At 60.9% G+C, this 57,671-nt stretch carries 42 protein-coding genes and 4 pseudogenes (1 of these 46 running past the window's edge); 25 read left to right on the top strand and 21 right to left on the bottom strand.

Features of this window, described 5'->3' with window-relative positions:
- The 19 genes and pseudogenes from ACIPZ5_RS19635 to ACIPZ5_RS19545 form a co-directional block, all read right to left on the bottom strand.
- Positions 1–416 carry the 5' end (the start) of a M20 aminoacylase family protein gene (locus tag ACIPZ5_RS19635; RefSeq protein WP_400810207.1) on the bottom strand. Its footprint begins 760 nt before the window's first position, so only the first 416 of its 1,176 coding nucleotides appear in the window; it begins with the start codon at positions 414–416; its stop codon lies beyond the left edge, outside the window.
- 140 nt (positions 417–556) lie between these two features.
- The gene (locus tag ACIPZ5_RS19630; RefSeq protein ID WP_400810205.1) at positions 557–907 is read right to left on the bottom strand and encodes a hypothetical protein; all 351 of its coding nucleotides are present in this window, start codon (positions 905–907) and stop codon (positions 557–559) included.
- A gap of 93 nt (positions 908–1,000) precedes the next feature.
- Positions 1,001–1,414: an alternative ribosome rescue aminoacyl-tRNA hydrolase ArfB gene (gene arfB / locus ACIPZ5_RS19625; RefSeq protein ID WP_400810203.1), complete on the bottom strand. Its 414-nt coding sequence runs from the start codon at positions 1,412–1,414 to the stop codon at positions 1,001–1,003.
- A gap of 100 nt (positions 1,415–1,514) precedes the next feature.
- Positions 1,515–1,811: pseudogene (locus ACIPZ5_RS19620) on the bottom strand (hypothetical protein); the annotation flags it as partial.
- Positions 1,812–1,957: 146 nt separating this feature from the next.
- The gene (locus tag ACIPZ5_RS19615) at positions 1,958–2,419 is read right to left on the bottom strand and encodes an Imm26 family immunity protein (RefSeq protein WP_400810201.1); all 462 of its coding nucleotides are present in this window, start codon (positions 2,417–2,419) and stop codon (positions 1,958–1,960) included.
- A gap of 13 nt (positions 2,420–2,432) precedes the next feature.
- Positions 2,433–2,537 (bottom strand): RHS repeat domain-containing protein, encoded by a 105-nt coding sequence (locus ACIPZ5_RS19610; RefSeq protein WP_400810199.1) that lies wholly within the window; start codon positions 2,535–2,537, stop codon positions 2,433–2,435.
- Between the two features lie 224 nt (positions 2,538–2,761).
- Positions 2,762–3,397, bottom strand: a complete 636-nt coding sequence (locus tag ACIPZ5_RS19605; RefSeq protein ID WP_400810197.1) for a hypothetical protein — start codon at positions 3,395–3,397, stop codon at positions 2,762–2,764.
- 393 nt (positions 3,398–3,790) lie between these two features.
- A pseudogene (locus tag ACIPZ5_RS19600) lies at positions 3,791–5,648 on the bottom strand (RHS repeat-associated core domain-containing protein); the annotation flags it as partial.
- A 159-nt stretch (positions 5,649–5,807) separates the two neighbouring features.
- Positions 5,808–6,272, bottom strand: a complete 465-nt coding sequence (locus tag ACIPZ5_RS19595; RefSeq protein WP_400810196.1) for a hypothetical protein — start codon at positions 6,270–6,272, stop codon at positions 5,808–5,810.
- A 312-nt stretch (positions 6,273–6,584) separates the two neighbouring features.
- A complete protein-coding gene (locus ACIPZ5_RS19590) occupies positions 6,585–7,181 on the bottom strand; it encodes a hypothetical protein (RefSeq protein WP_400810195.1) in 597 nt (198 codons plus the stop codon).
- A gap of 6 nt (positions 7,182–7,187) precedes the next feature.
- A pseudogene (locus ACIPZ5_RS19585) lies at positions 7,188–10,417 on the bottom strand (RHS repeat-associated core domain-containing protein); the annotation flags it as partial.
- Between the two features lie 209 nt (positions 10,418–10,626).
- A complete protein-coding gene (locus tag ACIPZ5_RS19580) occupies positions 10,627–11,106 on the bottom strand; it encodes a hypothetical protein (protein ID WP_400810194.1) in 480 nt (159 codons plus the stop codon).
- A gap of 274 nt (positions 11,107–11,380) precedes the next feature.
- Entirely contained in the window at positions 11,381–11,995 is a 615-nt protein-coding gene (locus ACIPZ5_RS19575; RefSeq protein WP_400810192.1) for a hypothetical protein, read from the bottom strand.
- 3 nt (positions 11,996–11,998) lie between these two features.
- Positions 11,999–16,216 (bottom strand): RHS repeat-associated core domain-containing protein, encoded by a 4,218-nt coding sequence (locus ACIPZ5_RS19570; protein WP_400810190.1) that lies wholly within the window; start codon positions 16,214–16,216, stop codon positions 11,999–12,001.
- A gap of 6 nt (positions 16,217–16,222) precedes the next feature.
- A complete protein-coding gene (locus ACIPZ5_RS19565) occupies positions 16,223–16,690 on the bottom strand; it encodes a DcrB-related protein (RefSeq protein WP_400810188.1) in 468 nt (155 codons plus the stop codon).
- A 35-nt stretch (positions 16,691–16,725) separates the two neighbouring features.
- Positions 16,726–17,310, bottom strand: a complete 585-nt coding sequence (locus ACIPZ5_RS19560; RefSeq protein ID WP_400810186.1) for a hypothetical protein — start codon at positions 17,308–17,310, stop codon at positions 16,726–16,728.
- Positions 17,311–17,320: 10 nt separating this feature from the next.
- A complete protein-coding gene (gene tssI, locus ACIPZ5_RS19555) occupies positions 17,321–19,186 on the bottom strand; it encodes a type VI secretion system tip protein TssI/VgrG (RefSeq protein ID WP_400810184.1) in 1,866 nt (621 codons plus the stop codon).
- A gap of 31 nt (positions 19,187–19,217) precedes the next feature.
- On the bottom strand, positions 19,218–19,922 hold the full coding sequence (locus ACIPZ5_RS19550; protein ID WP_400810183.1) for a hypothetical protein: 705 nt from the start codon (positions 19,920–19,922) through the stop codon (positions 19,218–19,220).
- A gap of 3 nt (positions 19,923–19,925) precedes the next feature.
- The gene (locus ACIPZ5_RS19545) at positions 19,926–20,936 is read right to left on the bottom strand and encodes a hypothetical protein (protein ID WP_400810181.1); all 1,011 of its coding nucleotides are present in this window, start codon (positions 20,934–20,936) and stop codon (positions 19,926–19,928) included.
- A gap of 551 nt (positions 20,937–21,487) precedes the next feature.
- Between ACIPZ5_RS19545 and ACIPZ5_RS19540 the strand changes: the two are divergent.
- Positions 21,488–22,254, top strand: a pseudogene (locus tag ACIPZ5_RS19540) (IS5 family transposase); the annotation flags it as partial.
- A 26-nt stretch (positions 22,255–22,280) separates the two neighbouring features.
- Here ACIPZ5_RS19540 and tri1 read toward each other — a convergent pair.
- Positions 22,281–23,396 (bottom strand): ADP-ribosylarginine hydrolase Tri1, encoded by a 1,116-nt coding sequence (gene tri1 / locus ACIPZ5_RS19535; RefSeq protein WP_400810180.1) that lies wholly within the window; start codon positions 23,394–23,396, stop codon positions 22,281–22,283.
- A gap of 139 nt (positions 23,397–23,535) precedes the next feature.
- Here tri1 and ACIPZ5_RS19530 point away from each other — a divergent pair, with 139 nt between their 5' ends.
- From ACIPZ5_RS19530 to ACIPZ5_RS19430, 21 genes are all read left to right on the top strand, one after another.
- Positions 23,536–24,105, top strand: coding sequence for a hypothetical protein (locus ACIPZ5_RS19530; protein ID WP_400810178.1), 570 nt, complete (start codon positions 23,536–23,538; stop codon positions 24,103–24,105).
- Between the two features lie 439 nt (positions 24,106–24,544).
- Positions 24,545–25,294 carry a hypothetical protein gene (locus ACIPZ5_RS19525; RefSeq protein ID WP_085679696.1) on the top strand — a complete coding sequence of 250 codons (750 nt, stop codon included), beginning with the start codon at positions 24,545–24,547 and terminating at the stop codon, positions 25,292–25,294.
- Positions 25,295–25,358: 64 nt separating this feature from the next.
- The gene (gene tssB / locus ACIPZ5_RS19520) at positions 25,359–25,898 is read left to right on the top strand and encodes a type VI secretion system contractile sheath small subunit (RefSeq protein ID WP_060511758.1); all 540 of its coding nucleotides are present in this window, start codon (positions 25,359–25,361) and stop codon (positions 25,896–25,898) included.
- Between the two features lie 14 nt (positions 25,899–25,912).
- Positions 25,913–27,415, top strand: a complete 1,503-nt coding sequence (tssC, locus tag ACIPZ5_RS19515) for a type VI secretion system contractile sheath large subunit (protein ID WP_060511716.1) — start codon at positions 25,913–25,915, stop codon at positions 27,413–27,415.
- A 26-nt stretch (positions 27,416–27,441) separates the two neighbouring features.
- Positions 27,442–27,924, top strand: coding sequence for a type VI secretion system baseplate subunit TssE (gene tssE / locus ACIPZ5_RS19510; protein ID WP_400810177.1), 483 nt, complete (start codon positions 27,442–27,444; stop codon positions 27,922–27,924).
- On the top strand, positions 27,924–29,744 hold the full coding sequence (gene tssF, locus ACIPZ5_RS19505) for a type VI secretion system baseplate subunit TssF (RefSeq protein WP_400810175.1): 1,821 nt from the start codon (positions 27,924–27,926) through the stop codon (positions 29,742–29,744). Before tssE ends, tssF begins: the two co-directional genes overlap by 1 nt.
- Entirely contained in the window at positions 29,708–30,778 is a 1,071-nt protein-coding gene (gene tssG / locus ACIPZ5_RS19500) for a type VI secretion system baseplate subunit TssG (protein WP_400810174.1), read from the top strand. Before tssF ends, tssG begins: the two co-directional genes overlap by 37 nt.
- The gene (gene tssH, locus ACIPZ5_RS19495) at positions 30,775–33,372 is read left to right on the top strand and encodes a type VI secretion system ATPase TssH (RefSeq protein WP_400810172.1); all 2,598 of its coding nucleotides are present in this window, start codon (positions 30,775–30,777) and stop codon (positions 33,370–33,372) included. The genes tssG and tssH overlap by 4 nt, the downstream gene beginning before the upstream one ends.
- A 24-nt stretch (positions 33,373–33,396) precedes the next feature.
- Positions 33,397–34,119 (top strand): type VI secretion system lipoprotein TssJ, encoded by a 723-nt coding sequence (tssJ, locus tag ACIPZ5_RS19490; protein ID WP_400810170.1) that lies wholly within the window; start codon positions 33,397–33,399, stop codon positions 34,117–34,119.
- Entirely contained in the window at positions 34,116–35,459 is a 1,344-nt protein-coding gene (gene tssK / locus ACIPZ5_RS19485) for a type VI secretion system baseplate subunit TssK (protein ID WP_400810168.1), read from the top strand. Before tssJ ends, tssK begins: the two co-directional genes overlap by 4 nt.
- Positions 35,456–36,172 carry a type IVB secretion system protein IcmH/DotU gene (icmH, locus tag ACIPZ5_RS19480; RefSeq protein WP_085679573.1) on the top strand — a complete coding sequence of 239 codons (717 nt, stop codon included), beginning with the start codon at positions 35,456–35,458 and terminating at the stop codon, positions 36,170–36,172. Before tssK ends, icmH begins: the two co-directional genes overlap by 4 nt.
- 30 nt (positions 36,173–36,202) lie before the next feature.
- Positions 36,203–40,006 (top strand): type VI secretion protein IcmF/TssM N-terminal domain-containing protein, encoded by a 3,804-nt coding sequence (locus tag ACIPZ5_RS19475; RefSeq protein WP_400810167.1) that lies wholly within the window; start codon positions 36,203–36,205, stop codon positions 40,004–40,006.
- Positions 40,003–40,911 carry a type VI secretion system-associated protein TagF gene (gene tagF / locus ACIPZ5_RS19470; protein ID WP_400810166.1) on the top strand — a complete coding sequence of 303 codons (909 nt, stop codon included), beginning with the start codon at positions 40,003–40,005 and terminating at the stop codon, positions 40,909–40,911. Before ACIPZ5_RS19475 ends, tagF begins: the two co-directional genes overlap by 4 nt.
- Positions 40,908–43,400 carry a type VI secretion system membrane subunit TssM gene (tssM, locus tag ACIPZ5_RS19465; RefSeq protein WP_400810164.1) on the top strand — a complete coding sequence of 831 codons (2,493 nt, stop codon included), beginning with the start codon at positions 40,908–40,910 and terminating at the stop codon, positions 43,398–43,400. The genes tagF and tssM overlap by 4 nt, the downstream gene beginning before the upstream one ends.
- Before the next feature lie 144 nt (positions 43,401–43,544).
- Positions 43,545–44,063 carry a type VI secretion system tube protein Hcp gene (locus ACIPZ5_RS19460; RefSeq protein WP_313714317.1) on the top strand — a complete coding sequence of 173 codons (519 nt, stop codon included), beginning with the start codon at positions 43,545–43,547 and terminating at the stop codon, positions 44,061–44,063.
- A gap of 95 nt (positions 44,064–44,158) precedes the next feature.
- Positions 44,159–45,256 (top strand): type VI secretion system protein TssA, encoded by a 1,098-nt coding sequence (gene tssA, locus ACIPZ5_RS19455; RefSeq protein ID WP_400810161.1) that lies wholly within the window; start codon positions 44,159–44,161, stop codon positions 45,254–45,256.
- A gap of 172 nt (positions 45,257–45,428) precedes the next feature.
- Complete coding sequence (gene uvrA, locus ACIPZ5_RS19450) at positions 45,429–47,936, top strand: excinuclease ABC subunit UvrA (RefSeq protein ID WP_400810160.1); 2,508 nt, start codon at positions 45,429–45,431, stop codon at positions 47,934–47,936.
- Positions 47,937–48,247: 311 nt separating this feature from the next.
- Complete coding sequence (locus ACIPZ5_RS19445; RefSeq protein WP_261944119.1) at positions 48,248–50,002, top strand: L-lactate permease; 1,755 nt, start codon at positions 48,248–48,250, stop codon at positions 50,000–50,002.
- Between the two features lie 131 nt (positions 50,003–50,133).
- Positions 50,134–51,783, top strand: a complete 1,650-nt coding sequence (locus ACIPZ5_RS19440; RefSeq protein ID WP_261944118.1) for an MFS transporter — start codon at positions 50,134–50,136, stop codon at positions 51,781–51,783.
- Positions 51,780–52,922, top strand: coding sequence for an HlyD family secretion protein (locus tag ACIPZ5_RS19435; protein ID WP_400810158.1), 1,143 nt, complete (start codon positions 51,780–51,782; stop codon positions 52,920–52,922). Before ACIPZ5_RS19440 ends, ACIPZ5_RS19435 begins: the two co-directional genes overlap by 4 nt.
- Before the next feature lie 113 nt (positions 52,923–53,035).
- Positions 53,036–53,668 carry a hypothetical protein gene (locus ACIPZ5_RS19430; protein ID WP_400810157.1) on the top strand — a complete coding sequence of 211 codons (633 nt, stop codon included), beginning with the start codon at positions 53,036–53,038 and terminating at the stop codon, positions 53,666–53,668.
- Positions 53,669–53,723: 55 nt separating this feature from the next.
- On the opposite strand, the gene ACIPZ5_RS19425 is transcribed toward ACIPZ5_RS19430, so the two are convergent.
- Positions 53,724–54,599 (bottom strand): AEC family transporter, encoded by an 876-nt coding sequence (locus ACIPZ5_RS19425; RefSeq protein ID WP_400810156.1) that lies wholly within the window; start codon positions 54,597–54,599, stop codon positions 53,724–53,726.
- Positions 54,600–55,130: 531 nt separating this feature from the next.
- Between ACIPZ5_RS19425 and ACIPZ5_RS19420 the strand changes: the two genes are divergently transcribed.
- The 3 genes from ACIPZ5_RS19420 (at position 55,131) to ACIPZ5_RS19410 (ending at position 57,447) form a co-directional block, all read left to right on the top strand.
- Positions 55,131–56,429 (top strand): MFS transporter, encoded by a 1,299-nt coding sequence (locus tag ACIPZ5_RS19420; RefSeq protein WP_400810155.1) that lies wholly within the window; start codon positions 55,131–55,133, stop codon positions 56,427–56,429.
- A 112-nt stretch (positions 56,430–56,541) separates the two neighbouring features.
- Positions 56,542–56,847, top strand: a complete 306-nt coding sequence (locus ACIPZ5_RS19415; RefSeq protein WP_400810153.1) for a hypothetical protein — start codon at positions 56,542–56,544, stop codon at positions 56,845–56,847.
- A gap of 48 nt (positions 56,848–56,895) precedes the next feature.
- On the top strand, positions 56,896–57,447 hold the full coding sequence (locus ACIPZ5_RS19410) for a YbhB/YbcL family Raf kinase inhibitor-like protein (protein ID WP_400810152.1): 552 nt from the start codon (positions 56,896–56,898) through the stop codon (positions 57,445–57,447).
- Positions 57,448–57,671: the final 224 nt, after the last annotated feature.

Genomic DNA, 57,671 nt, shown 5'->3' with positions numbered 1-57,671 from the left:
TCGGCCGGCTGGAAGATCAGCGTCAGCGTGCCATCGAACTGGCGCGTCGCCGCCAGGTAGCGCGCCGCGCCCAACAGCATGGTGGTGTGGCCATCGTGGCCGCAGGCATGCATGCAGCCCTGGTGTCGGCTGCTGTAGGCAGCACCGGTGGCCTCATGGATCGGCAGCGCGTCCATGTCGGCACGCAGGCCCAGCTTGCGCGGGCTGCTGCCATTGCGCAGTACACCGACCACACCGGTCTTGCCGATACCGGTGTGCACCTCGTAGCCCCACTGCTGCAGCAGCGTGGCGACCAGGGCCGAGGTGCGGCTTTCTTCGAAACCGAGTTCAGGGTGAGCGTGGATATCGTGGCGGATGGCGTGCAGGTCGCTGGCCACGTCGTTGAGCCAGGCCAGGATGTGCTGGTGTTGCTGCATGGGGAATCTCCTCGCGCGGGTGGGTCCCGTTCTTGTTGTTCGCTTGAGATCACGACGGGTAAGGCAGGTCGTGCTTGGCGACAGATAAGCGCGAGTGGCGAGGGAGTACAAACGAATGTGGTTCCACGCAGTGGAACCACTTAGAAAAAGTGATTGTAGATTGCGTATCCACCCGCCAGTACCCAGAGGTTCAGGATGATCATGGATATGCTCCGCCCCTCGTAGATATGACTCCAGGGCACCACATGGACCAGCTTTTCAGGTGGTACGCTTTTCAAGTAACGGTGGCGGATGATGAAGTAGACGATGCTGATCACGGGGTAGATGAAGAGGGCTATTCCCACAGCATCGAGGCCGACAAAAAGCGCCAGGAAGGCCGGTGTGAACAGGTAGGCGCACTTGACCCAGAAATCCATTTCTACCAGGTAATCGTGTACCTCACCGCCGGGGGGCGGTGGTTTTTTCTTGCGCTTGGTCGTCCTTGAGGGCATTTGAAACTCCGTTTGAATTCACTGTACCGGTGCCTCCATGCGCTCCGATCAACCGGGAAAGCGACGGTTGGTTTTTCGGGATTTCACAGAGTCCTAGAACTCCACCTTGCCCCGCCCCGCCTTTACCGAGCTGCGCCTGGCTTTTCCTTCGAGGCGGCGAGTCTTCGAGCCGAGGGTCGGCTTGGTGGGGCGGCGTTTTTTCTCGGTCTTGCCGGCAGCGATGATCAACTCGGCAAGACGCGCCAGTGCGTCAGTGCGGTTCTGCTCCTGGGTGCGGTACTGCTGGGCCTTGATGATCAGCACGCCGTCGCCGGTGATGCGACTGTCACGCAGTTCCAGCAGCCGCTCCTTGTAAAACGCGGGCAACGACGAGGCGGGAATGTCGAAGCGCAGGTGCACGGCGCTGGACACCTTGTTGACGTTCTGCCCACCGGCGCCTTGCGCGCGGATGTAGGTCAGTTCGATGTCGGCATCGGGCAGATGCACGGTGTTAGAGATGGTCAGCATGGCATGGCCCTTGTGATTGCCCTCCATTATCACAGCCTTGGCTGCTTGCTCACAGAACAAAACGCGTTTGGCCTCATCTGTCCTGATCGAGACGCCCTACGTTGTCGTCCGGCAAGCTCAGGCCGTCGGCGTAGCTGAAACTGCGCACGGTGTCGCCGTTACGGTTGATCACCGCGCTCAGCTGGCCGTGTTCGTCGTAGCGGTACTGGGTGAGGGTTTCGACGGCCTGGTTGTCGACCACGCGCTTGATGTCGGTCAGGCGACCCAGTGGGTTGTCGTAGTGCAGGTGGATGCGGGTGCCGCCGGTGGCGCTGATGTCGGTCAGGGTGCCGTCGGGCGTGAGATTGAAGTGCAGAAAATCCCCGAAGACGTTTTCGATGCGCTGCAGCGGGACTTCGCGCCAGAGTCTCAGTGGAGAATACGACCTTCAATTGAAACAGCTTGTGTAACTGATGCCTTCAATGGCTCTGCTTTATACGCAGCAGAGCCAGAAGAAACCACACTTTTTTAAAGAGCACATCCCAATATAACTCTACAAGCCCATTAGAGCTTAAAGTGCTCTCTCACTTCCTCATCTCCCATTGGCGAATACAAAGGATAATCACGCCCCTCCCCCGAGCAAGAAGTTTCATTATCAAAAATATCAACAAGCTTTACGTTATCCGCAACACCATATACAAACCTTACAGGCTCTTCAGCTGAAGGACTATAATTTTCTTGGTGAGCAACCACCCTCCAATCACCTTCAGCCTTACGATCAAAGAGAGAATACGGATCCAAAATAATAGGATCACCTAATCGATCAAAAGATATTGAGCTCACCATAGGCGAATTAAGAACTTGATTAAATATTTCGGCCACATGACCAAGACTATTCCGGGTCATGATACGCCCAACACCATACTTTTGCTCACCCAATGCAAAGCAAAAAACATCTCCAACCTTGATATTTCTCAAACTCGTTTTAGCTTTTTTATCCCAACCATAAATCTTGAATGAATTCATCCACAAACCCCTTTCAATGCAGTAGTTTTCTTATTGAATCGGTCTCTTCGAGCAGGCGGGCGAACTGGTCGTACTTGAACGCGAGCCGGTTGCCGTCTGGCAGGCTCAGGCCGACCAATGTTGCCGTGTTCGCCTATATCTATGGGATGACTTAAACTGCCAAGCTCCACGACTGGATGCGACGGAGCTGTGCTCGTTGCACTAATTTTCCAGTGAGGCCTAGTAGGACAATGGTGCTAGCTGCACTTAGATAGCACCAACGTTGCTTCACACTTTTAAAGAGCCTTCCTAACTATCTGAAAACCGCAACTCACACTGAATTTACAAGCACCTCAAATACAATCAAATATCATTTAATTCTGCCCATGCGTCGTATTTATAATGTTCATCAATACCCTCAAATGCAAGACCCTTCAAATCGCCTGCAGCAGACTTAAACCTCTCACTGCAGAATAATTCTAAAGTTTCCTGACATCTAAAAATATCCGCCTCGAGCCCCGGAGAGATAACAAATTTTTTAATATTATCAATACTCACGGAACCTGGATAGATCGGACTTTGAACTTCGACGCCACTCTCCATGTCTTTAGATGTTTCAAATACCGATTTGGCTTTATCTAGTGCCGCCAGGCTTTCACCAGGAAGAAATATGAAAAACTCATCTTTCCGAGAATCCCCCTTAAAGGAAATCTCCAATGGAATAGCCTTATACTTTGCTCCCAGCTTATCGCAGACACCCAAAAACTTTTTGGAGACAAAAGTCTCACCCAACTGGTAATAGTCAAAATCCAGATCATCAAGCGTCATTTCCAAACCAGACAGCTCTAAAGAATATCTGTTCTCTATGTTTAACGCCATCGGATTGAGCTCGAAAGAATCCCACTCAAACTCATCACAATTGAAAAAGCCAGACAATACAATAGGACAACCACTATCCTGCGAACAGTATCGCATAGCGTAATATTTGGAATTACTCACAAAAGCCTCCCAGTGACAGCATCAGCTACAAAATTATTATTCATGAGATTTTCTCTTGCAAAATTCTGAATCTTCCCAATACCCAGCACCAACTGAGTATCAGAGACTTTGCCAGCCCTAAATGCATCATTCAGCGCCGAGACTTTAGTCTTCACTACTTTTGTATATTTAGCATGATTCGACCAGTGCCCTGGGAGGTCAATTTTCTCCGTCAGTTTTTACTACCAGGCAAGAATATTCCATTGGATGCGCCGTCATCGCTAAAGCCCATCGATCGAAGCTTGTTAAACATTTTTGCATAACGTGGCTTCTTCATGATTTCTTCAGGGATGAGGTGATGATTCGCCATGCCATCACCCTTCCTGGCCCCCATATTGTTGCCCAGCTTTGTCGAGCACCATCCTAGCGGGTCAATTTCTTGAATTGGACTTGTAGCATACGAATAAACATTAATGCCACCACTCAACCCTATGGGGTCTTGGGTAATGAAACGCCCATTCTCGGAATCATAGAATCTGAACGTGTTGTAGTGCAGTCCCGTTTCGTTATCGAGATACTGCCCTTTAAACCGCAGATTCTGCTCGATTTCGTTAACGGCCAGCTGCTCTACCGAACCCCACGAGCGATACGTCGCCTGCCAGACGATCTTGCCATCGCTATCGGTCAGCTCCAGCGGCGTGCCAATCTGATCCGTGGGGAAGTAGTAAAGCTTCTGCTCTTCCCCTTCTGCCTGATCAACCCGCGCCAATGGTGCATAGCTAACCGGCTCATACAGGTACAAGATGCTTTGCCCTGGCGTTTCCTCGCGCAGCATCCTCAAGCCTTGCCAGAGGAATCGCTTGTGCTCGACTTCGCCGTTGATCTCCGCCTGCTTGGCCACCCGCCGTCCCAGGCTGTCATACCGGTATTGCCCGATACTCTCCAGCCTGCCACCGACATACGTTTCAGCTTTAACCAGCCGGTTCTCGCAGTCATAGGCAAAGTACTGCAGCTTGCTGTGCCCCGAGCGCTTCTCGATCAGGTTGCCCCACGGGTCGTAGCGATACTCCTGATCGCGCCACTGCTTGATCCGGTTGTCCTTGACCTTGTCGAACTGCCGCGCATTGAAGTCCAGACGGTTCGCGGCTGCGTCGTAGCGGAACTCTTCACTGCCCACCAGCGAGCCAGTATCGCGGCTGCGCAACTGCCCGTTGGCTTCGTACTCGTACTTGACCTCGCCCCGCAGCTTGTCGAGGGTGCGCACCAGCTCACCCGCCGGGTCATACTGGTAGCGACGGTGGATCGGGTTATAGGCATGCTCCACCAGCAGCGAGGTATTGATGCCGGTGTTGTGCACCTGCGACAGCTTGTCGGCTGGCAGCATCGAAGCGTATTGCCAAGCCTTGCGCCCCATGGCGTCGTAGCCAAAGCAACTGGTGAGCTTGCCCTGGGTCCGGTAGACCTCACGGTGCAGGTCGTCGCGCTCCATGTCGCTGATCACCTGGCCGTCCAGGTTCAGCTGGTGCAAGTGCCCACTGCCGTAGTACAGGTGATTGAGCTTACGGCCATCCGGTAGGGTCAAGGTGGTCAGGTTGCTGAGCCGGTCGTACTCGTAGTCCAGCGCACCACTCGGGCTCAGTTCCTGCGTCAGTCGCCCCAGCAGGTCGTAGCTGTAGCCCAGCTTTTCCTCAGTGATTCCCAGCTTTTTGCCGGCACTGGTCGGCTGCCGCTCGATGCTCAGCAGCCGGTCGCCATCGTCGTACGCGAAAGCTTGCCGGGCATCATCGTTGACCTTGGCCATCAGCCGGCCAATGGCATCACGTTCGAACAGCGTGTGGCGCTCCGGGCGCTCACCGTTTTCGCCGTAGCCGATTTCGTCCAGGCGAATCAGATTGCCACCCGTGTCGTAGCTGAAGCGCCGGGTCAGGTTGTCCACCCGCACTTCTTCGCTCAGTCGGTCCGACGCGTCATAGGCAAAGCGGTAGGCCGCGCTCTTCTCATTGACCAGCGCGGTCAGGCGCAGCGCCTTGTCGTACTCGTAGCGAATCCATTCGCCCTTGGCGTCCTGGCGGCTTCTCGGCAGGCCGCGCGAGGTACGCTGCAGGCGCGTGGTCTGGCCTTTGCCATCGGTGTGCGTCAGCACCTGGCCGAGGGTGTTGTAGGTGAAGGTTTCCGCCGTGCCGTCCGGGTGATTGATGCGCAGCACTTCACCGTCAGGTTCGCGCTCCAGCGTAGTGGTCTGGTTCAGCGCGTCGGTCACTGCGACGAGGTGGTCACAATTGTAGATGACCACCCTTAAAGGCTCAGTTTTTAAAGATCGGGGGCCGCCTAGAAATAATTGAAGCTACTCCTCATCATTAAAAATGACACTAAAAAACTTTGAGTTACCGCAAACACAGCCCTTCAGCATGTCGCCCCAGAGCGTGACACATCACACAGATATTGCCTTATATATTCCTTTCAACTGTGCCGCGTATTTCTTAACCCCAGGGATTCGAATTGACTTCAAGTAGCCCTCCAACGCATCCGAATCGAAGCTTAAGAAATACAGCTCAATTAAATATATATTTAGGAAACCCTGATAAAATGCATGCGTTTCCATGACTACATCATCTTCATCTTCCGAGTTTTTTCCTTCTTGTTCATCAGGCAACTCACTAAGCAATTTAAGCTTCCTGGCAATATAACGAAAAGCCAGACCAGAATTCTCTGCAACAGCAACCAGTGCAGCCGGCTCCAGTTTTGCCAGATTTAACTTATTAGCATCAAGCTGAAGAACTACATCAGGAACAGGATCAAAATTAACTGACAACTTTAGCTGCTCGACTACAAGCCTCAGCAAGTCAACATATACATTACTGTTGATCCAGGCACGAACATCTTCAGCAACTACCATATTTGAAGCCCCTTAATAAGCCCAACCAAATCACTGCATACCTGAAACCATTGTCAATGTTGGGATACTAGGCCCTCAGACCTAGCGGATCATGCTCGGCGATCAGGTTGCCTTCGGATAAACGATTTACGTTGAACAGCGGGCGCAGATAGAAGCGCTCTTCCGGTTGGCCAGTTCGATCAGGTGGTAGTGAGACGACTGTGGCAAGGAGATAGCCGTCTCAAATCGGACCAATAAAGAACCTTATGCTATTAAGGTGGTTTTTAGCCAAGCATTACAAGGCGCAAATACAAAATGCAACTCAACCAAGGATCACCCCCAAGGAGCATAAATAAAATCGCCATCAATTTTCTTGAATTCTAGCCCGATAAGATTTCTATCCAAGTAACCGCGCCTGAATTCTGAAGAGCAGACAATTTGCTTTAGCTCTTCACAATAAAAAAGATCCTCATCAACACCGCCCCTTATAACAAACTTTTCGATCCGGTCATAGGCCGCAGACATACCTTGGCGCTCTCCCACAGGCCTTAAGAGTCCCTCATCCATGAGAATAAACTTGGATTTATCCAAGTCTAGTATTGAACGTCTACCCTGGACAATAAATAGATTATAAGCCTTACTAGCCCCAACTCCTTTCCGCAACTCAACCGTCAAGGGCACACTAAAATACTTGCAGCTATATAACTCGCAAAGACTCACGAAATCCGAAGACACGATATACTGTTCAAAAAACGCATCTCCATAAAATTCATCCAGATCGATTTTGGCGTGGTATGAACTACCAAAAATATCACTGTTAGGATTTTCTAAAACCTGATTAAATTCTGGCAATTGAGGCGCCCACTCAACATCAAAAAAAAGCGGAACACCATGAACCTCAGCAGCATTAATTACATAAAATTCTTTCATAACACCTCACAACAATCCACCCGAAACAGGATCAACTTTAAATAGGCCATTCTGAAGCCCTGATCTTGCCCAATCCTGAATATTATTCTTTATACCTAAAATTAGTTGCGCATCGCTCAATTGAGGAGCCACTTTGTTTAGCTCAAGTAGCTTTTGACCTACTGCCGTCGTATACGAGTCATGACTTGTCCAATGCCCAGGCAGATCTATATACTGAACGTTTTTCTTGTCCGGCAAGAAAATTCCGTTTGATGCGCCACCACCATCAAAACCCAAACCCTTCAAACGCTTAAACATAGATCCAAATATAGGCTTATTCATCAATTGCTCAGGTATGAGATGGTGATTAGCCATCCCATCACCTGTTCTATGCCCCATGTTTTGGCCTAGCTTAGTCGAACACCATCCCAGCGGGTCGATTTCCTGAGCAGGATTTGCAGCGTATAAATAGATATTAATCCCACCTGCAAGCCCTATGGGATCCTGCGACTGAAACCTTCCTACCTCAGCATCGTAGAAACGGAACGTATTGTAGTGCAGCCCAGTTTCGCCATCGAAGTACTGACCTTGAAAGCGTAGGTTCTGTTCGACTTCACTAACGGCCAGCTCCTCTACGGAACCCCACGAGCGATACGTCGCCTGCCAGACGATCTTGCCATCACTGTCCGTCAGCTCCAGCGGCGTACCAATCTGGTCCGTATGGAAGTAGTAAAGTTTCTGCTCTTCACCCTCTGTCTGATCGACCCGCGCCAACGGCGCATAGCTTCCCGGCTCGTACAGGTACAAGATGCTTTGCCCTGGCGTCTCTTCGCGCAGCATCCTCAAACCCTGCCAGAGGAAGCGCTTGTGCTCGACTTCGCCGTTGATTTCCGCCTGCTTGGCCACCCGCCGTCCCAGGCTGTCATACCGGTACTGCCCGGTGCTCTCCAGCCTGCCACCGACATACGATTCAGCTTTAACCAGCCGGTTCTCGCAGTCATAGGCAAAGTACTGCAGCTTGCTGTGCCCCGAGCGCTTCTCGATCAGGTTGCCCCAAGGGTCGTAGCGATACTCCTGATCGCGCCACTGCTTGATCCGGTTGTCCTTGACCTTGTCGAACTGCCGAGCGCTGAAGTCCAGACGGTTCGCGGCGGCGTCGTAGCGGAACTCTTCGCTGCCCACCAGCGAGCCGGTATCGCGGCTGCGTAACTGCCCGTTGGCTTCGTACTCGTACTTGATCTCGCCACGCAGCTTGTCGAGTGTGCGCACCAGCTCTCCGGCCGGGTCGTACTGGTAGCGGCGGTGAATCGGATTGTAGGCATGCTCCACCAGCAGTGAAGTATTGATGCCGGTATTGTGCACCTGCGACAGCTTGTCGGCGGGCAAGGTCGAAGCAAACTGCCAGGCCTTGCGCCCCATGGCGTCGTAACCGAAACAACTGGTGAGTTTGCCTTGGGTGCGGTACACCTCGCGGTGCAGGTCGTCGCGCTCCATATCGCTGATGACCTGGCCGTCCAGGTTCAGCTGGTGAAGGTGCCCACTACCGTAATACAAATAGTTGAGCTTGCGCCCATCCGGCACAGTCAGGGTGGTCAGGTTGCTGAGCGGGTCATAGTCATAGGTAACTGCACCTTCCAACGTAATTTCTTGCGTCAGCCGCCCCAGCACATCGTAGGTGTACGTCAGCTTTTCCTCGGTCACCCCAAGCTGCTTACCGAGCCCGCTCGGATGCCGCTCGATGCTCAGCAGCCGGTCGCCGTCGTCGTAGGTGAACAGCTGCTGTGAATCGTGGTTCAGCTTGGCGATCAAGCGGCCAATGCTGTCGCGCTCGAACAGCGTGTGACGCTCGGGCCGCTCGGCATTTTCGCCGTAGCCGATTTCATCCAGTCGGGTCAGATGGCCACCGACGTTGTAGCTGAAGCGCCGGGTCAGGTTGTCCACCCGTACTTCTTCGCTCAGTCGGTCTGAGGCGTCGTAGGCAAAGCTGTAGGTCGCATTGTTCTCGTTGACCAGCGCGGTCAGGCGGATGGCCTTGTCGTACTCGTAACGCACCCGCTGGCCCTTGGCATCCTCGCGGCTGCTGGGCAGGCCACGTGCGGTGCGCATCAGGCGAGTGGTCTGGCCCTTGCCATCGGTATGGCTGAGCACCTGGCCGTAGACGTTGTAGCTGAAGGTTTCCTTCGTGCCGTCCGGATGAATGATGCGCAGCACCTCACCGTCCGGCTTGCGCTCCAGGGTGGTGGTCTGGTTCAGCGCATCGGTCACCGCTACCAGGTGCTGACGCTCGTCGTAGCGGTAGTAGGTGCTCTTGCCCGAGCAATCCTGATAACGCTCGACCTGGGCCAGGGTGTTCCACCACAGGTACTTGGACTTGTAGGTGGCATCGATGATGGTGTGCGGCAGGCCGTCGTCGCTGTTGAGGTACTCGGTCATCTGGCCGAGGGCATCGAATTCGGCGAGCAGGTTGCCCTTGTCGTCGTAGCGCGCTCGCCAGGTGCTGCCATCCGGATAGCTGACCTGGGTCACCAGCGTGGTCAGGTGGTGATATTCGTAGGTGGTCTTGCGGCCCAGCGGGTCGGTTTCTTCCAGCAGGCGGGCGAATTCGTCGTACTGGAAGGCGAGCCGGTTGCCGTCCGGCAGGTCCAGGCCGACCATGTTGCCCTGCTCGTCCAGCTCGATAGCGTAACGCTCGCCACCGTAGTCACGGCTGGCGATGACACGATGGTCGGCGTTGTACTGCACTTCCAGCTCGCGGCCGAGCACGTCGGTGGCCCAGCTGGTGCGGGCGTCGAGGTCGTAGCGGAAATGGTAGTGCTCGCCATCGCTGGTCCAGTGCTCGACCACGCGTGGTTTATCGCCGAGGGTTTCCCAACGGTAGTGGCAGCCCAGGCCCAGGGCGTTGCTGTGGGTGACCATCAGGCCTTCGGCGTAGCTGAAGTTGCGCACGGTGTCGCCGTTGCGGTTGATCACCGCGCTCAGCTGGCCGTGTTCGTCGTAGCGGTACTGGGTGAGGGTTTCGACGGCCTGGTTGTCGACCACACGCTTGATGTCGGTCAGGCGGCCCAGGGGGTTGTCGTAGTGCAGGTGGATGCGGGTGCCGCCGGTGGCGCTGATGTCGGTCAGGGTGCCGCCGGGCGTGCGGGTGAAGTGCAGGAAGTGGCCGAGGCGATATCGATGCACCTCAATGTTGCTGCTTGGCACTTCACCAAATTAGAAAATAGTTTTTCTAGGATCTGCAACAGATCTCCTCCAGACTCACCTGCCATGCGAGGTGCGCATTACTCCAAATTAGCTATGCCACACAAGTACATCGACCACATAGAAATCCAGACGACTTGCAGAATAGGTATTTCGGGGGTTTAACCCCGAAATCCAAGCTAGTAAATTTTTAGAGAGCCACCAACTCGCACCAAAAAAAACAACTATGAAGCACTCCGAGCAATAAGTGCCAGTTAAATAATCTACATCACACGAATTTTGCCAACTTAAACAGCTGGTCAGCATATTTTTTCGCTTGAGGGATTCTCGAAAGCTTAAGATATTCTAGTAGTTGCTCGCGACTAGACCTCGCCAATACATACTCAATGAGATTTGTCAACAGAAACCCTTGCGAGTACTTTCCAACTGAAAGGGTCTTGCTTTTTTCGTCCTCGGAAGGTTCTGCTCCAGCGGGGTATTCCTCCTCATCCTCTTCTTCAGCGGATAATGCCCGGAATTTAGAAATAGAATATTCCCGTATCTGATCGACGCTATCAGTTAACACTAACATTAACTCTTTAATATCGATGTTTGCTTTTGCAATCTTAGCAGAGTCAAGCCGAGCAAATACCTCCGCGTATTCCGACTCAACCTCAATATGTAAAACACCAATGAGATTCGAGAGCAATTTCTTATAAACAGGCGATCCAACTATACGCTCCGCCAACAAACCGCCATCGTCAACCATCCATCAACTCCTTTAATTAGCCCAATGCGATCCAAACCTACATGCTTAAGCTGAACATACCAAAGCTCTCCTTTCCCCTTTGCCGCAGGGTCAAAAACCAACGCATACAACCTAAAAAACCAAGCGCCGGCATACACGCCGAAAACATACTTTTCGTAGTAGCAGCTAGTGCGAGGGCAATGCTGCCGACAAGTGGCGTAAAATCAACACTCTAGAATAAAAAGTAAAATTTCATCAACCGCAACCACTTAACACAAAGAAAGCCGCAAAAACCTCACAAAACCTCCATAAGCAATGGAGCATCGTAAGATTTGTCCTTGACGATTTTCTTTGACTTCAAGGCCTCTTCAATTTGGCCTTTAGTCTCACCCGCTCCGCCTATTTTCGCAGCGCAATGTATGAATACGGCAGGGTAGGCATACTGATCAGGCGTAGATACAACATCACTAATTGTCCGCCCCGCCGGCTTAATACAGGCAAGAATTTTCGGAACATAGAACTCTTCCAACACAGTCCGAATATGTGTACAGACGCCCCGAGCAGTTGTAGGCGATGGAGTTTTTATCGCCCCACCAAGGTCACCACTGAACCGCTTATTCTGCTCACCCGAAGAGATGAATGAAAAGCACCCCTCGTTAAACAGATTGCTTTTATAAGGCGGCGCATAACTCAATGAGCATTCATATATCTCACCACCATATACCATCCCGCAAAGCACGTAAGAATCTATACGAGCTAGGTGATCCAGAAAAATCTCAGCCACATATTTTTTATTATATTTAAATTTCAGCTTATTCTTAGAGGCCGACACACCCTCAAAATTTGAGGCAACAGCTTTCAATTCTTTCAACAGTTCAGCCTCAAAATGCAATCGATTTTCAGAGCTCATAAATCACCGATATTTAAGAACATTGAATATAGCTTCATGCACAGCTCCTTTGCCCCCAAGCAGCTTGCCGCGCGCACTTTTAGTATCAACCTTCAGCTTGGCCGCAGTACCACTGGATGGCGTAATAACGCCTCCCCCTAGGTGCTGAGTTGTGTTCGCAGGATTACTCATATCGAAAACACCAGACGCTTTTTGATTTTTCGTAAGCGCCCCAGAACCATGCTTAACTTCGAACACGTGCAAGTTCCCCTGAGCATCTCTTGCAACAAAGTCCGCTCTAACTCTACTTCCATTGACTTTCATTGTGACTTCTTCGGCGACGATTTTGAATCCGTTCCGCTCCAAATCATGCATGGCTTTGGAGCGACCTTTGTCACCACTTGCAGCGCTCTTGCATAAACCAAAAGGATCAATCCAGCTAACAGAGTTTGGGGCATAATCATAAAGATTGTAGCCACCTTGAAGACCTATCGGATCCTGAGTAACGAACCTTCCCACCTCAGGATCATAATATCTAAATAAATTATAATGCAGCCCAATTTCAAAATCGAGATACTGCCCCTGAAGCCTCAAATTCTGCTCGACCTCATTAACGGCCAACTCCTCTACGGAACCCCACGAGCGATACGTCGCCTGCCAGACGATCTTGCCATCACTGTCCGTCAGCTCCAGCGGCGTACCAATCTGGTCCGTATGGAAGTAGTAAAGTTTCTGCTCTTCACCCTCTGTCTGATCGACCCGCGCCAACGGCGCATAGCTACCCGGCTCGTACAGGTACAAGATGCTTTGTCCTGGCGTCTCCTCGCGCAACATCCTCAGCCCTTGCCAGAAGAATCGCTTCTGCTTGACTTCGCCGTTGATCTCCGCCTGCTTGGCCACCCGCCGTCCCAGGCTGTCATACCGGTACTGCCCGGTGCTCTCCAGCCTGCCACCGACATACGTTTCAGCTTTAACCAGCCGGTTCTCGCAGTCATAGGCAAAGTATTGCAGCTTGCTGTGCCCCGAGCGCTTCTCGATCAGGTTGCCCCACGGGTCGTAGCGGTACTCCTGATCGCGCCACTGCTTGATCCGGTTGTCCTTGACCTTGTCGAACTGCCGCGCATTGAAGTCCAGACGGTTCGCGGCGGCGTCGTAGCGGAACTCTTCACTGCCCACCAGCGAGCCGGTATCGCGGCTGCGTAACTGCCCGTTGGCTTCGTACTCGTACTTGATCTCGCCTCGCAGCTTGTCGAGCGTGCGCACCAGCTCTCCGGCCGGGTCGTACTGGTAACGGCGATGAATCGGGTTGTAGGCATGCTCCACCAGCAGCGAGGTATTGATGCCGGTGTTGTGCACCTGCGACAGCTTGTCGGCGGGCAGCATCGAGGCGTATTGCCAAGCCTTGCGGCCCATGGCGTCATAGCCAAAGCAACTGGTGAGCTTGCCCTGGGTCCGGTACACCTCGCGGTGCAGGTCGTCGCGCTCCATGTCGCTGATGACTTGGCCATCCAGGTTCAGCTGGTGCAGGTGGCCGCTACCGTAGTACAGGTGGTTGACCTTGCGGCCATCCGGCAGAGTCAGGGTGGTCAGGTTACTGAGCGGGTCGTACTCGTAGCCCAGCGTGCCTTCGGGCGTGATTTCTTGTGTCAGCCGCCCCAGCGCATCGTAGGTGTACGCCAGCTTTTCCTCGGTCACCCCCAGCTGTTTGCCGAGGCCACTCGGGTGCCGCTCGATGCTCAGCAGCCGGTCGCCTTCGTCGTAGGTGAACTGCTGCTGTGAATCGCGGTTCAGCTTGGCGATCAAGCGGCCAATGCTGTCGCGCTCGAACAGCGTGTGACGCTCGGGCCGCTCGGCATTTTCGCCGTAGCCGATTTCATCCAGTCGGGTCAGATGGCCACCGACGTTGTAGCTGAAGCGCCGGGTCAGGTTGTCCACCCGCACTTCTTCACTCAGTCGGTCCGAGGCGTCATAGGCAAAGCTGTAGGTCGCGTTGTTCTCGTTGACCAGCGCGGTCAGGCGGATGGCCTTGTCGTACTCGTAACGCACCCGCTGGCCTTTGGCATCCTCGCGGCTGCTGGGCAGGCCACGGGCGGTGCGCATCAGGCGGGTGGTCTGGCCCTTGCCGTCGGTATGGCTGAGCACCTGGCCGTAGACGTTGTAGCTGAAGGTTTCCTTCGTGCCGTCCGGATGAATGATGCGCAGCACCTCACCGTCCGGCTTGCGCTCCAGGGTGGTGGTCTGGTTCAGCGCATCCGTCACCGCTACCAGGTGCTGACGCTCGTCGTAGCGGTAGTAAGTGCTCTTGCCCGAGCAATCCTGATAGCGCTCGACCTGGGCCAGGGTGTTCCACCACAGGTACTTGGACTTGTAGGTGGCATCGATGATGGTGTGCGGCAGGCCATCGTCGCTGTTGAGGTACTCGGTCATCTGGCCGAGGGCATCGAATTCGGCGAGCAGGTTGCCCTTGTCGTCGTAGCGCGCTCGCCAGGTGCTGCCATCCGGATAGCTGACCTGGGTCACCAGCGTGGTCAGGTGGTGATATTCGTAGGTGGTCTTGCGGCCCAGCGGATCAGTTTCTTCCAGCAGGCGGGCGAATTCGTCGTACTGGAAGGCGAGCCGGTTGCCGTCCGGCAGGTCGAGGCCGACCATGTTGCCCTGCTCGTCCAGCTCGATGGCGTAACGCTCGCCACCGTAGTCACGGCTGGCGATGACACGGTGGTCGGCGTTGTACTGCACTTCCAGCTCGCGGCCGAGCACATCGGTGGCCCAGCTGGTGCGGGCATCGAGGTCGTAGCGGAAATGGTAGTGCTCGCCATCGCTGGTCCAGTGCTCGACCACGCGTGGTTGGCCGCCCAGGGTTTCCCAACGGTAGTGGCAGCCCAGGCCCAGGGCGTTGCTGTGGGTGACCATCAGGCCTTCGGCGTAGCTGAAGTTGCGCACGGTGTCGCCGTTGCGGTTGATCACCGCGCTCAGCTGGCCGTGTTCGTCGTAGCGGTACTGGGTGAGGGTTTCGACGGCCTGGTTGTCGACCACGCGCTTGATGTCGGTCAGGCGGCCCAGGGGGTTGTCGTAGTGCAGGTGGATGCGGGTGCCGCCGGTGGCGCTGATGTCGGTCAGGGTGCCGTCGGGCGTGCGGGTGAAGTGCAGGAAGTGGCCGAGGGCGTTTTCGATGCGCTGCAGCGGCACTTCGGTGTTGCTGTCGGGGACTTCACCGAAATAGAAGAACAGGTTGTCGAGGGTCTGCAGCAGGTAGTGACCACCTTCGGTGCAGACCAGGTACACCTGCTCATGCGGGTTGTAGATGCGTTCGCCCGGTTGCAGGGTCACGAATGGAACTTCGCGGCCCTGGTTGTCGGTGAGGTAGATGAATGAGCCCTGGCGGCGCAGGCTTTGTTCCCAAGGCAGCACCCAGCCGCGGCCGAGCACGCTGTCGACGGTGAGGTCGCTGGCGTAGAAGCGCGACCATTCGATGGGCATCAGGCCGGGCAGGCTGAAGTCGATTTCATCAGGGATCAGTTTGCGCCCGGTGGTGAGGTCGACCGGGTTGCCAACCAGGCCGCCGATGGCTCGGCGTGCCACGGGTTCGACCACGTAGCGGCTTGCCACCTCCCCTGCAACGAAGCCTGCAGTGAATTTCAGGGCGCAGGGCATGATCGCTTTCATGCCGGCCTGGGTGCCGGCCTTGATCAACTGGGCGATACCACCGGCGGCACCGGCGATGGCCATCAGTACGTCCACGGTGGTACGCAGCCACTGCGGAATCTCGTCGTCCACCGGCAGGTAGCGATAGGTGCCGCCGCCAACGATGACGTTATCGGAACCACCAGAAATGGTCGCGCCGCAAGTCAGCTTGTCGCCCTTGCGCGCAGCGGCAACGCTGTTGATGAAGACGTTGGTCGAGCCCTCGGCGATCTGCACCGGCCCTGGGTGCTTGTCGCAAGCACCGATGCTCTTCTCGACCCGGGCGGCCTTACGGCTGTTGATGAAGACGTTGGGTGAGGCAGTGGTTATCGTCCCTGAGGGGGACGAGAACATACTGCCTATCGCCTCTCCGGCGGCGGTCAGCAAGCTGCCTCCGATACCGGCTGCGAGGCCGGCCAGCAAGGCCACGCCGAACCCGCAAGTGAAGGTGGCGATGGCCACCGTGGCCACCAGTGCGATACCCAAGGCAGCCCCGATCAGGAAGCCCCCTAGCGCGCTGGTGTGCGATATGTCGTCGCCGAACCTGGCCGCTTCGAACATGAGGGGTTACTCCTGTTCGCCGGGCTCGGCGTTGGCCATGGCCGGGTTGCGCGGGGTGAAGCTGGCCAGCAGGTTGTCCCAGTCCTGGTTCTGCTGGGCACTGAAGTCGGCTTGCGCGGTGGTGGAGAAAATCAATGCACGCCCGGGGCTGATGATGAACGCGGCCTGGCGCTGGTACAGCGGGCGGCCCTGGTTCATGTAGTAGGCGTCGATCTGGATGCCGGCGACAGGTGCCGTCGCGCCGAGCGAGACGGCCTTGTTGCCCATGCGGGTGTATCCACGCAGCTTGGAGGTGAGCATCTTGATCTGGCGGTCGACATACGCCTGCAGCGCTTCGTCGGGTAGCAAGGTGTCACGCGAGATGGTGATGCTCAAGGGTGCCGGGACACTGGTACCGAGGACGAACATGTTGACCGTGCGGTCCTCGAAACCTGCCGGCAGCGCGATGCTGCCTTCCTGCAACTCGTAATCCATGCGATGAAAATTCCTGATAGCAAAAATAAGGGGTGTCAGCGCAGCGCCATGCCATCGAGCATGCGGTCAAATTCGGCCAGCCAATGGCTCAGGCCTGGACTGCTCGGGTCCACCACGCAGGCGATATCCAGCCACTGTGGCATGTCGCTTCCTTCGACCGGAACCAGCGCACCAACCAGTCGGCCATGTCGAGGCGCATGGCCGGCATTGAAGTGGAAATCCAGCGCCTTGGCCGCACTGCCCGCCACATGGCAATCACGCTGGCGGATTACCCGCAGTTGCGGGTTGGTTTCACGCAGGGCCTGGATCGCAGCGTCGAACAGCTGCTCCAGGGTCTGCCTGGCACGCACCTCACGGCGGCGAATATGCAAGGTGACTGGCTCACCTTCGTGTTCGAGGGTGGTCTGGATATCGCGAAAACGAAAGCCGCCCGGAAACTGCAGGTTGAACCCGCCAAAGGTGAAACTGCTGGCCACCTCCTGCAGCGCCACGGGTACCGGTTCCGGCTCGGGCAAAGGTTCGGCGGCCTTGGCTTCTTCCGCCAGTTTGGCCAGGCGCGCCTCCTCCTCCAGCGCTTCGCGCCTGGCGGAGATCCGGTCGTAGATCGAGGGTTTGTACATGAGCCTGGCCTCAGTCGTTGATCCGCACCGGGGCGCCTGTGATCTTGGTGATGTCGGAGCTGGTCGTGGTAATGACCTTGCCCTTGATTTCGATGCCTTCCGGGGTCAACGTGATGCTGCTGTCGCCAACCTGCAGGATGATGTGCTGCTTGGCAGCCACCTGGATGAACTGGTTGTCGACCTGCAGGGTGTAGGAGCCCTCGGTCACTTTCACCACGGTGTCTTTCTTGACCGTCTCGGTGTGCGTGCCGCCAACCGTGATCGTGCGATTGTTCCCCACATCATGGGTTTCATCGAGCTCGATCTCGGTGTCCATGTTGCGCTCGGCATGCATGATGATCTGCTCGGCGCCGGCCTTGTCCTCGAAGCGGAAGAAGTTGGCAGTACCGCCATCACCCTTCATCGAACGGGTCAGGAAACCGCTCTGGGTCTTGTTCGCCGGCAGCGACCATGGCGGGGTGTTGGTGCTGTTGTACAGGCTGCCCATGATCAGCGGGCGGTCGGGGTTGCCATCGAGGAACACCACCACCACTTCGTCGCCCACACGGGGGATCTGGATGCTGCCGAAGCCGCCGCTGGCACCGGACTGGGCGACGCGTACCCAGCAGGAACTTTGGTCGTTGAACTGGCCTTGCCGATCCCAATGGAACTGCAATTTCACCCTACCCAATTCATCCGTGTAAATTTCCTCACCAGGTGGGCCGACAACAATGGCGGTTTGTGGCCCATTGATTGAAGGTTTGCGGGTGCTCAACTGAGGCCGGTAAGGAATTTTTTTTCGGACGCATACAAATTTGTTGAAGTAACCGGCTTGGTCGCCGGTCATGTAATTATTGCTGCCGCGGTGCTCAACGCTTATCAACAAAAACTGCCGGCTCTCAGCGTCACCCAGATCGTGCTCGTAGTGCTGGGTCAACTCAAAGGTATAACCAGGCTTCATTGCGCGGCAATTGCTGTCGCCATAGAACGTCTTACCGAGTAACTCAAGCGCCTCCACACGATTGCGCACCATGGATTCGCCATCTTCGTAGGTGCCATGCGTGTATTGCCCGGGGAAGTCATAGATTTCAAAACGCTCTACATCACCTTGCTCGTTAAGGCTCTGCATGGTCACCGGGAGAAAGTTACGAGGCTGACGGTAGTCAAAGGTCCGTACGGCGATTTTGCCAGACTGAAGCTGGCGCGTTGCACGCCACTGCATGATCGAATCTGCGGTCTCCGTTACCGAAGCGCTGTGGAAACGAATCTGCGGTTGCTCGGGCAATGGTAGCAACGTGCGGGAATCATCAGTGATGATCAATGTGTGCGAGTCAGCCGTATGCTCGAAATAATAAAACAACCCTTCGTTCTCGAGTAAGCGCTGGACGAAGTTGAAATCACTCTCACGATATTGTGTGATATAACTATGTTGCTTGAGCGCCTTGCCAAGGCGAAACTCATATTTTGGCAGCGTGCCGAAACCCGCGAATACTTCACTGACGACATCCTCTACGGTCTTGCCCTGAAAGATGCGCGAGTCGTATCGGCAGGTCAACATCCACAGCCAAGGGCTAAGCACCGCAGCATAGCGTACATAGCCCCCATCGCTGCCTTGGGAACTGAACCTGTTAATATAGCCATTTACATGACGAACAGTGCCATCGGCAAGCTCGATTTCAAGAGTGGCAGGACGGCCGATTAGCGTTTTCAACTTGACGTTGGCCGTATCGCTTAACAATGCCAGATCGAATTGATACAGTCGCGACAGCCCTTCGTTACCTGAAAAATTTTCAAGCACAAAGCTTTCCATGCCCGACGCCGCTTGAATGTTAAGTTTGAACAAGCGCCTGTTCTGGGGGTTCAACAGGGAATCGATTGAAAAATTTTCCATTAGCATGATCTTCCTCCAAGCTTATGAGTGGCAAGCCTCATTGGCTATGCTTAATCGCGAAGAGCCTACCGAGCAGTGAGCCTGCGCGCTTTTCCCGCACACCCTCAATATCCATGAAGGTGTACTGGCACCCCTCACTTGCTTCTTGCTGCCTGAGTGCACGCAACGAGGAAATACTATGGCGACAGTAAAAAACCATATAGATAGATATTGAAATCGCCAAAACAATCACCCCCATATACAGGGAATCGTATTGCCGAAAAGCGGAGTACACCAAGCCACCTACAGTTGCACTTACCCCTGCCATCCATGGGCTGTGTGAAGACGCCTCTTCCAGTACATCAACGCGCCCTCCTACTACCTCGAGAACTTGACGCTCGACGGGTCGCTGGCGCAGCACAACATAGGCGAATCCAACAATGACGAATGGCACACAACTCAGCGCAACAGCACTAACCGGATCCAGCTTTGCACGCTTGTAACTCACGGCCAGTATCAAGACAAATGCCAGCATGGGCGCCACAAATAAATTAGTGAGCAACCGAAAACTGGCATAGGTTGTGAACCGCTCGGTGCGATAGGCACAGACCATAGACCAATAGACACAAACCAACAGGGTAATTATCGCCGGCACGAAAAATACCTGCGGCATGATGCCGGCGGCAAAAGCCGCAAACATAGAATAAAAGAACCCTGCGGCCAGGATTTTTGCAAAAAACCTGTCAAGTTCAACTGCCAACATGCTCTAGTCTTTTCCAGTCAAGAAATTGCCAATGGCGTTGCCCGCGCCCGTTTGTTCATCGCTCATGACTAGCTGCACCAGTACACCGGCGACCCAGCCCACAGCTAGCACAACGATGGCGGGCCCACCCACGAAAGTACCAATGGCCCAACCGGCCGCAAATGCCGCCGCATTCGTCGGCTGATTATAAGCAGACCTTTTGAAAAAGTCTTCGACGCTGGTTGCATCATGAACATCCATCACGAATTGCGGACCAAACGCCAAGGCGGGCCCTGCTTTGCCCAGTACTTTCCCGACACCGCGTTGCCCATAGCCATTATTGTCGACGTGAGCCAATCGACTGAGTTCTTTTGAGGTGCCAAATGCGGGAAGGTGAATAACATCGCCAGCGACCTTCCCCGCTACACGATAAATTTTGGCTTTTTCTGTAGCAGGAATTTCAAAAAAAAGGTTACCGCCTTTGGTGACAAGCTTTATACGCCCACGAAATGCACGGCGTGGAGAAACGCTTCCCGGCTTGCCGCGTGAAGATGCCCATCGCTTCAATTGCTTTTTAGTGGCATCGCTTAAGTCCAGTAAGTTCTCCACCTTGGTGGCCTGAGTACCTGAGTGAACAATGACCCCTACGCTGGTAAGCGTGCCAGGCAAGTTCGTAGTAGAGAATAACAAGGGCCCAACTACTGGGATCAACTCGGCCTTTTTCTTTAGGGCTAAAAACTGCTCCCCGCCCGCTGCACCTGTAGATTTTATTTTGCCGAGTACAGAGCAGAGCAGCGCAAGATATTCTTCGGCCTCCGTTTCGCTCAGATCACTTTCGGGGTTACTGAGCTCGGCAATCAGAAATTCCGCACCGCTGATAGTATCAATTGCGTAAGAGCCCCCGATGTCCACCAGAGATGGGAACGCACGAGCTGCAACGTCTCTCGGCCAAGGCAAGGCCCCGTCACCTAACAACCCGTCCTCTGGGCCAACACCCATTGGGTCAGCTGCGGTACACGGATAAAAGCTGTTCACACCGCCCTCCGCGCAACTGATAACGATGCGTTTAGGGCAAACCCGATGAAGACAGCGTGGTTACCTGGCAACATACATAGCTCCATGCTCACTAGATTCCTGTTTCAGGCTGCCCAAACGGCTAGCGCGGTGATATCACGCAATACGCCAGTGCGACCAAAGCACCGCAGTTAAGTTCCCTTAAAAAAAGAAAAATGCCAACTGCGTCACAATTCGTAGCCAGTCTTGCCTGAGCCGGAGAGAAAACACCGGAAAGCGGGCTTTTGTCAACTTGCATGAGGTCTCGCAATATCGTTTTGACATCAAGAGAGTAGATTGCTCTACGCGGGATCAGATGATGTCATTACGCCACACGAAGCAGCGAGAGCCTTCATCGAGCGATGACGGTACTTGACTAAAGAGTGCCTAAACCGTCAGAAACTTTGACCCATCCGCAGACTCATGCTTGTATTGAGAGAATTACGCTCTGTACGAAATCCCGAGAAACCTAATCGTCGCTCCTCCAGCGCTGGGAATTTTGTAGAGCGCCATTAACGGAAAGGAATTCTGTGATGGCAAGGCGCTACGAACTCACGGACGAGGCCTGGGATATGATCTCCGGACTCTTCATCGAAACCCATGGCCGAGGCCGGCCCCGACTAAGCGACCGCCTAATGCTCGATGGCGTGCTGTGGGTGCTCTGCTCGGGTGTTGCATGGCGAGATATGCCTGAGCGCTTCGGCCCATCGTAAACGGTGTATCAACGGTTTCGGGGCTGGCGAAACCAAGTGACTTTCGAGCAGATGCTCAAACGTCTGCACCTGAGATTGAATGAGCAAGGCTTGATCGATCTGCAAACCTGGATGATCGACTCAACCGCAGTACGCGCGACCCGAGCCTCATCTGGCGCCGGGAAAAAAAGGGGGCCTGACGAGCCTGCGATCATGCTCTAGGTCGCAGTCGCGGCGGCCTGACTACCAAAATCCACATGCTTTGCGACGCCAACGGAACACCGCTGCGCTTTCTCCTCTCTGGCGGGCAAGCCAGTGACATCAGCTACGCACAACCATTGTTGGACGAGGTCAGCATTCCATCGACCCAACGTGGCCGCCCGCGCAAACGCTGCAAATGGCTGCTCGCCGACAAGGGTTACGACGCCGAAGCACTACGCTACTACTGCGACCAATATCGAATGCAGCCCGTCATCCCGTTGCGCTCGATGAAGCGCAAGCCCAAGCCTGGCTTACCAAGACTGTTTGACCGGCTCAAATACCGACAGCGCAACATCATCGAGCGCATGTTTGACCCCAATCGTGCCGACCTGAGTGTCAAGACCAGAGAGCACGCAATCAACCTGCAAAACTTTCAGCGCCGATCGTAAGTTAGCTCATCTAACTCATCACCCGGTGGCGCAAGTTCAAATAGTCGGCTAGCCAAATCACGAATGTGTTGCGACCAGGCAACTTTAGCCACCCACTCCGGCGGCATGCCCGACACGCCATACAATGCTCCGGCAATCTGCCCCGCCGTCGCCGCCACACTGTCGGCATCATCGGCAAGGTTGGCCGCCAACAGAATCGCATCCCTGAAATTGTCCGTATTCCATACGGCCCAGAGCGCTGCTTCCAAGGTATCGACCACATACCCGGACGAGCGAATCTGCTCACGGGTTTTGTGCTTGTACTCGCCGGCATTGATGATCAAGGCCCGGGGCTGCAGGGGGCGCACCTTCGGCGACAATGCCTCATCCTTGTCCGCGCCATTGAGCGCCAAATGCAACTGCGCACCAAATAACTTGCAGCACTCCGATACCTCAATCGCGCGGTGAGTCACACTGCTCTGCGTTACGCTCTGCCACCAGGTTGCCGACAGTGAATGGCGTCGGAAAATGGCCGTGGGCGCGAGCCGTATCAACGAACCGTTGCCCGCTGTCGAGGCCTCGAGATTACCCATCCACGCAAGCCCTTGGGCCTCCCACCCTTCCAGGGCTCGACGGGTAACATTGCCGATGTCGAAGCAGCGCCCATTGACGCTGTTCTCACCTTGCCGGTACCAGCGCACCATCGCATCGGCAAAGGTCGCGTAATCGAACTTGCCTTGGCTTGCGTAGGTATCCGCCAGGCAGAGCGCCATGCTGGTATCGTCGGTCCACTCACCCGGCGCAAGGCGGAAAGGACCACCGCCGACCATGTCGGTAACATGCCCCTGATCGCGCCGCTGAAACTCCAGGGTCGTGCCAACCGCATCACCAATCGCCAGCCCCAACAGTGCTCCTTGCGCGCGGTCCAGGGCCTGCTCCGGTGACAATGTGCAGGGCCTGTCGCTCAACCAGCCCGGCTTGATACGCGGCAGTCTGGGGGCATCAGGCTCCAGCGTATAGCTCATGCGCTGCTGCAACTGCGGCGAACACTCGGGTAGCAGACTGGCATAACGCTGCGCGTACTCACGCAGCGTTGCATCCGGGCTTCTCAGGTCGATCATGCTCATTCCTTGCTGTGGGTTGCGCTCATCCATGCGAACATTCTGCTGAACCTGCTGCTCACTGGCAACGACTCGTACTGGCGGAAAGCCGAGACCATCTGGATGGCCGCTAGAGTCCACCTCCAAGGCGCTTCTCAGCATGAAATTCAAAGATACCTACACAAGCTGCAAGCATCGCTTCTCGCTTGGAGTAGAACTGACTTCACAGCAGTGCTACCTGTCCATCCCGGTGAGCAATGCTCTGGTCGATTACGAAGAGTACTACCGCATCGACAGGGCCCAATACGATGCCTGGCTAAAAGAATCTTCGGCAGCGCTGCCCATGGTCGTTCGCTGCCGCCGCCGCGAACTGGACCACCTCTTGATGACGCAACCTGGCACCCAGCGCGGCACGGCTGCCCCCTGCACCTGGGAGCTGGCGGAGATCTCGGCGGTACTGGCGCGAACAGCAACCTTGCTGCTGCGCGATGGCGGCTACCCAAGCTGGGCCAACACGCTCCTGGGCTACCACTCACGGCTGCACAGCGACCCCGAACAGGTTCGTTTGAGCGTGTTTGCTATGCCCTGCGGCATGGGCACGCTCAGTGATGCCGCCCTGCATGAAAACGGCACGCTGTCGGTCGAGGCCACTGATGAATTACACGCCTTGCTCGGGTGGTTGCGGGAGTGGGGAATCGAGGGTCGCATGGCCGGTTCAAAGCCGCTCTAGCAATCCCTGCGAAACCGCTTTGGCGCGGCATATTTCGTCGCGTTGCCATCATTGAAACGGGCCGCGATGGCAGCCGACTGCTAACGGCTCCGCGCACAAAAATGAGACCGGCTTCACTTTTTTACAAAAACTTTTTACGGTCATTTTTTCCGGCCCATTAGCACTTTCGCCCCCTGAGTTTAGGGGCCAAGGCCCCATTTTCAGTAGACAAAACCATACAGAGCCACCATCCAGCCATCATTGCGCAACTTCACAAAACAGGGAAAAAATCGCGCCCCTCGCCGGAACTTCTTCCGCAGCGGGGTGCCCTACTCGGCATTGCTGGCAACACGATATTCATGTGCCAGCACTCAAATTTGCCGCAGCCGAGAGGCGCGATTTTCAGGTCCACGCCATTGGCGTTTCAGGACGATCAAGCAGGCTCATGGACGATGTACCGATGACACAGACATTCGATGTCGAAGCACTGATCAAGCTGCGTAGCCAGACGCGGGCGATCTCCGATGCGCTGAAGGCGCAGGCGGCGGATTACCTTGCCACCGTGGCACCGCTGATCCGTCCGCAAACCCTGTTTGGCGAATACCTGCAAGGCGCCCAGCGCAGCAGCGGGCGCGAAACCCAGGGCCACTTCCAGTCGTTGATCGAACTCTACGAGCGCATCGGCTCGGCCGCGCCGTTCCAGCTGGTCAGCGAGCTGGAAGTGCCGCTGAACCTGATCAGCACCACCCCTGAACTGTTCCCGCTGGAATACGACAAGGTCCTCGAACAGAGCGGCCAGGTCATTCGTATCACCAGCCCGACGCGCTGGGTGGTGGGCTTCCACGCCTTTGATCTGGCGCAGTTTCGCACCGTCATCAAAGACCCCAACCGCAGCAGCGCCGAGCTGTACCGCTTCGTGGTGCACTACCTGGTGCTGTTCTACTGCCTGAGCAAATCGCCAGGCCTTGGCCGGCTGTTCGAAGGCCTGCGCTACGGGCTCAGCTTCGAGCGCCTCAAGGGCTTTGGCGACCTGCCGTTCTGCGTCATCAGCTCGCCGGTGCGTTCGCAACTGCCTGACGACTCGGTGATCCGCAGCAGCACGCAAATTGCCGGCAACACCAGCTTCGAAGAGCTGGTGGGGCGCGACAACATTCTGGAAATGAACGACGACATCCGTCAGCGCCTGCTGCTGACGATCGAAGGACTGTAACGCGCAGCGCCCGCTCGCGGGCCGCGCAATGATTCGCAGCGAATTGCTCGCACTGGAGAACACGATGGCGAAGAAGGAAAGCACCCAGCACAAACTCGACCGCGTTCGCGCGCCTCGGGTCCATATCACCTACGACGTGGACATCGGCGATGCCATCGAGAAGAAAGAGCTGCCCTTTGTCGTCGGCGTGCTGGGCGATTTCTCCGGCAACCCGCTGGAGCCGCTGCCCAAGCTCAAGGACCGCAAGTTCGTCTTCATCGACCGCGACAACTTCAACGGCGTGCTCAAGGGCATCAAGCCGCGCCTGACCTACCGCGTCGACAACACCCTGGCCAAGAACGGCACCCAGCTGGGCGTCGAACTGAACTTCAACAGCCTTGAAGACTTCGAGCCACAGAACGTGGTCAAGCAGGTCGAACCGCTGCGCAAGCTGCTGGAAGTGCGCAACAAGCTGGCCGACCTGCGCAACAAGATGGGCGGCAACGACAAGCTCGAAGAGCTGCTGATGGACGTGCTGCAGAACACCGAAAAGCTCAAGACCCTGGGCCAGGAATTCGGCCGTGAAGCCGAAGTGAAAGACCCGTCCAGCGACGATCGCGCCTGAGCAGGAGCCCGAACATGACTGACAAGCAAACCGCACCGCAACAGGCCGGCGACCTGGTCGAAGTGGAAAACTTCGCCCCTCAGCCTTCGCTGCTCGACAGCATCATTTCGCAAAGCCGCGTGGCGCGTTCCGACACCGAGCGCAACCGCACCCGCGACCTGATCGGCGAGCTGGTGAACCAGGTGCTCGAGGGCGAAATGACCCCGAGCAAAGACCTGATCGCCGTGCTCGACGCACGCATTGCCGAAATCGATTCGATGCTCTCCGAGCAGATGAACGAGATCATGCACGCCCGTGAGTTCCAGCAGCTGGAAGCCTCCTGGCGCGGCCTGAAGTACCAGGTCGACCAGACCGAAACCAGCACCACGCTGAAGATCCACCTGCTCAACGCCTCGAAGAAGGACCTGGTACGCGACCTCAAGGCCGCCAGCGAATTCGACCAGAGCGCGCTGTTCAAGAAGGTCTACGAAGAAGAGTACGGCACATTCGGCGGCGCCCCGTTCGGCATGCTGATCGGCGACTACGAGTTCAAGCGCAGCCCCGAAGACATGTACCTGCTCGAAGAGATCTCGCACGTGGCCGCCGCAGCCCACGCGCCGTTCATTTCGGCTGCCTCGCCCGAGCTGTTCGGCTGGGACTCGTTCACCGAGATGTCCGGCCCACGTGACCTGGCGAAAATCTTCGACACCGTCGAATACGCCAAGTGGAAGTCGTTCCGCGCCTCGGAAGACTCGCGCTACGTCGGCCTCACCCTGCCCCACGTGCTCGGCCGCCTGCCCTATGGCCCGGATACCACGCCGGTGGAGGAATTCAACTTCGTCGAAAGCGTCGACGGCCGCGACCACAACAAGTACCTGTGGATGAACGCCGCCTACGCCCTCGGCACCCGCGTCACCGATGCCTTCTCCCGCTACGGCTGGTGCGTGGCCATTCGTGGCGTGGAAGGTGGCGGCCTGGTCGAAGGCCTGCCGACCCACACCTTCAAGACCGACGACGGCGAAATCGCCCTCAAGTGCCCGACCGAAATCGCCATCACCGACCGCCGCGAGAAAGAGCTGTCGGACCTCGGCTTCATTCCCCTGGTGCACTGCAAGGGCACCGACTACGCCGCGTTCTTCGGCACCCAGTCGGCGCAGAAGCAGAAGCAGTACAACACCGACATCGCCAACGCCAACGCACGCCTGTCGGCGCAGCTGCAGTACATCTTCGCCACTTCGCGCATCGCCCACTACATGAAGGCGATCATGCGCGACAAGATCGGCAGCTTCGCCTCGCGCATGGATGTGGAACGCTTCCTCAACCAGTGGCTGGCCAGCTACGTGCTGCTCGACGACACCGCCAGCCAGGAGGCCAAGGCCAAGTTCCCACTGCGCGAAGCCCGCGCCGAGGTGTTCGAAGTGCCCGGCAAGCCTGGCGTGTACAAGGCCGTGACTTACCTGCGCCCGCATTACCAGCTCGACGAACTGACCGCCTCGCTGCGCCTGGTCGCCGAACTGCCGCAAGGCGCCCGCGGCTGACCGGCTGCTGTGTACAGGGATGACACATGAGTAATCAGGCCCGCCTGCTGCCCTCGCTGCTCGACCGACTGCTGGACGACCGTCCGTACCAGTCGGCCGAAGCGGCTGCGCAGCGCACCTGTTCGCTGGCCGAGTACAAGGCGAGCATCGTCCGCGACCTTGAGGTGCTGGTGAACACCCGCCAGTCCCTGGTCGCCGAGGAACTCGACGGCTTCAAGCAGCTCGGTGGTTCCATCCTTGAATACGGCATGCCCGACTTCATCAGCCGCAGCGTGCTCGACCCCCATGATCGCCGGCTCATCCAGCAACAGCTGGAGCGGGCGATCAGCACCGGCGACCGGCGTTTCCGCCGGGTGCGGGTGCAACTGCTGGCCCAGGAAAACGGCCACCGCATGTTGACCTTCCGCGTGGACGCCGTGCTGCGTCTGCAAGACATCAGCCGCCAGGTGTCGTTTGACGCCGTGCTGCAGGTCAACACCCAGGAATACAAAGTGCAGAACCTCAACTGATGCTCGACGAACTGCTGCCCTACTACGAAAAGGAACTGTCGCACCTGCGCTTCCTCGGCCAGGAGTTTGCCGCGCAGTACCCGAAGATTGCTTCGCGGCTGCTGATCGAGGGTGACAACTGCGAAGACCCGCACACCGAGCGCCTGATCGAGGCGTTCTCGTTCCTGTCTGCGCGGGTGCACAAGAAGCTCGATGACGAGTTTCCGGAAATCGTCGAATCCTTCCTTGAGGTGCTGTATCCGCATTACCTGCGCCCCACGCCGTCGATGTCGATCGCCGAGCTGAGCCTGGGCAAGCATGAGAAGGTCACCGAGGCCTACCGTGTGGCGCGCCACACCGAGATGCAGGCCAATGCCGTGGAAGGCGTGGTGTGCAAGTTCCGCACCTGCTACCCGGTAGAACTGTGGCCGATCAGCGTGCAACAGGCCTCGTTCGCAGAAATGGAACGTTCGGCGTTCAACGGCCACAGCGCCGACCTGGTGGCGCGCCTGCGCATCCGCCTGCAAGCAAACGGTGACGCGTTGTTCGGCCAGATGGAAATCGACCGCCTGCGGTTCTTCCTCGACGGCGAAGCGACGTTGATGCTGCACCTGTACGAGCTGCTGTTCAACAACCTGGCCAAAGCCACCCTGTGCTTCCAGGACGAAGGCCGCAGCCGCGAAGTTGCGCTGCCGGCCACAGCCCTGAAAGCCGTGGGCTATGCCCGCGACGAAGGCCTGGTGGACTACTCCGAGCGCTCGTTCCTGGGCTACCGCCTGCTGCATGAGTACTTCACCTTCCCCGACAAATTCATGTTCTTCGACCTCAGTGGTTTTGCCCGCATCCTGCAGGGCAAGGCCATCGAAGAGGTCGAGATCAACTTCTACTTCTGCGACTACGACCTCAGCGAGCGCCTGGCGCGGCTGACACAGAACATCGGGCGCAACAACTTCAAGCTCAACTGCACGCCGATCATCAACCTGTTCCGCCAGCAGGCCGAACCGATCAAGCTGACCCACACTCAGCACGAATACCCGGTCATCCCCGACACCCGGCTGCACAATGCTGCCGAAGTGGTGTCGATCGACCGCGTGCGGCGGGTGCGCAAGATCGGCGGCATCGACCAGGTCGCCACCTGCCAGCCGTTCTTCGAGCCGCGTGGCGAGCAAGACCCGCACACCAGCTTCTGGATCGCCCGGCGGCGCAACCAGGGCGACGCCACGGCCATGAGCATCCGCGTGGTTGACCGCGACCTGGAACTGATCGACGGCAGCAGCGACACCCTCAGCATCGGCCTCACCTGCAGCAACCGCGATGTGCCCTTGATGCTGCCGTTCGGTGGCGACCGGGGCGAATTCAACTTCCCGGCCAACTCGGTGATCAAGGATATCCGCTGCCTGCGCAAACCCACCGCCACGGTACGCGTGCCGCTGGGCAAGGGCCTGATCTGGCGGCTGATCGCGCACCTGTCGCTGAACCACCTGTCGCTGGTCAGCCAGGGCCGCGAAGTGCTGCTCGAACTGCTGTCGCTGTACAACTACCGCAACGTCTCGGCCATTCGCAAACAGATCAACGGCATCAAGGCGATCAGCAGCGAGCCGGTGGTCGCGCGCATCGGCCACCCACGGCCGAACTTCGTGCGGGGCGTGGGCATCACCCTGACCCTCGACGAAAACCAGTTCACCGGCAGCGGCGTGTTCCTGTTCGGCATGGTGCTGGACCACTTCTTCGGCCAGTACTGCTCGATGAACAGCTTCACCCAACTGAGCCTGCGCTCCCAACAACGAGAAAAGAGAATCGTCCAATGGCCAGCACGCACTGGCGATCAGCCCCTGGTCTGATCGATCAGGCCCGAGCCGAACCGCACCGATTCGAATTCTTTCAATTGGTGCGCCTGCTCCGCCTGCACTACAGCCGTACCGGGCGCATGGACCTGGCAACCCGGCCGCACGAAGACCCGCTGCGTTTTCGCACCCAGCTGTCGCTGGCGTTCCCGGCCAGCGAGGTCAGCGACCTGCACTTCGAGCGCGAAGGCAAGGTATCTGCGGCCGGCCTGCCACTGTCGGAGGTGCAAGTCACCTTCATGGGCCTGGTCGGGCCGTCGGGCGTGCTGCCGCGCCCGTACACCGAGCTGCTGCTCGAGCGCCACGTGCAGTACCGCGACGATGCTGCCCATGCGTTTCTCGACATCTTCTCGCACCGCATGACCACGCTGTTCTACGAGGCCTGGCAGAAGTACAAATTCCATATCGAGCACGAGCGCAACGGCACCTCGGGCTTCGATGGCTACCTGCTCAACCTGGTCGGCCTGGGCCCGCGTGCGCAGAAGCTCAAGTTCGAAGAACAACCGTCGGCGCTGCGCCGCGAACTGTTCAGCTACTTTGCCGGGCTGCTCAGTCAGAAGCCACGCAACGCGCTCAACCTTGAAGTGATGCTCGGCTTCTATTTCTCGCTGCCGATCAAGGTCAAGCAGTTCGCCGGGCGCTGGCTGAACCTGCAGCCCGAGCAATGCACCCAGCTGGGGCGCAAGAACGCGCAGCTGGGCCACAGTGCGGTCGCCGGCAACCGGGTCTGGGACTACCAGTCGAGCATCCGTATCGAACTGGGCCCGCTGAGCCTTGCCGATTACCAGCGTTTCCAGCCGGGTACCGCGTGCTACCGCAAGCTTGTCGAGCTGGTGCGCTTCTATATAGGCGCCGAGCTGGACTTCGAAATCGCCCCGCGCCTCAAGCGCGAGGCCGTGCCACGCGCCCAGCTGGGCCGCAGCGGCAATGTCGCGCTGGGCTGGCTGGGCTGGCTCAAACGCCCTGGCCGTGACGCGGAGCCTTCGCGTTGCGCCGTTTTCCACATTCCTTACGATGGGGTCGCCTTGTGAACCTGAAGTCTCTGTTCGCCAAGCTCAACGAAACCAGCCGCACGGCCACCGAAAGCGCGGCGGCCCTGTGCCTGTCGGAGCACCACTACGACGTCGAGGTGGAGCACCTGCTGCTGCAGCTGCTCGACAACGACGACAGCGACCTGGCACCGATCCTGCGCCACTACGACGTGGTCGCCGAGCGCCTGCAGGCGCAGCTGGTCACCGCCCTGGGCACCTTCAAGAAAGGCAACACCCGCACCCCGGCGCTGTCGCCGCACATCACCCGCATGATCGAACAGGCCTGGCTGCTGGCCTCGATTGAATACGGCGTCGGCCAGGTGCGCAGCGCGCACCTGCTGCAGGCCCTGCTCGACGACGCCGAACTGCGCCGCGTGGTGGTCGCTTCGGCACCTGAGCTTGAGAAGATCAACGCCGACGACCTGCGCCTGAACCTCGCCGCCCTGGTCGAAGGCAGCGCCGAATCGAAACAGGCCAGCGCCCTTGCCAGCCCGGCAGCACCGGTGGCCAGCAACACCAAGGCCGGCGGCAAGACCCCGGCGCTGGACCAGTACACCGTCAACCTCACCCAGAGCGCCCGTGAAGGCCGCATCGACCCGGTGCTGGGCCGCGAGTTCGAAGTGCGGCAGATGGTCGACATCCTCACCCGCCGCCGGCAGAACAACCCGATCCTCACCGGTGAAGCCGGGGTCGGTAAAACCGCCGTGGTCGAAGGCCTGGCCCTGCGCATCGCCCAGGGTGACGTGCCAGCGGTACTCAAGGGCGTCGCCCTGCACACCCTCGACCTGGGCCTGCTGCAGGCCGGTGCCGGGGTCAAGGGCGAGTTCGAAAACCGCCTGAAGTCCGTGATCGAAGAGGTCAAGCGCAGCCTGCACCCGATCATCCTGTTCATCGACGAAGCCCACACCCTGATCGGCTCCGGCGGCCAGGCCGGGCAGAACGATGCCGCCAACCTGCTCAAACCGGCCCTGGCCCGTGGCGAGCTGCGCACCATCGCGGCCACCACCTGGGCCGAATACAAGAAGTACTTCGAGAAGGACGCCGCCCTCGCCCGCCGCTTCCAGGTGGTCAAGGTCGAAGAGCCTGACGAAGACAAGGCCATCCACATGCTCCGTGGCCTGCTCGGCAAGATGCGCGAGCACCACAAGGTGGCGGTGATGGACGAAGCGCTGGTGCAGGCGGTGCGCCTGTCCAACCGCTACATCACCGGCCGCCAGCTGCCCGACAAGGCCGTCAGCGTGCTCGACACCGCCTGCGCGCGCATCGCCCTGGCGCAGTCGTCGCAGCCCGGTGCGCTGGAAGACTGCCGCCGGCAGATCGACAACCTGCAGGCCGAAATCGCCGTGCTCGGCCACGAAGCCGGCAAGGGCCACGACCACGCCCGCCGCCTCGGTGAGCTGCAGGCAGCCCTGCAAGCCGAGCAGCAGCAGGAACAGCAACTGAACGAGCAGTGGCAGCAGGAGCTGGCGCTGGTCGAACAACTCAAGGCGCTGGATGCCGCCAACGACGCCGATGCCGCGCAGCTCAACGCCCTGCGCAGCGAGCTTGCCCGGGTGCAAGGCGACCAGCCACTGGTCCACGCACTGGTCGACAGCGGCGCCATCGCCCAGGTCATCAGCGGCTGGACCGGTATCCCGCTGGGCAAGATGCTGCGTGACGAGATCGACACCGTGCAGCGCCTGCCGGCCCTGCTCGGCGAGCGCGTGCTGGGCCAGGACCACGCCCTGCACGAGATCGGCAAGCGCATCAAGATTTCCCGCGCGCGCATGGAAGACCCGAACAAGCCGATCGGCGTGTTCCTGCTGCTCGGCCCCAGCGGCGTCGGCAAGACTGAAACCGCCCTGGCCCTGGCCGACACCCTGTATGGCGGTGAACGCAACCTGATCACCATCAACATGTCCGAGTACCAGGAGGCGCATACCGTGTCGAGCCTCAAGGGCTCGCCACCCGGCTACGTCGGCTACGGCGAAGGCGGTGTGCTGACCGAAGCCGTGCGCCGCAAGCCGTACAGCGTGGTGCTGCTCGACGAGGTGGAAAAGGCCCACCCCGACGTGCTCGAACTGTTCTTCCAGGTGTTCGACAAGGGCGTGCTGGACGACGGCGAGGGCCGCGAGATCAACTTCCGCAACACGGTGATCATCCTCACCTCCAACACCGGTACCGAGCGCATCATGCAGACCTGCCTGAACGCGGCCGAACTGCCGACGCCGGCAGCCATCGTCGAAGGCCTGCGCGACGAGCTCAACCAGGTGTTCAAGCCCGCCTTCCTCGGCCGCCTGAGCATCGTGCCGTTCTACCCGGTGCAGGACCAGATCCTCGAGCGCATCGTCGCCCTCAAGCTCGAACGCATCGCCAAGCGCTTCGCCCGCAACCACCAGGCCGAACTGAGTTACGACGAGGCGCTGGTCAAGGCCATTGCCGCGCGCTGCACCGAGGTCGACAGCGGTGCGCGCAACATCGACAACATTCTGTCCCAGACCCTGATGCCCGAACTCGCCCAGCGCGTGCTCGAGCGCATGGCCCAGGATGCGCCGATCGAGCGCCTGGTGATCGAGCTGGGCAGCGATGGCGATTTCGCCTATCGCCTGGCCTGAGCCGTACAAGGAGGTTTAGCCGTCATGCACCACAAGCACACCGCCCTCAAGCGCCTGACCACCGCCGCCCTGCTGCTGGCGTTGGCCGGCTGCGGGGTCACCGACCGCATCGGCAAACGCATGGATGACAGCTGGGCGGCCGACATGCTGACCGACAGCGAGAAGGTCATCCTGACGTCCGACGGCGGCAACCAGCTCAACCCCGACGCCGAGGGCAAACCGCTGTCGGTGGTGATGCGCGTGTACCAGCTGACCGACCTCGAACGCTTCGCCGCCAGCGATGCCGAGACCCTCTGGGACACCCCGGAAAAGGCCCTGGGCAACACCCTGGTGGAAGCCCGCGAGATCACCCTGCTGCCGGGCATCGGCCAGATCGACCAGTGGCCGCTGGCCAAGAGTGCACGCTACGTGGGTGTGGCGGCGTTCTTCCGTGACGAACAGGGCGCGCGCTGGAAAGTCGCCTTCGACGCCAACTCGCTGCGCAAGGACGGCATCTGGTTCTCCTCCGACGGCCTGCGGGTGCTGGTGGACAAGACCGAAATCAGCGCCATGCGCGGCGTCGACGTGCTGAACAAACCGCCGACCGCGGACCAGCTGGCGGCCGCAGAGAAGGCCAAGCAAGCCACACCGACCCTCACCGACAAGGTGCAGGACGCGGTACTCGACAAGGCCACTGATGTTGCCGGCCAGTCGGCGCAGAACGCTGCAGATAAAACCCTCAATTCATTAGTGGATAGCGTCAAATGAGCAAGCAGAGCCGGGTGATGTGGTCGGAAGGCATGTTCCTGCTGCCCCAGCACTTCCAGTACCAGGATGAGTTCCACCAGCACCAGCTGGCCGAGGCGACCCTGCGCGGCACCCCGTTCCATTGGGGTGTGCAGCTGTTGCAGGTGGACGAGGACGCCTTGGCCAACGGCTCGCTGCAGCTCAAGCGCCTGAAGCTGGTGTTTCCCGACGGCAGCCTGTACGACGCACCGCAGCATGACCCGCTGCCGGCCGCGCGTGACCTCAAGGACCTGCTCAAGGCCAACGACCTGAAGGTCTATGCCGCGCTCAAGCTGCCCGAGCCGTTCGGCCTCAACTACGTCGAGGATGGCCATGAGCACAAGGCCGCCCGGCGCTTTCGCAAACAGTTCGACACCCTGCCCGACCTCAACGAAGGCGAGCTGGAAAACGAGATCACCAGCCTGCGCCTGAACGTGGTGCTGCTGGTCGACGGTGACAACCTGGACGGCTACAGCCATTGCCCGCTGGCCCAGCTAACGCGCAACAGCATGGGCGGTTTCAGCCTCGACCCGCATTTCGTTCACCCGACCCTGCACCTGGGCAGCCATGAGACTTTGGCCGGCATCGGCAAGCGCTTGCTGGGCGCGTTGCAGGCCAAGAGCAAGGCGCTGTCGGGCCGGCGCCGCGAGCGTGCCGACCAGATCGCCGAGTTCGGTTCCAGCGACGTCACCCTGTTCTGGTTGCTGAACACCGTCAACCGGGCCCACCCGCAGCTCGCTCACCTGCTGGCCCACCCGCGCCTGCACCCGGAGCGCCTGTACCTGTTCCTCGCCGACCTGGCCGGCGGCCTGCTGACCTTCAGCCTGGACACCCAGCTCAGCGATATCCCCGAGTACGATCATCACGACCCGGCGGCGTCGCTGGTCAAGCTCGACGAGATGATCCGGGTGATGCTCGACAACGTCGTGCCCAACCAGTGCATCGTCATCGACCTGACCCTGACCAAACCGGGGCACTGGCAGGGCAAGCTGCGCGACCCGCGCCTGGTCGAAGCGGACTTCTATATTGCGGTGCACGCCGACATGCCCGGTGCCAGCCTGCTGGAGCTGGTGCCACGGGCCTTCAAGGTCGGCTCGCCGGAAGACATCGAGGTGGTGGTCAACAGCGCCATGCCTGGCGTCACCCTCAACCACGCCGCACGCCTGCCGAACGCGATCCCGGTGCGCCTGGACAACCAGTACTTCGCCATCGAGCCGCACGGCCATGTGTATGAGCGAATGATGAATGCCCAGACCATCTGCTTCTACGCGCCCAGCGCCTTTACCAACCTCAAGCTTGAACTGATGGCGGTGCTCAAATGACCGAAGCCGTACTGCAACAGGGCGCCGTCGCGGCCGCCAACGACAAACCGACGCTCAAGGACCTGGTCCAGGACTTCATCAGCATGGCGCTGATCGTGCGCCGTGGCCGCCAGGTCACCTCGGTGCAGGCCTTCGAAGGCAGCGTCGAGCGCTTCTTCGCCAACCTCGAACGCGATGCCCGTGCCGCCAACTACAGCGTCGAGCAGGTCAAGGACACCCAGTACGCCCTGTGCGCGTTCCTCGACGAAAGCGTGCTGCGCTCGGGTGACAACGAACTGCGCCGGCATTTCGAGCTGCAGCCGCTGCAGTTCCGCTACTTCGGCGTGCACCTGGCCGGCGAAGGCTTCTACGAGAAGGTCGACGCGCTGCGTGCCGACGTCAAGCAGAACATCGACGTGCTCGAGGTCTACCACCTGTGCCTGGCGCTGGGCTTCGAAGGCAAGTTCAGCGTCGGCCAGAAGGACCAGCTGCGCTACCTGGCCAACACCCTCGGCCAGGACATCGCCCGCTACCGCAAGGCGCCCAAGGCCCTGTCGCCGGACTGGGCGCTGCCCGACCAGGTGTCGCAGATGCTGCGCCACGAGGTGCCACTGTGGGTTTACCTGGCGCTGATCGCGCTGGTCTGCGTCGCCGTGTACCTGACGCTCGACTGGTTGCTGGACAAGGACGTCGCCGCGCTTTCCGAACAAATCCGCCAGCTGTTCAGTGCCTGAGCACACCTCAGGTAGCCGAGTCAGGAAGACATGAAAACATTACTGCGTCTGTTGAAAAGTTTCTGGATTCTCCTGCCACTGCTGTGGCTGGCGAGCCTGTTGATCTGCTGGCTGGTCGCGCCGCTGGTGCCGTGGCTGCGCCATCACGTGCCCGAAGCGCTGGCGATCATCAGTGCCTGCTTCCTGCTGGTGATCGTATTGCGCCAGTACCAGCGCATCCGCGCCGAGCACAACCTGGAGAACCTCCTGCAGATGGAGGTCGACCGCTCGTGGAATGCCACCGGCGAGTTCCGTGACCAGCAGGTGCTGCGCGAGCGCCTCAAGCACGCCATCGCCATGCTGCGCACCGACCGCTCCGCCGGCGGTGGCGGCAAGGCGGCGCTGTCTGACCTGCCCTGGTACCTGGTGATCGGCATGTCGGCTGCCGGCAAGACCTCGCTGCTGACCCATTCGGGCCTGTCGGCCAGCATCGCCACGGCCAGCGACAGTGAGAGCGGCACCCAGCACTGCGACTGGTACTTCAGCCCTGAAGCGGTAATGATCGACACCGCCGGCCGCTACCTGCGCGATGACCAGTCGGCCAGCGAGTTCTCGGCGTTCCTGCGCATGCTGCGCAAGCAGCGTGGCAAGGCTGCGATCAACGGCCTGGTGCTGGTAGTCAGCCTGCCCGAACTGCTGGCTGCCAATAGCGAACAGCGCACTGCCTGGGCCGCCCAACTGGCGGCGCGGGTGGAAGAGTACGCCGAGTGCCTTGGCGCCAACCCGCCGATCTACCTCATGCTGAGCAAGACCGACCAGCTGCCGGGCTTCAACCAGGCCTTCGACGGCCTCGACCTGCACGAACGCCAGCAGCCGCTGGGCATGACCTTCGGCCTTTCGGAAATCCGCAACAATGGCCTGCATGCCGTGCTGCAGACGCGCCTGAAGAACCTCCAGGGCCATGTTCGCCAGCACGTCGACGCGCAGATCATCGCCCTTGGCGCCGAGGCCGACAGCACCCTGCTGAACTTCCCACAGTACTTCGCCGAACTGAGCGGCGTGCTCGAACAGTTCCTCGAACACTTCACCCACGGCCACCGCGGCGGCGCCCCACTGCTGCTGCGCGGCCTGTACTTCACCAGTGCCCTGCAGACCGACCAGCACCTTGGGCAGGTCTACGAAGATGCCATCGCCGACGAGTTCGCCCTGAAGGCCGCCTATGATGACGGCACTGAAAACGCCAGCAAGGCCGCGGGCAACCGCAGCTACTTCATTACCGATACCTTCCGCCGGGTGATCTTCCCCGACCGTGACCTGACCCTGTTCCAGTCGCGCGTGGGCCGCCAGCGTGCATTCAGCCCGCTGCTGCTGGGCCTGGCGGCAGCCACCGGCGTGCTGTTCATCGGCTGGCAGGCGCTGTCGTTCGCCAACAACCGCCAATGGCTGCACAGCCTGCGCGGGCAACTGGCGCAGATCGAGCAGGCCGAAGACCGCGAGCAGCTGCTGGCCGCCGGCAAGGGCCTGGAAGTGCTGCGCGAACAGATGGCCGCCGTCGAGGCCCATCGCCTGCAAGGTGTGCCGCTGCCATTGAGCGCCGGCCTGTACCATGGCGAGGCGATCCACCAGGTGACCCGCACGGCTTACCTGGCGCAACTGCGTAGCCAGGCGCTGGAGCCGATCGCCCGCAGCCTGCAAGTGCAGATGCGTGCCTTCAACACCTTCGCCAGCGGCATCAACCAGGAACTGGAGTTCACCCCGGCGCCGCAACCGAAGAAGCGCAACAGCAAGCCACTGGCACCCGCCGTTGCCGCCCGGGCCCAGGCCGCGCTGGGCAATACCCGCGCTGGCGCCTACGCAGCCAAGGTCAACCTGGCCACCGCCAGTGATGCCGCCGAGCTGTCGGCCACCACCGGTGGCCTGTCGCTGTCCGAGGAAATGCTCGGGCGCCTGGACGAACAGCAAGTGGCGTCGATCATCGATGCCTACAACACCCTCAAGCTGTACCTGCTGCTGACCGAGCCCAAGGCCCATCCGGACGCGGCTTTCGTCGCCGCCAACCTGCCCCAGGCCTGGGCCAGTGCGGCCGGTGAAGGCACCCCGGCCGATGCCGGCGTAATCGAAGAGAACGCCCCGCTTTACGTACAGTTGCTGGAACAAGGCGAAGCACCGTCGTTGCCACGCAACGAGCAACTGATCAACGAAACCCGGGAAAACCTCAAGGCGTTCATGATTTCCAGCTCGCTGGTCGATCGCGAATACCTGCGCCTGCAGCTCGAATCGAGCCGCCAGTTCCCGGCGCTGAGCCTCAACGACCTGGTGCCACAACCAGGCCGCGCGCTGCTGTATGGCTCCGCGGGCGTGCCGGCGATCTACACCCGTCAGGGCTGGGACACCTTCGTCAAGCCCGAGCTGATCAAGCTGGTGTCGGGCAACCTGCGCCACGAGTCGGACTGGGTACTGGACGGCGAAGGTGGTGATGCCATCGTGCAGAAGGCCAATTTCGTTCGCGAGTTCATGACCCGCTACAAGCGCGACTACACCCAGGCCTGGTACAAGATGGTCAGCAGCGTCGGCGTGCGTCATTTTGCCGACCTGGCCTCGGCCACCCAGCAACTGGGCCTGCTCAGCGACGTGCAGAACTCGCCGGTGAAGAACCTGCTGGCGGCGGTCAACGACAACACCCAGTGGGACCTGCCGGCAAAGCACGCCATCCCCACCCCGGGTACCCCCCGCGAGGACGGCTTCTGGAGCAAGGTCTCCGGCCTGCTCGACAGCAAAGACGCCCTCCCCGTCAACGTCGCCCCGGCCCTGCCGGCGGTCGATGATGGCAGCCTGGCCAAGCGCTTCGAGCCGGTGGCGCGGGTGTTCGCCGAGAACAACGCCGAAGGCGCCGACAGCACCATCATGGACCGCTACCTCGCCGCGCTGCGCAAGCTCAAGGTGCGCATGAACAACATCCAGCGCTCGCAGGATGTCGGCAAGAGCAGCAAGCAACTGATCAGCGAAACCCTGGAAGGCCAGCCGAGCGAAGTCACCAACGTACGCAACTATGTGGAAAGCAGCGTCGACACCAGCCAGGACGGCCTGTCGCGCTCGCTGCAGGGGCTGTTCAGCCTGCCGATCCAGTACGCCTGGGCGACCCTGCGCGACCCGGCCGGCCAGCAGATCGCCAAGGCCTGGGCACAGCAGATCGCCAAGCCTTGGGAACAGGTCATGGCGCACCGCTACCCGATTGCCGGCGGTAGCCGCAACGAAGCGTCGGTGAAAGACCTGCAGCGCTTCGTCGACCCCGACAGCGGCCTGCTGCCGGCCTTCAAGCGCAACGAAATCGGCAACCTGGCCGGCGGTGAAGGCCTGGGCGCCGGCGACGGCAAGGGACCGGCGCTGGTCAACCCGCGCATGCTCAACAGCATCGACAAGGCAAGCTCGGTGGGCCAGGTGATCGCCAGCCTGTCGGACCGCGACAACGGTTTCGAGATCATGCTCGAGCCATCGGCCAACTTCACCGACATCGTGTTCACCCTCGACGGCCAGGAACAGCACTATCGCAACGGCCGCAGCAGCTGGAACCGTTTTGCCTGGCCGGGCACCAGCAATGCCCCGGGCGCCCGCCTGGACGTGGTCACTTTGAGTGGCGCACGGGTTACCGTGTTCGACTTCCCGGGGCGCTGGGGCCTGCTGCGCATGAACGAAAGCGCCCGGGTCGAAGACCTCGACGGCATCCAGCAGCGCTTCAGCTGGAACACCGCCAACGGCCGTGTGAGCCTGGTGGTGCGTAACTTCGGTGGGGTCAAGCTGACCGACCTGGGTGACGTCAAGGCCCTCAGCGCCCTCAACGACAGGGGCGCGCAATGATCGGTTGCTTCGGCAAGCTGCCGTCGAGCGCAGACTTCGTCAGCCTGCATGGCGCGGCGGAAGAAGTCTGCGAGTTCGACGCCTGGTTGCAGTCTTCGCTGGCGGCCATGCGCCACCGCGAAGACTGGCAGGCGTTGTTCGACGCGCTGCCGATGTGCTTCTTCAACTACCGTGCGCGCAACGGCAACTGGCTGCTCGGTGGGCTGCTCAGCTCGCGTGACGCCAGCCAGCGGCGCTACCCGTTCTTCATCTTCCAGCTGCTCAAGGGTGAGGAAGGTGCGGCGCTGGTCAACCCGTTCACCCTCGGTGAGCTGTTCAGCGCGCAGATCAAGCCGTTGCTGCACCAGGCCGTGCAAGGCGCCGACTGCGCCAGCCTGTTCGAACGGATCAAGGCCCTGCGCCCGCTGCAGGCGCAGGACCTCGACTTGTTCCGCCGGGTGCACGCCAAATTCCTCCACGACTTCAGCTTCGCCGACGTCGCCCGCGCCCTGCACGGTTCCTGGCCGAGCTTCGACAGTGGCACCGCGCTGGCGCGGCTGCGGGGTAGCTGGAGCCTGCTGCACAGCGACTTCGAAGGCGGCATCGAACTGCCGCTACCGGCCGAACGCGGCCTGAAAAACCCCACGGCCGACCTCTGGCTGACCTGGCTGACGCGCATGAGCAGGCAGCCAAACGTGCCGGCGGTGAGCCTGTTGGCCGACGACTTCATGCACCCGCGGCTTTACTGCTTCCCGTCGCGCCACGGCAACAGCGCCTATCGCCTGCTCAGTGGCAGCGCCGAAGCCCAGCAGCACCTGGAGCTGCTCAGCCCGCTGGCAGCGGTGCCGTGCGCACCCGATTACGACCGACCTCTTGAACACGTCATCGACCAGTTCGTCGATGCGCTGGATGCGACGCCTGTATGAACAAGATCAAGTACTACTGCCTGCGCTACCAACCCTACCTGCTGGGGGTGGCGTTCTTCCTGGCGATCTTCCTGGTATGGGCCATCGGCCGCGCCCTGGGCTTCGCTTCGCTGCATAGCCTGCTGGCGGGCATTGGTGTGTTCCTGCTGCTGTCGGCGGGCTATGTACTGCTGCTGTACCGCGGTGCCGGCCAGCACCACAACCTTGAAGGCCTGTTGCGCGACGATGCCGACCAGGCCGTGCTCAACGCGGCACCGGCCGACCGTGAGGAAATCAGCCTGCTGCGCGAGCGCCTGCTGCAGAGCATCGAGCGCCTGCACAGCAACAAACAGCGCGGCACCGCCGCCAAGGATGCACTCTACGCCCTGCCCTGGTACCTGGTGATCGGCCAGCCGGCCGCAGGCAAAAGCACCATGATCCTGCAATCGGGCCTGAACTTCCCCTATGCCGAGCGTGAGGGCGCACGGGTGTCGGGCCTGGGCGGCACGCGCAACTGCGACTGGTTCTTCAGCTCCGAAGCGGTATTGCTGGACACCGCCGGGCGCTACATGAACAGCCCCGAAGAAGCCGGCAAATGGCGCGGCTTCCTGCAACTGCTGCGCCAGCACCGCCAGCGCCGCCCGCTCAATGGCCTGATCGTCAGTGTCAGCATCACCGACATCCTGCACGGCTCGGCCGAAGACCAGGCGCGCGTGGCCAAGCGCCTGCGCGAACGCATCCAGGAAAGCTGCGCGCTGCTGGAAGTGCGCCTGCCGATCTACCTGGTATTCACCAAGTGCGACCTGATCCCCGGCTTCACTCCGTTCTACCGCCAGCTGGATGATGCCGCACGCGGCGAGGTGATGGGCAAGACCTTCTCGCACAAGGGCTTTGAGCAGGCCGACTGGGGCCAGCGCTTCGGCAAGGCGATGGACGAGCTGACCGGCTACTGGCAGCAGGTGGCGAGCCAGCAACTGGTGCAGCAGGATATCCAGGTAACCCGGCAGAACGACGCCGCCTACCGCTTCCCGCTGGAGCTGGCAGCGCTCAAACCGCGCCTGCAGCAGTTCGTCGACAGCCTGCTGCGGGCCAACCCCTATCAGCATGCCGAGATGCTGCGTGGCTTCTATTTCACCGCTGCGCTGGAGGCTGACGAGGCCCAATGGGGTAGCCACGGCCAGCATGTGGCCGAACGCTTCGCCCTCGAACAGGACGCCGACGCCGCAGGTGCCGGCAGCCAACCGGCGCCGCTGTTCATCAACAGCCTGTTCCGCAAGGTGATCATCCCCGACCAGCATCTGGTGGCGCTGTACACCAGCAACCGCCGCGAACGCCGGCGCAAGGGCGCCTGGGTGGCCGCTGCCAGCCTGGCGGGCCTGGTGCTGTGCAGCCTGTGGGGCTGGTCGTACCTGAACAACCGCGCGACCCTGGCCAGCATTGCCAGTGAACTGGCCCAGGCCAAGGCCGAAGACAAGGCCGCCAGCGGCCAGTACACCGCCTGGCACAGCCTTGACCGCCTGCGCTTCTGGACTGCGCACTACTATCAGCAGCACCACGAGCAAGGCGTGCCGCTGGGCATGCGCCTGGGCCTGTACCAGGGCCACGAGGTGGAGCCGATGTTGCGCAATCGCTACTTCGCCACCCTGCAGAACGTGATGCTCAAGCCCACGGCCGACAACCTGACCCGCACCCTGTACCTGCTGACCACGCTCAAGGTCTACCAGCGCAACGCCCGCGAGCTGCAGCCGGTGAGCGGTGTCGACAGCGTCCAGGCCGAGGCCCTGCCCCATGACAACCGCGCGCAGTCTATCGCCGACTTCGGCAAGGCTGCCCTGGACACCTACGTGATGCTTTCCCCGGCCCAGCGCGAAAAGGCCGACCCGGCGTTGCTCAAGGCACGCCTGCCGGACTACTGGTACCCGGCCATCGCCCGCCAAACCGGCAAGAGCCTGGCTGCGGCCGGCAGCGAGGGTGGCAACCAGGACTACCTGTACGCGAGCCGCCAGATCACCTTCTACAGCGACCAGATCCGTGAGCCGGACGTGCCACGCATCCTCGACAACGCGTTCCTGATGTCCAGCTCGCGCAATTACATCGACAGCCTGCGCGCCCAGTCGCTGCGCTCGATCGAGACCATCACGCTGGAGTCCGACACGCTGTTCGCGTTCGGCCGTGCCGACTTCCAGAGCCTGAGGAACGAGGGCCAGACCCAGTTGAGCGCGATCGCCAGCAAACTGTTGAACACGCCCAATATCGGCAAGATCGTCATCTCTGGCCACGCCGACCAGCTCGGCGACAGCCAGGGCAACCTGCAGGTGTCGAAACAGCGGGCGCAGACCATCCGCACCTATCTGGTCGGCAAGGGCGTGCCCGCCGAACTGGTGGTCGCCCAGGGCGAAGGCAGCCGCAAGCCGCTGGTCAACTGCGACATGCAGCAGCCGCGGGCGCAACTGATCAAGTGCCTGGAGCCCAATCGACGGGTGGAAATCGAAGTGCGCGGGCTCAACTGAGGCCGCGCTGCAAGAACCGGCCAGCCGGGCCTCACAGGAGGAGGCCCGACGGGCGGCAAGCTACCTCGGCCGACGTGTTCGGCGAGGTCAAAACCAAAGGGTGCATGAGCAACCCTTCAAATGATGTTAATGGAGAGTTTCACAATGGCTTTTGACGCGTATATCCAAATCGACGGCATCCCAGGCGAAGTACTGGACGACAAGCACAAGGACTGGATCGAAGTGCTGGGCTACGAGTACGGCGCCACCCAAGCTACCTCGGCTACCGCCAGCTCCTCGGGCGGTGCATCCTCCGAGCGTGTTGCCCTGAGCGACTTCAAGATCCGCAAGGCAGTCGACAAGGCTTCGGCCAAGCTGTTCGAACACTGCTGCACCGGCAAGCACATCGCCAAGCTGAAGCTGAACGTCAACCGTGCCGGTGGTGACAAGGTCACCTACCTGACCATCGACATGGAAGAAGTCGTGGTGTCTTCGGTCAAGTTCGTTGCCGGTGGCAACCAGAACGGTGAAGACAAGGCCGTGAGCGACCTGCCGGTTGAAGAAATCAGCTTCAACTTCGCCCGCATCAAGACCACCTACACCCAGCAGAACCGCACCGACGGCCAGGCTGGCGGCAACATCGTCGGTGGCTGGGACCGCACCGCGAACAAAGTGTTCGCCTAAGCACTTGCTTGCCCATGGGCCGCGCAGGCGGCCCATGTTCCGCAGCGTGCCGGCTAGCCCGGCACGCTGCTCCCCTTCACTGATCAGAGTGTGATATGCCTGAAATCCTCAACGACCTTTCGCTGGCCGAGCTGGCCGCACCGATCGACGGTGGCAGTGGCGAAGACTTGAGCTTCTCTGCCTTGTTCGACCAGATCAAGGAGGCGCGCCGGGCAGACCCTGACTACCTGACCCAAGGCGACTGGCAGACCGACCTGAAAACCGCCGACTGGGAGCAGGTAATCCAGCTTTCGGCACAGGGGCTGGCACAACAGAGCAAGGACTTGATGCTGGTCGCCTGGCTGAGCGAAGGCCTGGCCCAGCGCGAGCATTTCGAAGGTATCAGCTTCGGCCTCGAACTGACCGAACGGATCCTCGACACGTTCTGGGAAAGCGCCTACCCGTCGCTCGAAGACGGCCTGGACGAGCGCGCCGCGCGCCTTTCCTGGCTCAAGACAACGCTCACCGACATTGCCGGTGGCTTGCCCATTACCCAAGGGCAGAATTTCGGCGTGCTGCGCTATGACGAATCACGCCATGTAGAAAACCTCGCCTTGCAGAACCCCAAGGCGATGCAGACCGCGTTGAACGAAGGCAAGATCAACGCCGAGATCTTCCAGCGTTCGGTGGCCCTGAGCGACACCGAGCACCTGCGCACCAAGGCCTTGCAGATTGCCGCCAGCCTGCAGGCCTGCAACCGCCTGCAAGCCAGTACCGACCGCCTGTTCGGCGACGAAGCGCCGAGCTTCGCCAGCCTTGCCGACATGCTGTCGCGCGCCAGCCAGCTGGCCGAGAAACTGCTCAAGGACCGCGGCGTCGAACTGCACCCGGCGGTCGTGCCGGTCGCTGAACCCGTCGCCACCGTTACCCCCTCCCGCGAAGCAGGTGAACCGATGAATACGCCCGCCCAGGCCACCGCGCCTGCGCCCCTGCGCACCACGCCACTGACCCGCGACGAGGCCTTCACCATGCTCGCGGGCATTGCCCAGTTCTTCAAGCAGAGCGAACCGCAGAGCCCAGTGCCGTACCTGATCGAACGCGCCATCAAGTGGGGCAACATGCCGCTGGAAGGCTGGCTGAGCGATGTGATCAAAGACAGCAATGTGGTCGACAACATTCGCGATGTGCTGGGGACTCGCGAGCCAAGGTCGTGATCCTGTACTGGACTCACCGGCCTCTTCGCGGGACAAGCCCGCTCCCACAGGTTCTGCACATTTCCAGGGGGTGGCGAAATTCCTGTGGGAGCGGGCTTGTCCCGCGAAGAGGCCCGCACAGCCAACCCAAATACTGCTACCTTTAGCGCTCTACGCTGCCAAGGACCGCCTCATGCCGCATACTCCAACCGGCTTCATCCGCGTCCGTGGCGCCCGCGAGCACAACCTGAAGAACATCGACGTCGACATCCCCCGCGACGCGCTGGTGGTGTTCACCGGTGTGTCAGGCTCGGGCAAGTCCTCCCTGGCCTTCTCCACCGTCTACGCCGAGGCCCAGCGCCGCTATTTCGAGTCGGTCGCGCCCTATGCCCGGCGCCTGATCGACCAGGTCGGCGTGCCGGACGTCGATGCCATCGAAGGCCTGCCCCCGGCCGTGGCGCTGCAGCAGCAACGCGGCACGCCCAGCGCACGCTCGTCGGTGGGCAGCGTCACCACCTTGTCCAGTTCAATCCGCATGCTCTACTCCCGCGCCGGCAGCTACCCGGCCGGGCAACCGATGCTGTACGCCGAGGACTTCTCGCCCAACACCCCGCAAGGTGCCTGCCCGGAGTGCCATGGGTTGGGGCGGGTCTATGAGGTGACCGAGGCGACCATGGTCCCCGACCCGTCGCTGACCATCCGTGAACGCGCCGTGGCGGCCTGGCCGATGGCCTGGCAGGGGCAGAACCTGCGCGACATCCTCGTGACCTTGGGCTATGACGTCGACATCCCGTGGCGTGACCTGCCCCAGGAACAGCGCGACTGGATCCTCTACACCGAAGAGACGCCCACCGTGCCGGTGTATGCCGGCCTGACCCCGGCGCAGACCCGCGCCGCGCTCAAGCGCAAACTGGAACCGAGTTACCAGGGCACTTTCAGCGGTGCCCGGCGCTACGTGCTGCATACCTTCATGCACTCGCAGAGCGCGCAGATGCGCAAGCGCGTGTCGCAGTACATGCGCCCCAGCCCGTGCCCGTCGTGCCAGGGCAAGCGGCTCAAGCGTGCAGCGCTGGACGTGACCTTTGCCGGGCGCGACATCGGCGAGCTGTCGCGGCTGCCATTGCAGGCGCTGGCCGAGGTGTTCCGCCAGGTCGCGGCGCCAGGCTACCTGGAGCAGCACGATGACAACCTGACCCTGGAAAAGCGCCTGGCCGCGCAACGCATCGCCAATGAACTGCTGGAGCGCATCGACACCCTGATCGACCTGGGCCTGGGCTACCTGGCGCTGGAACGCAGCACGCCGACGCTGTCGTTTGGCGAACTGCAACGGCTGCGCCTGGCCACCCAGCTCAATTCGCAGCTGTTCGGGGTGATCTACGTGCTCGACGAACCCTCGGCGGGCTTGCACCCGGCCGACAGCGAAGCGTTGTTCGATGCCTTGCAGCGGCTCAAGCAGGCCGGCAACTCGGTGTATGTGGTAGAGCACGACCTGGACACCATGCGCCGCGCCGACTGGCTGGTGGACGTCGGCCCTGCAGCCGGCGAGCACGGCGGGCAGATCCTCTACAGCGGCCCGCCGGCTGGACTGGCGCAGGTCGAAGCCTCGCGTACCGCCGCCTACCTGTTCGCCGAGCAGCAGCGTCACGCACACACGCCACGCCAGCCGCACGACTGGCTGGCACTCGAAGGCATCACCCGCAACAACCTCGACAACCTCAGCGCGCGCTTTCCGCTGGGTTGCTTCACCTCGGTCACCGGAATTTCCGGTTCGGGCAAGTCGAGCCTGGTCAGCCAGGCCTTGCTGGAGCTGGTCGGTGCCCATCTCGGCCATGCCGAGCAACAGGCCGAACCTGAAGAGCAGAGCCTTGAGGACGAACCCGAACAGCTCAGCAGCGGGCGTGTCAGCGCGGGGCTCGACAGCATCAAGCGGCTGGTGCAGGTGGACCAGAAGCCGATCGGCCGTACGCCGCGTTCCAACCTCGCGACCTACACCGGCTTGTTCGACCATGTGCGCAAGCTGTTCGCCGCCACCGAGCAGGCCAAGGCCAGCGGTTTCGATGCCGGGCGGTTCTCGTTCAACGTGGCCAAGGGCCGTTGCGACAACTGCGAGGGCGAAGGCTTCGTCAGCGTCGAGCTGCTGTTCATGCCCAGCGTCTATGCGCCCTGCCCGACCTGCCATGGTGCCCGCTACAACCCGCAGACGCTGGCGGTGACCTGGCAGGGCATGAACATCGCCCAGGTGCTGCAGCTGACGGTCGAACAGGCGCTTGCGGTGTTCGCCGAGCAGCCGGCGGCGCGGCGTTGCCTGCAGGTATTGCAGGACATCGGCCTGGGCTACCTGCGCCTGGGCCAGCCGGCTACCGAGCTGTCCGGTGGCGAGGCGCAGCGGATCAAGCTGGCCACCGAGCTGCAGCGCGTGGCCCGTGGCGCAACCTTGTATGTGCTGGACGAGCCTACCAACGGGCTGCATCCACAGGACATCGACCGCTTGCTGGTGCAACTGAACCGGTTGGTCGAGGCTGGGCACAGTGTGGTGGTGGTCGAGCATGACATGCGCGTGGTGGCGCAGAGTGATTGGGTGATCGACATCGGGCCGGGGGCTGGAGACGCTGGCGGCCGGGTAGTGGTCAGTGGCACGCCGCAGGTAGTTGCTGGGTGTGCTGACAGCCGCACTGCCGCGTTTCTCGCCCGGGCTTTGTAGCGCCAGTACCGGCCTCTTCGCGGGGCAAGCCCGCTCCCACAAGTACGGCACAGGTCTGAAGGGCTGCGTACGCCGCACTGCCGCGTTTCTCGCCCGGGCCTTGTAGCGCCAGTACCGGCCTCTTCGCGGGGCAAGCCCGCTCCCACAAGTACGGCACAGGTCTGAAGGCCTGCGTAATCCCTGTGGGAGCGGGCTTGTCCCGCGAAGAGGCCGGCACAGGTTAATGAATCCTTCCTATACTCCCCCTGGCATCCCTGCATGCCGTCTGCCCAAAAACGCGATACCTCACAGAACAACAAACGAGGTGGCAAATGGTCTGGCAGCAAATTTACGACCCGTTCGCAAGCCCCCTGCTCTCCACGCTCATGGCCGCGGTGCCGGTGGTGGTGATGCTGGCAGCACTGGCTTTCTTCCATATAAAAGCGCACATCGCCGCCCTGCTGGCCCTGGGTTCGGCGCTGCTGATCTCGATCTTCGCCTTCGGCATGCCGGCCAACATGGCAGGCTCCGCCGCGCTGTACGGCGCGGCCAACGGCCTGCTGCCAATTGGCTGGATCGTGCTGAACATCATCTTCCTGCACCGGCTGACCACCGAGAACGGCTCGTTCAAGGTGCTGCAGGACTCGCTGGCCCGCATCACCGACGACCGCCGCCTGCAACTGCTGCTGATCGCCTTCTGTTTCGGCGCCTTCTTCGAGGGCGCAGCGGGCTTCGGTACACCGGTGGCGGTGACCGGTGCAATCCTGATCGGCCTGGGCTTCTCGCCGCTGGCGGCGTCCGGGCTGGCGCTGATCGCCAACACCGCACCGGTGGCGTTCGGCGCCCTGGGCACGCCAATCATCACCCTGGCCAAGGTCACCGGGCTGGATGAAATGGAGCTGTCGGCCATGGTCGGCCGGCAATTGCCGTTCTTCTCGGTGATCGTGCCCTTCTGGCTGATCTGGGCCTTTGCCGGCTGGCGCAAGATGCTCGAGGTGTGGCCTGCGATCCTGGTGGCCGGGGTCACCTTCGCGGTGCCGCAGTTTTTGGTGTCGAACTTCCACGGGCCGATGCTGGTGGACGTGATCGCCGCACTGATCTCAATGGCCTGCCTGACAGCCTTCCTGCGGGTGTGGAAGCCGGCCACGGTGCACACCTCGGCGGCGCTCACCGGGCGGGTGGACGACTCCAAGGTCGAGGACGACGGCAAGGCGGGCGCCGCAGCCTCCTTCGCCCAGCGTGACCAGCGCAGCGTGTTCAAGGCCTGGTTGCCGTGGATCATCCTCACCGTGTTCGTGTTCGCCTGGGGCACGGCGGGCTTCAAGAACCTGTTCGACACACGCCCGGCGCTGGACCCGGCCAGCGGCGCGGCCATGCTCGACCCGCAGGGCAAGCCGCTGCGTGAAGGCAACCCGGTGTTCGCCCCGGTGTTCACCTTCGACGCGATCCACCAGCAGATCGAGAAAGTACCGCCCGTTGTCCCGGCGCCGAAGAAAGAGGACGCCCAGTACAAGTTCACCTGGTTCACCGCCACCGGCAGCGGCATCTTCCTTGCGGCAATCCTCGGCGGGTTGCTGATGGGCTATTCGCCACTGGAGCTGGGCCGGCAGTACCTGCGTACGCTGTGGGTGGTGCGCTACTCGCTGATCACCATCGTCGCGATGCTGGCGCTGGGCTTTCTCACGCGTTACTCGGGGCTGGACGCGACCATGGGCCTGGCGTTCGCCGCCACGGGTATCTTCTACCCGATGTTCGGCACCTTGCTCGGCTGGCTGGGCGTGGCGCTGACCGGCTCGGACACGGCTTCCAACGTGCTGTTTGGCGGGTTGCAGCGGGTGACGGCGGAGCAGCTGGGGCTGAGCCCGGTGCTGATGGCGGCGGCCAACAGTTCGGGCGGGGTGATGGGCAAGATGGTCGATGCGCAGTCGATCGTCGTGGCCTCTACCGCGACCCGCTGGTATGGGCACGAGGGTGAGATCCTGCGTTATGTGTTCTTCCATTCGATCGTGTTGGCGGTGCTGGTGGGTGGGCTGGTGACCTTGCAGGCCTATGTAGCGCCCTTCACTGCGATGGTGGTGGGCCATTAGGGTAGGTCTTGAGTTTGTCAGCGCCTGGGAGATCGAGCGCCGCACGGGCGGCGCTCGATCTCACAGGCACAATAAATCTCAAGGCGAACACCTGTTCCCACAGCCGCAAACCCTGAAGTACAGTCAGCCCCATGGACAAATACACCCCGCGCCAGTGGCTCCCGCACGAGAAGCCCAGCCTCCCCGGCTCCCCTTCCACGCCCCTGCATACGCCGGCCAAGCGCCTGGCGTATGGCGTGGTCGGCCTGCTGGTGGCGATAACCGGTGGCCTGGGTAACGCACTGGTCACCGCCAACCTGGTGTTCCTGCAGGGCGCGCTGGGCGCGACCAGCGCCGAGATGGCCTGGCTGCCGGCGGCCTATGTGATGACCAACGTGTCGATCAACCTGCTGCTGGTCAAGTTCCGCCAGCAGTTCGGCCTGCGCGCCTTCACCGAAGTGTTCCTGGTGCTGTATGCCCTGGTCACCTTCGCCCACCTGCTGGTCAACGACCTCAACTCGGCCATCGCCGTGCGCGCTGCCCACGGCATGGTCGGCGCGGCGCTCAGCTCGCTGGGCCTGTACTACATGATCCAGGCATTCCCCGAACGTTGGCGGCTCAAGGCCATGGTGCTGGGCCTTGGCGCTTCGCAACTGGCCCTGCCGCTGGCGCGGATATTCTCCGAAGACCTGCTGCAGATCGCCGAATGGCGCGGCCTGTACCTGTTCGAACTGGGCCTGGCGCTGGCCGCACTGGGCTGCGTGCTGCTGCTCAAGCTGCCCCCTGGTGACCGCTTCAAGACCTTCGAGCCGCTGGACTTTCTCACCTTTACCCTGATGGCCAGCGGCGTCGCCCTGCTCTGCGCCGCACTGTCGCTTGGGCGCATCGACTGGTGGCTGGAAGCCCCCTGGATCGGCATCGCCCTGGCCTGTTCCATTGCCTTGATACTCACCGGCCTGGCCATCGAGCACAACCGCCAGAACCCGCTGCTGATGACACGCTGGCTGGGCAGTGGCGCGATCATCCGCCTGGGCCTGTGCGTGATACTGATCCGCATGGTCACCTCGGAACAATCCACCGGCGCGGTGGGCTTTCTGCAAGTGTTGAACATGGGCAGCGAGCAGATGCGCTCGCTGTACTGGATCATGCTGCTCGGCGCCGTGGCGGGCCTGGCCAGCAGTGCGCTGACCATCGACCCCAAGCACCTGGTGATCCCGCTGTTCATCTCGCTGCTGGCGATGGCCACCGGGGCGTTCATGGACAGCAGTTCGAGCAACCTCACGCGCCCCGCGCAGATGTACCTCAGCCAGTTCCTGCTGGCCTTCGGCAGCACCTTCTTCCTCGGCCCGTCGATGGCCCTGGGCATCAGCCACGTGCGCGCCAACCCGCGCAACCTGGTGAGCTTCTCGGTGCTATTCGGCATCTGCAACAACCTCGGCGGGCTGATCGGCGCGGCGCTGCTGGGCACCTTCCAGACCTGGCGCGAGAAATTCCATTCCAGCCACCTGATGGACCGCCTCAGCTACCTCGAACCGCTGGTCAATGCCCGTGTGCAAAGTGGCGGCGCCGGTTACGCCGGGCTTCTCGCCGACCCGGCATTGCGCAGCGAGGCGGGCCTGCGCGTGCTGGCCAGCGCCGCCACCCGCGAGGCCAACGTGATGGCCTACAACGACGTGTTCGTGCTGATCGGCAGCATCGCCGTGCTGACCATGATCTGGATTACCATTCGCGGCTCCTGGCTGTGGTATGTCGCCCGCCAGGCTGCTTCATCCGACTCCACCAGCGGTACTGCCAGCCGATGACCGAAGAAACCCGCAGCACAACCACCACCGCCATTGCCGAAACCCCGGAAGGCAGCACGCCACCCAGCGAACCGACCAGCCCGGTGCGCACGCGGCGGGTGCGCATCCTGTCTTCGATCAGCTTTGCCTGCGTGGCCCTGGCCGGCATCCTGCTGGTGCTCTACGCCTGGAACCTGCCGCCGTTCAGCAGCACCATCGAAAGCACCGAAAACGCCCTGGTGCGCGGCCAGGTGACGATCATCGGCCCGCAGCTCAGTGGCTATGTCGTCGACGTGCCGGTGCATGACTTCCAGTTCGTCAAGGCCGGCGACCTGCTGGTGCAGCTGGACGACCGCATATACAAGCAGCGCCTGGCCCAGGCCATCGCCCAGCTGCAACAGCAGCAGGCGGCGCTGGCCAACAACCTGCAGCAGCGCAACAGCGCCGAGGCCACCATTGCCCAACGCCAGGCAGCCATCGGCGATGCCTCGGCCCAGGCGACCAAAGCCAAGGCCGACCTCAGCCGCAACCAGGCGCTGGTCAGCGATGGTTCGGTGTCGCGCAGCTCGCTCGACCTGGCCCGCGCCAGCGAGGCCGCTGCCGTCGCCAGCCTGGCCCAGGCCAAGGCCGCGCTGGAAATCGCCCGCCAGGACCGTGAGACGGTCATCGTCAACCGCGCCTCGCTGGAGGCCTCGGTAGAGAACGCCAAGGCCGCCGTCGAACTGGCCCGCATCGACCTCGACAACACCCGCGTCACCGCCCCGCGTGACGGCCAGTTGGGGCAGATCGGCACGCGGCTGGGCGCGTACGTCAATTCCGGTGCACAGCTGATGGCGCTGGTGCCCGATACCCTGTGGGTGATCGCCAACATGAAGGAAACCCAGATGGCCGACGTGCGCATCGGCCAGCCGGCGACCTTCACCGTCGATGCCTTGAACCACCTCAAACTGTATGGCCATGTGCAGCAGATTTCGCCGGCCACCGGCTCGGAGTTCGCCTTGCTGCAGGCCGACAATGCCACCGGCAACTTCGTCAAGATCGCCCAGCGCATTCCGGTGCGCATCACCGTGGACCCCGATCAGCCCGCAGCGGCGCGCTTGCGCCCGGGGATGTCGGTGGTGGTGAGCATCGATACCCGGGAGCCGCAGGGGCACCATTGACTGGCGCTTTGTGAACCCTGTCCAGATGCCGTACTGCCACGATTGCGCCGCTCTAACCCGTGGGTTTTAATGCCGCCCACCGGCTTAACTTCGCAATCCAAGGACGTTTCATCATGTACAGGAAGATCGTACCGCTGGCGTTGCTGGCCACCCTGGCAGGCTGCTCGGACACCAAGGACGCCAGCGAGGCCAATTTCCACAAGGCGGCCCAGGCCTACCTCGACACGCAGTACCCGCACTGTTTCGTGGTCGCCGACTTCCCTGCCAAGACCAAGGACTTCGACGTCACCGGCAGCAACAAGGCGCTGCATGCGCTGGCCAGGGTCGGCATCGTCAGCGAGAAGGAAATCTCCCGCGTCGAGGTGCCGGAGCGCCTGTGGCAACCGGCGCGCACCGACATCTACTACGCCTACGACCTCACCGATGAGGGTCGCAAGTACTACAAGGCCGATGCCCAGAAGCTGCTCAACGGCCAGACCCGCGGCGGGCTGTGCTTCGGCAAGGCCGAGGTGACAGCGATCGAGCAGTTCAGCGAACCGGGGCAGATGATGGGGCGCACCGTTGCCGATGTGACCTACGCCTACAAAGTCACCGGCTTGCCGGATTGGGCGGCCAATGACGAAGTCAGGGCCAATATCCGTGACCTGGGCAAAGCCGTGGCGACCAATGACACGCCGGCCAGGGAGAAGCGGGTGATGGTGCTGACCAACCAGGGTTGGGTGCACGAGCGACTGTTCGAGAAATAATATTGCCCTGTAGCGGCCCTTTCGCGGGCGAAACCGCGAAACGGCCGGTGCAGGTTCACATCCACCAGGCCAGTACCACCGGCAGCCAGACGAACGACAGCACGGTCGAACACATCACCAGGTTGGCCACCTGCTCCGGCTGCCGGTTGGCCCTGACCGCCATCAGGTAATTGAACACCGCCACCGGCATCGCCGACTGCACCATCAGCACCGCCCGCTCCATCGTTTGCATGCCCAGCGCAGCGCCCACCGCCCAACCGACCGCCGCCCCCAGCACGATGCGCGCGCCGCCGAGCAGCAGGCCGCCGCCGATATGCTGCGGGCGAATGCTGGCCAGCGACACGCCCAGGGTCAGCAGCATCAGCGGGATCGTCATGCCACCCAGCAGGTCGGCGGTATTGGCCAGCCAGCGCGGCAATTCGAAGTCGAGGAAGATGATCGGCATGGCACCGGCCAGGCTGATGACGATGGGGTTGCGCAGCAATGCCTTGAACGAGGCAACCGTGCCGGAGATGGCCATGCCCAGGGTGAACTGCACGATCGACAGGGTCAGGAAGAACGCCACGGCCAGGGCCAGGCCATGCTCGCCGAAGGCATACAGGCTGATCGGCAGGCCCATGTTGCCGGTGTTGGGGAACATGAATGCCGGCAACAATACCCGCCAGTGCTGACCCGAGATGCGGCACACCAGCAGCCCGGCCACGGCCATGCCCACGGCGCACAGCAGGCAAGCCAGGGCCATGCTGGTGAACGCCGTGGCATCCAGTTCGGTGCGGCTCAGGGTCGACAGCACCAGCGACGGTGTGCCGACGGTCATGACCATGCGGGCGATGAATTCAGTGGGGTAATCGAGGCCCTTGCGGGCCCAGGCGTAGCCGATGCCGGCGACGATGAAGACCGGGGCGAGGACGGCGAACAGCGAAGCGAGCATAGGGCGGGTCTTCCTTGCTGAGGGTGGCGGCATTATCGGCTGTTTCAGTAGGTGCCTGCACTGGCCTCTTCGCGGGTAAACCCGCTCCCACGGATACTACACAATGCCTGAGACCAGTAGCTTGCCTGTGGGTGCGGGTTTACCCGCGAAAGGGCTGCAACGCAGCCCCGGCGATGTCGGGTCCGGGCACAAGGCTGTCGCATGCCGCCCTGCGTCGTCTCGTCGCAGGCCTTGACCTCTTGGGCAAATCGATCACAACCCGTAGAATCGCGCTTCCTTTTCGCCCGTCGCCTTGAAACGGTGGCAACCGGCAGCAACGACAGAGTCCAGGCCTGAACACATGGCGCCCATGTGAAATAGGCTCAACCCACCCCGCCCGACCCAGCTCTTCCAGGGTCCAGCGGTTGAGTCTTGCCCAGGTCGCATCCAGCCCAGGCACACCCGTGCACTTATATCGGCCCTCGAGGGGTCCGTTTGGCGTGCGCGTTCGAAGAGGCGCTCCTTGAATCGCCACTCCAACTTGAGGTACCTATGTCTCCGCGTTTGCTGGCCATGGCGCTGGCGCCCCTGCTCGGGCTGTTCATCATTGCCCTGGGCAACGGCTTCATGTCTTCCCTTACCACCCTGCGCCTGGACGCTGCCGGCGAATCGGCAACGACCATTGGTATCGTCTCGTCGACCTACTTCATCGGCCTGACCCTCGGCGCCATCTTCAACGACCGGCTGATCCTGCGCATCGGCCATATCCGTGCCTACACCAGCTTCGCCTCGCTGATCGCCGCGACCATTCTGCTGCAGGGGCTGTTCTACGACGCCACCTGGTGGTCGGTGCTGCGCCTGATCAATGGCTGGGCCGCAGTCGGCGTGTTCCTGGTGATCGAAAGCTGGCTGCTGCTGGCCGGTGACGCGAAGATCCGTGGGCGCCTGCTGGCGCTGTACATGATTGCCTTCTATGGCGCAGGCGTGATCGCCCAGGCCGGCCTTGGCGAAATCACCCACCTGGGCGACAGCGCCCCGTTCATGCTTGCCGGCATGCTCGCCGCGCTGTCGGTATTACCAATCGTGATCCTGCCGCGGGTGTCGCCGTTGCTCGACCAGGTCGAGCCGCTCAAGCCACGCCAACTGCTGGGCGTGGCCCCGTCGGGGCTGGTCGGCTGCTTCGGTTCCGGTGTGGTGATTGCTGGCATCTACGCCCTGCTGCCGCTGTACCTGCAGCGCATCGGCCTGGATGTCGGTGAAGTCGGCAACATGATGGCCTGGGTGATCCTCGGCGCCATGCTGCTGCAGTACCCGGTGGGGCGCTGGTCCGACCGCAAGGACCGCCAGGATGTGCTGATCGCCCTGGCTGCGCTGTGCATGGTACTGTCGCTGGTCACGGTGTTCCTGCCATCGGATTCGGCCCTGCTGCCGGCCACGCTGTTCCTGCTCGGTGGCGGCGTGTTCGCGCTGTACCCGGTAGCGGTCAGCCATGCTGCCGACCGGGCGCCATCCGACGCCCTGGTGCCGATGATCCAGGGCCTGCTGTTGATCAACTCGTTGGGCTCGGCCATGGCGCCGCTGGCCATTTCGCCGGCCATGAGCGAATTTGGTGAAGTGGGGCTGTTCTGGGCCTTTGCCGTGGTCAACCTGGGCATGGTGTGGTTCTTCCTCTGGCGTCGCGGCAAGCGCCCGGCAGCGGAGCATCCGGCACCGTTCACGGCGTCGACCACCTTCTCGCCGACCGGCGCGGAACTGCGGGTGACCGAGGACCTGATGCATGCGGCGCAGGAGCACCCGCCGCTGGAACCGGTGGACGGCGCTGCGCCGACAGCGCAGCCAGAAGCCAAGTGAAAGAAGGGGCTGCGATAGCGGCCCTTTTTATTTACCGCCCGTCGGCCATGCGGCACCCCACCACCCTGCGCCAGCCAAACGAATGACAGATCAGCCATCCAGGAGACGTGCCATGATCCGCATTCACTCGCTGTTGCTCGCCCTCGCCTTGGGTATCGCCGCTACCAGCAGTTACGCGGCCAGCGATGCGACCAATACCGACAGCAAACCCATAACCGACCAGCACGGCGGCAAGACCGCGGGTGAAGGCAGCAGCGTCAACAGCCCGGGCAGCGCCAAGGACAACGACAGCAGCGACACCGGCAGCAATTCTGACGCCGCCGACGGCGCTGCTGGCGGCTCCAACAGCACCGGCGAGGCCACGGGTTCAGGCGCTGGCGCCAGCGGCGGCACCGCAGAAGACCAGGACAGCCGCTGACCGGCCGCTGGTCTACACTGCGGCGAAACGCCCTGCCGAGGCATCGCCATGAACCTCAAACCCTGGCTGCTCACCGCCTTGCTGCCCTGCACTGCAGTGGGGGCTGGCGGTGATTCCGCCGCGCTGTCGATCAGCTCGTCGTCGTTCACCGATGGTGGCGTCATCGCCTTGCAGCAGGTCGGGCCCGACCCGGCCTGCGGTGCCGGTGAGGCGCGCACGCCGCAGTTGAGCTGGAAGAACCTGCCCGACGGCACGCAGTCGCTGGCCTTGGTGATGTTCGACCCAGACGGCGCCAAGGGCCTGGGCGTGGTGCACTGGCTCGCCTACAACATCGACCCGGCGCTCGGCGCGCTGGAGGAAGGTGCGGGCTGGCAGACCAGCAAGGCACTGATCGTCGGGCGCAATTCGCACGGGACCATGACCTATCGCGGGCCTTGCCCACCGGCCGGGGATAAACCGCACCATTATGCGCTAACGCTTATTGCCACCGACCTGCCGCTGGGTACGCTGCCGGAGGAACTGGATCGCGGCGGCCTGATGGAATTGCTGAAAGAGCATGCACTCGGGGCGCAGAGCCTGGTCGGCCGCTACGGACACTGAAACTCTGATGCAGTATTGACCGGCCTCTTCGCGGGGCAAGCCCGCTCCCACAGGGATCGCGCCAGATTACAGACATTGAGAACTGTCTCGCTTGATTGCAAAAGCTGGCGCGATGTGGGAGCCGCGCTTGCCGGCGATGGGCCGCGAAGCGGCCCCGGTATATAAGCGATCGCTATCGACCCATGTCAAACGCAAGAATGTTGGGGCCGCTTCGCGGCCCATCG

Origin of the sequence: Pseudomonas sp. NPDC089428 (assembly GCF_044749325.1) — a bacterium.
In the GTDB taxonomy this organism is placed as follows: Bacteria; Pseudomonadota; Gammaproteobacteria; order Pseudomonadales; family Pseudomonadaceae; genus Aquipseudomonas.
This window is presented reverse-complemented; position numbering and strand designations above follow the sequence as displayed.

Bases quoted from the DNA above. Each gene is read 5' to 3' on its own strand.
- ACIPZ5_RS19630 (WP_400810205.1), bottom strand. From the start codon at position 907: ATGCCCTCAAGGACGACCAAGCGCAAGAAAAAACCACCGCCCCCCGGC.
- arfB (WP_400810203.1), bottom strand. From the start codon at position 1,414: ATGCTGACCATCTCTAACACCGTGCATCTGCCCGATGCCGACATCGAA.
- ACIPZ5_RS19615 (WP_400810201.1), bottom strand. From the start codon at position 2,419: ATGAATTCATTCAAGATTTATGGTTGGGATAAAAAAGCTAAAACGAGT.
- ACIPZ5_RS19595 (WP_400810196.1), bottom strand. From the start codon at position 6,272: ATGGTAGTTGCTGAAGATGTTCGTGCCTGGATCAACAGTAATGTATAT.
- ACIPZ5_RS19590 (WP_400810195.1), bottom strand. From the start codon at position 7,181: ATGAAAGAATTTTATGTAATTAATGCTGCTGAGGTTCATGGTGTTCCG.
- ACIPZ5_RS19580 (WP_400810194.1), bottom strand. From the start codon at position 11,106: ATGGTTGACGATGGCGGTTTGTTGGCGGAGCGTATAGTTGGATCGCCT.
- ACIPZ5_RS19575 (WP_400810192.1), bottom strand. From the start codon at position 11,995: ATGAGCTCTGAAAATCGATTGCATTTTGAGGCTGAACTGTTGAAAGAA.
- ACIPZ5_RS19570 (WP_400810190.1), bottom strand. From the start codon at position 16,216: ATGTTCGAAGCGGCCAGGTTCGGCGACGACATATCGCACACCAGCGCG.
- ACIPZ5_RS19565 (WP_400810188.1), bottom strand. From the start codon at position 16,690: ATGGATTACGAGTTGCAGGAAGGCAGCATCGCGCTGCCGGCAGGTTTC.
- ACIPZ5_RS19560 (WP_400810186.1), bottom strand. From the start codon at position 17,310: ATGTACAAACCCTCGATCTACGACCGGATCTCCGCCAGGCGCGAAGCG.
- tssI (WP_400810184.1), bottom strand. From the start codon at position 19,186: ATGCTAATGGAAAATTTTTCAATCGATTCCCTGTTGAACCCCCAGAAC.
- ACIPZ5_RS19550 (WP_400810183.1), bottom strand. From the start codon at position 19,922: ATGTTGGCAGTTGAACTTGACAGGTTTTTTGCAAAAATCCTGGCCGCA.
- tri1 (WP_400810180.1), bottom strand. From the start codon at position 23,396: ATGATCGACCTGAGAAGCCCGGATGCAACGCTGCGTGAGTACGCGCAG.
- ACIPZ5_RS19530 (WP_400810178.1), top strand. From the start codon at position 23,536: ATGAAATTCAAAGATACCTACACAAGCTGCAAGCATCGCTTCTCGCTT.
- ACIPZ5_RS19525 (WP_085679696.1), top strand. From the start codon at position 24,545: ATGACACAGACATTCGATGTCGAAGCACTGATCAAGCTGCGTAGCCAG.
- tssB (WP_060511758.1), top strand. From the start codon at position 25,359: ATGGCGAAGAAGGAAAGCACCCAGCACAAACTCGACCGCGTTCGCGCG.
- tssC (WP_060511716.1), top strand. From the start codon at position 25,913: ATGACTGACAAGCAAACCGCACCGCAACAGGCCGGCGACCTGGTCGAA.
- tssE (WP_400810177.1), top strand. From the start codon at position 27,442: ATGAGTAATCAGGCCCGCCTGCTGCCCTCGCTGCTCGACCGACTGCTG.
- tssF (WP_400810175.1), top strand. From the start codon at position 27,924: ATGCTCGACGAACTGCTGCCCTACTACGAAAAGGAACTGTCGCACCTG.
- tssG (WP_400810174.1), top strand. From the start codon at position 29,708: ATGGCCAGCACGCACTGGCGATCAGCCCCTGGTCTGATCGATCAGGCC.
- tssJ (WP_400810170.1), top strand. From the start codon at position 33,397: ATGCACCACAAGCACACCGCCCTCAAGCGCCTGACCACCGCCGCCCTG.
- tssK (WP_400810168.1), top strand. From the start codon at position 34,116: ATGAGCAAGCAGAGCCGGGTGATGTGGTCGGAAGGCATGTTCCTGCTG.
- icmH (WP_085679573.1), top strand. From the start codon at position 35,456: ATGACCGAAGCCGTACTGCAACAGGGCGCCGTCGCGGCCGCCAACGAC.
- ACIPZ5_RS19475 (WP_400810167.1), top strand. From the start codon at position 36,203: ATGAAAACATTACTGCGTCTGTTGAAAAGTTTCTGGATTCTCCTGCCA.
- tagF (WP_400810166.1), top strand. From the start codon at position 40,003: ATGATCGGTTGCTTCGGCAAGCTGCCGTCGAGCGCAGACTTCGTCAGC.
- tssM (WP_400810164.1), top strand. From the start codon at position 40,908: ATGAACAAGATCAAGTACTACTGCCTGCGCTACCAACCCTACCTGCTG.
- ACIPZ5_RS19460 (WP_313714317.1), top strand. From the start codon at position 43,545: ATGGCTTTTGACGCGTATATCCAAATCGACGGCATCCCAGGCGAAGTA.
- tssA (WP_400810161.1), top strand. From the start codon at position 44,159: ATGCCTGAAATCCTCAACGACCTTTCGCTGGCCGAGCTGGCCGCACCG.
- uvrA (WP_400810160.1), top strand. From the start codon at position 45,429: ATGCCGCATACTCCAACCGGCTTCATCCGCGTCCGTGGCGCCCGCGAG.
- ACIPZ5_RS19445 (WP_261944119.1), top strand. From the start codon at position 48,248: ATGGTCTGGCAGCAAATTTACGACCCGTTCGCAAGCCCCCTGCTCTCC.
- ACIPZ5_RS19440 (WP_261944118.1), top strand. From the start codon at position 50,134: ATGGACAAATACACCCCGCGCCAGTGGCTCCCGCACGAGAAGCCCAGC.
- ACIPZ5_RS19435 (WP_400810158.1), top strand. From the start codon at position 51,780: ATGACCGAAGAAACCCGCAGCACAACCACCACCGCCATTGCCGAAACC.
- ACIPZ5_RS19430 (WP_400810157.1), top strand. From the start codon at position 53,036: ATGTACAGGAAGATCGTACCGCTGGCGTTGCTGGCCACCCTGGCAGGC.
- ACIPZ5_RS19425 (WP_400810156.1), bottom strand. From the start codon at position 54,599: ATGCTCGCTTCGCTGTTCGCCGTCCTCGCCCCGGTCTTCATCGTCGCC.
- ACIPZ5_RS19420 (WP_400810155.1), top strand. From the start codon at position 55,131: ATGTCTCCGCGTTTGCTGGCCATGGCGCTGGCGCCCCTGCTCGGGCTG.
- ACIPZ5_RS19415 (WP_400810153.1), top strand. From the start codon at position 56,542: ATGATCCGCATTCACTCGCTGTTGCTCGCCCTCGCCTTGGGTATCGCC.
- ACIPZ5_RS19410 (WP_400810152.1), top strand. From the start codon at position 56,896: ATGAACCTCAAACCCTGGCTGCTCACCGCCTTGCTGCCCTGCACTGCA.